Origin of the sequence: Aeromicrobium piscarium, from assembly GCF_007421815.1 — a bacterium.
In the GTDB taxonomy this organism is placed as follows: domain Bacteria; phylum Actinomycetota; class Actinomycetes; order Propionibacteriales; family Nocardioidaceae; genus Aeromicrobium; species Aeromicrobium piscarium.
The window spans coordinates 1-55,975 of the sequence record NZ_VLNT01000013.1 but is presented as its reverse complement, the minus strand read 5'-3'; the positions used below and the strand labels follow the sequence as shown (position 1 = coordinate 55,975).

The window sequence follows — 55,975 nt, the reverse complement described above, 5'->3', positions numbered from 1 at the left end:
CCTACGACGCCACGCGCGACAGGTGCGCACCCATGTCGACCAGCTCGCCGCCAAGACCTACTGGCGCCAGTTCGACCACGCTCCCGAGTTCGTCGTGCTCTTCGTTCCCGGCGAGTCCTTCCTGTCGGCGGCCCTCGAAGCCGATGCGGCGCTGCTGGAGTACGCCGCGGCCAAGCACGTCATCGTCTCCACCCCCACCACCCTCGTCGCACTGCTGCGCACCGTGGCCTTCGCATGGACCCAGGAACAGCTCGCCGACAACGCCCGGGACATCCACCGTGCCGCACGCGAGCTGTACGAGCGGCTCGGTACCGTCGCCGGCCATCTCGACCGCGTCGGTGGCGCGCTCGACAAAGCGGTCCGCTCCTATAACGACGCCATCGCCTCGGTCGAGTCGCGCGTCCTGGTCAGCGCCCGGCGTCTCCAGGACCTCCAGGTGAGCGACACGCCGCTCGACCCGCCGCGACTCATCGACACGACACCCCGTCAGATGACGGCCTCGGAGCTCACTGATCGGTTAACGTCATGACCATGGCCTCGGCGCTGCTGCGCGCACCTCGTACCCTGGCGGGTCACGACCTGACCGCCCGGCAGGCCGTCGTGCTGGCCGTCATCGCCCTCACCGTCATCATCTCGCTCGACCTGCTCGACCATCGGCTCGGGCTCCCGTTCTCCCTCGGCTTCGTGCTGGTCGTGGCGACACTCCCGCTCGCCGTCCGCCCCGATGCGCTGTTCGCCGCCGGCGTCGCCCCGCCGGTGCTCTTCGCGGCGGCGATGCTGCTGGTGTCGGCCTTCTTCGGCTCCGCGCTCGTCCTCGATGGGACACCCGACGATGTCGGCATCCTGGGCCGTGCGCTATCGGGCACGATCGCCTTCGGCGTGCCTCTGCTGATCGGACACGCGCTGGCTCTGGGGGTCATCGTGGCACGGATCGTCAACAGCCCTGCCCCTAGTCGCTGATCTCCGGACGCGCTCCGGTGGTGGACCTCCGCTCCTCCTGGAAGGCTGGAAGCCCACTCTCGCCATCCACTACCGAGGAGATGATGCATGACCGGCGATCCCGCGCGGGGTGTCAACGTCCTGGTCGTCGCGGACCCCGGGCTGCCCAGTCGTCGCGTCAACTCGATCAAGGACGATCTGCAGACGCAGCTGGAGACCACCTTCAGCCCTCCGGTCTCCCTGTACACGCAGACCGAGGTCATCCGCATCCGCCCCGACAACACTCTCGACATCGGGGTCGCGCACCGCATCGCCGAGAGCTACGACCACATCGACGTGGTCCTGCTGCTCACCGAGATCCCCCGGCACCGCGACAAGAGACCGCTGATCGCCGAGATCTTCCCCGAGGAGAAGGTCGGCGTCATCTCCTGTCCGACGCTGGGTGCCGTGACCACCAAACGGCGCATCCTCACCGTCTTCATGGCCTGCGCGCAGCGACTCATGCCGGTCGATGACGACGTCGACCTGAACGCCCACTCCCTGCGCTGGAGCACCTGGAAGGAGCCACTCGACGACGCTGGCCACCGCGAGCTCGTATCCAGCCGGGGGCTAGGCGGCCTGCGGATCGTGCTGGGCATGACGATGGCCAATGACCCCTGGCGCACCGCGCCGCGACTCTCCAGCGCGCTGGCGGCGGCCTCGGCCACCGGGGCCTTCGGCATCTTCTACAACTCGATCTGGCAGATGTCGAACTACCTGTCGACCACGCGGCTGCTGTTCATCGGGCTCCTGGCCATGACCGCGATGGTCTTCTGGCTCATCGTCAGCAACCGGCTCTGGGACACACCCGTCAAGGAGCGTCTCTCGACCGTCGTCCTGCTCTACAACCTGTCGACGATCGCGACCCTGTTCCTGTGCGTCCTCGTCCTCTACGCCACGCTCGTGGTGCTGATCCTCCTGACCAGCCTCGTCGTCATCGACCCCGAGTTCATGAGCATGGTCCTCGACACGGAGGCGAGCTTCATCAACTACCTCGACATCGCCTGGCTGAGCGCCGCGATGGGCGTCGTGGCAGGCGGCCTGGGATCGAGCTTCGACTCCCAGACGGACCTGCGCCGGCTGACCCACGGGCAACGAGAGCGTCAGCGCCAGTACACCGAGGACGACGACGCCGAGAAGGACACGACGTCCTGATCGGGACGGTCAGCTCTGGCCGGCGGCCTTGAGGTCGCGACGCAGCTCCGGCGGGAGGGCGAACATCAGCGATTCCTCGGCCGTGCGGATGGCCCGGGCATCGCCGATCCCCCGCTCGGCGAGATAGGCCAGCACATCCTGCACGAGATCATCGGGCACCGACGCGCCGGACGTGACGCCGACGGTGCTGACACCCTCGAGCCAGGCGTCGTCGATCTCGCTGATGTCATCGATCCGATAGGCCGCGTGAGCCCCGCCCTCGAGGGCGACCTCGACCAGACGTACCGAGTTCGACGAATTGGCCGAGCCCACCACGATCACCAGCTCGGCGTCCTTGGCGATCTCCTTGACGGCCACCTGACGGTTCTGCGTCGCATAGCAGATGTCGTCACTCGGCGGATCCTCCAGCTGCGGGAACTTCTCACGCAGGCGGCGCACCGTCTCCATCGTCTCGTCGACGCTCAGCGTGGTCTGCGAGAGCCACGACAACCGGGTGCCCTCCTCGAACTCCAGGGCATCGACGTCATCGGGGTGCTCCACCAGCGTGATGTGCTCGGGAGCCTCGCCCGCGGTGCCCTCGACCTCCTCGTGACCGGCGTGGCCGATCAGCAGGATCCGGTAGTCCTCCTTGGCGAAGCGCTTCGCCTCGTGGTGGACCTTGGTGACCAGAGGGCACGTGGCGTCGATGGTCTTGAGATCGCGCTCGGCGGCCTGCGCGTGGACGGCCGGCGACACGCCGTGCGCCGAGAAGACCACGGTGGAGCCGGCGGGGACTTCGTCGAGCTCCTCGACGAAGATCGCGCCGCGGGCGGCGAGGTTGTGCACCACGTGCTTGTTGTGCACGATCTGCTTGCGCACGTAGACCGGGGCGCCGTACAGGTCGAGTGCCTTCTCGACCGTGATCACGGCACGGTCCACCCCCGCGCAGTAACCGCGAGGATCGGCCAGGAGGACCGAGCCACCCACCGAGGGCATGCCGAGTTCGACCGAGGACGTCATGTTCGCCATGGTAGCGGCCCGCGAAACCGCCACCGGGACTGTCGGTCGCCCTCGGTAAGGTCGCCCCATGGCCCTCGAGACCAGTCCGGACGCTCCCGCACCGTTGCGGCAGATCTCTGGGTTGATCGGCACCTATATCGGGCGCCTGGGGGCCGTGTGGGTCGAGGCGGAGATCGCCCAGCTCAATCGCCGCCGGGGCGTCTGTTTCCTCACCCTGCGTGATCTGGAGGCCCAGATGAGCATCCAGGCGACCTGCCACGCCAGCGTGCTCGACGCGTCCCCGGCTCCGGTCACCGAGGGCGCCCGGGTGGTCGTGCACGCCAAACCCGACTTCTACCAGCCCAGCGGCCGGCTCTCGCTGGCGATTCGCGAGATCCGCCCGGCCGGCGAGGGCGAACTGCTCGCCCAGCTCGAACGCCGCAAACAGCTCCTCGCCGCCGAGGGGCTCTTCGACCCACGGCTCAAGCGGCCGCTGCCGCTCCTCCCCGGCGGCATCGGGCTCATCACCGGCAAGGCCTCCGCCGCCGAGCGCGATGTCGTCGAGAATGTCCGGCTCCGGTGGGCCGCCGCCCCGCTCCATGTCCGGCATGCGCTGATGCAGGGACCGCAGAGCGCCGCCCAGGTCGTCGCGGAGCTGCGGTCCCTCGACGCCGACCCGGCCATCGACCTCATCGTCATCGCCCGCGGCGGCGGCAGCGTCGAGGATCTGCTGCCCTTCTCCGACGAGGCCCTGATCCGCGCTGTGCATACCGTCACCACTCCGGTCGTGAGTGCCATCGGCCACGAGCCCGACGTCCCCCTGCTCGACCTCGTCGCCGATCTGCGTGCCTCCACCCCCACCGACGCGGCCAAGCGCATCGTGCCGGATGTCGGCGAGGAGGTGACCGGTCTCACCCAGATGCGCGCCCGTGGCCGTCAGGCACTGCGGATCCTCATCGAGCGCGAGGCCCAGGCGCTCGCCACCCTGCGCACGCGCCCGGTGCTCGCCACCCCCACCACGGTCGTCGATGTCCAGCGGGCTCTCGTCGACCAGCATCGCGAACGGGCCCTCCGCGCAGTGGGCGCCCGGCTCGACCGCGCCCACGACGAGATCGGCCACCACCTGGCGCGTGTCCGCGCGCTCTCGCCCTTGAACACTTTGCAACGCGGGTACGCCGTGGCGCTGGACGCCGACGGCCACCCGGTCACGAGCACGGAGCAGGTCGGCACGGGCGACCAACTCGCCATCCACCTCACCGACGGGCTGCTCACGGCCCGTGTCGAGTCCATCGAGGAGCACCGCCATGAGCACTGACGCCCTGCCCGGAACCGGCCCGGAGCTGAGCTACGAACAAGCCCGCGACGAACTCATCGGCATCGTCCAGAAGCTGGAGACCGGTGGCACCACACTCGAGGAGTCCCTGGCGCTGTGGGAGCGCGGCGAGGAGCTCGCCGAGATCTGTCAGACGTGGCTCGACGGCGCCCGTCAGCGGCTCGCGTCCGCCGAGGCGAGCTCGGAGAACCGCACCAGCGACGAGACATAGTCCCGCGTCACCTCGGCCGAGGTCGTCGACCTCACGACCGTCGTCACATCGTCCTCGGTCGTGGCATAGACGAGCTCATCGCCGGAGTCGCTCACCTGCCAGACCACGCCGTTCACGGTCTCCTCACGGGCGTCTTCGTCGATCGCCCGGTCGAGGGCCTCTCCGTCGCCGTCGAGCAGTTGGCGGATGCCGACGAACTCGTCGTCGTCGGTGACGACCCCCATCTCCCACGTGGCGGCGTCGATCCTCGCCGAATTGGCCATCCATCCGTCCGGCAGCTGCTCAGGCACCCACGGATCGAAGCCCGCGGACGGCTCCACGCCCTCGGCGGCGGTGAGGTAGTCCACCTCCGAGACAGGACGGTCCGGCTCGACGGTGAAGAAGATCCGGCCGATGACGAACACCACGAGCACGCCGGCCGTCAACAGCAGGACGCTGCGCAGGACGTCGCTCATCTTGGCATTCGCGCCGCCGTAGCCGCTCATCGTTCTCCTGGATCGTGTTACCCGAACGCCCGCCACATTAGCGACCCCCGCGAACCCCGTTAGGATGCCGGTGTGGAGACTCTGACGCCTGCCGCCGATGCCCCTGACCGCAATCTCGCCCTCGATCTGGTCCGGGTGACCGAGGCCGGTGCCCTGGCCGCCGGCCGCTGGGTGGGCCGTGGCGACAAGAACGGCGCGGACGGTGTCGCGGTCAACGCCATGCGCAGTCTCGTCAACACCGTGGCGATGGACGGGGTGGTCGTGATCGGCGAGGGCGAGAAGGACAACGCTCCCATGCTGTACAACGGCGAGCACGTGGGTGACGGGCACGGCCCGGAGTGCGATGTCGCGGTCGACCCGATCGACGGCACCACGCTGACGGCCAAGAGCATGCCGAACTCCATCTCCGTCATGGCGGTGGCGCCACGCGGCGCCATGTACGACCCCTCGGCTGTCTTCTACATGGAGAAGCTGGTGGCCGGTCCCGAGGCGGCCGACTCGGTCGACATCCGCCTTCCCGTCTCGGAGAACATCGCGATCGTCGCCAAGGCCAAGGGCGTCCAGGTCGCGGACGTGACCGTCTGTCTGTTGGACCGGCCGCGCCATCAGCACCTCGTCGACGAGATCCGGTCGACCGGCGCCCGCATCAAGTTCATCACCGACGGCGACATCGCCGGCGGCATCATGGCGGCGCGTCCCGCCACCGGCGTCGATCTGCTCGTCGGGATCGGCGGCACGCCCGAGGGCATCATCACCGCCTGCGCGATGAAGGCGATCGGCGGTGTCATCCAGGGACGCCTCACCCCCAAGGACGATGAGGAGCGCCAGCAGGCCCTCGACGCCGGACACGATCTGGACCGCGTGCTCTCCACCGATGACCTCGTGAGCACCGATGACTGCTTCTTCGTGGCGACGGGCATCACCGACGGCGAGCTGATGCAGGGCGTCCGGTACGCCGGGCCCGTCGCCTACACCGAGTCGATCGTCATGCGCTCGCGCTCGGGCACCATCCGCAAGATCTTCAGCGAGCACCGCCTGAGCAAGCTGCGCGCCTACTCGGCGGTCGACTACGACCAGTGAGCATCGCGCCCTCGGCGAGTGAGCGGTTCGCCCATCTCGACTCCGGGCTGACGCTCTGCTTCGAGAGCTGGGGCGACGAGGACGCCCCCGTGGTCCTGCTGATCATGGGGCTCGGCTCGCCGATGCACCTGTGGCCCGACGGTTTCTGCGAGCAACTGGTCGACCGCGGATATCGCGTCATTCGGTACGACAACCGCGACACCGGCCGGTCGACCGCACTCCGCGACCAGCAGGTGACTCGTCTCGACATCGTGCGGGCAGCACTCGGGATCCAGCGGCAGGTCCCCTACACGCTCGGCGATCTCGCCGATGACGCCGCCGGGCTGCTCGACCGGCTGGAGATCGACCGGGCGCACATCGTCGGAGCGTCGATGGGCGGGATGGTGGCCCAGACCTTCGCGATCGCCCATCCCGGACGGACCGCCTCGCTCACCTCGATCATGTCGACGACCGGATCGCGCTTCGCCGGCTGGATGGATCCGCGGCTGATCCCGATGATGCTGCGACCGGGAGCCGCCAGCCGCGAGGAGTTCATCGCCGGACAGCTCGCGGCGAGTCGGGCGATCGGCTCCCCCGGCTTTCCCGACGACCCCGATCTCGTCCGCGCCACCGCGGAACTGACCTACGACCGCGGCTGGACCTCCGCCGGGGTCACCCGCCACGTCCTGGCGATCCTCACCCAGCGCGACCGCCGGAAGGCGCTGCGGTCGGTACGAGTGCCGGCGATGGTCGTGCACGGCACCGAGGACCGCATGGTGCATCCCTCCGGCGGCACCTCTACTGCCCGCGCTCTCCCGCAGGCCGAACTGTTGAAGATCGCGGGAATGGGCCACGATCTCCCCGTCGCCGCACAGCCCGCCGTCGTCGATGCCATCGACCGCACCGCGCGAAGGGCATGACCGCCCACCTGCGACGCCGCGTGGACGGCGCCCTGGAACTTCGCGTCAACGGCGTCTTCGTGATGGACGACGCCGAGACCAGCTCCGAGCGGCTGCTCGCCCAGGTGGTGCTCGAGCTGGGAGCCCGTGACGTCCTCGTCGGGGGTCTGGGGCTCGGCTACACGCTCCGAGCGCTGCTCGACGGGGGCGCCGATCGGGTGATCGTCGCCGAGGTGGAGGCCGATGTCGTGGGGTGGTTCGCCGACGACACCATCCCGGGCGGCCGTGAGCTGACGGCAGATCCACGAACCGCGATCGAGACCGGGGACGTCCGCGACATCGTGACCGCGCAGCTCCCGTCGAGCCTCGATGCGATCGTGCTCGATGTCGACAACGGGCCGGACTTCCTCGTGCACGACGCCAATGCGAAGGTCTACGAGACGGACTTCATCGAGCAGTGCGCGACCCGGTTACGGCCGACCGGCCACCTGTGCGTCTGGTCGATGGCAGACTCCCCCACGCTGCGCGCCCGCCTCGCGGAGCACTTCGAGCAGGTCGAAGCCCGCGACGTTCCGGTCAGGCTGCAGGGACGCCGGGAGTCGTATTGGGTTCTTCGAGGCTCGCGGCCACGCTGACCAGCGTCTCGCGGCAGGCGACGATCGCCGGGCTCTGCGCCACGGACGGACGGGTGGCGGTGAAGACCTGGCGGCGCGGCTCCCCCTCGAGGTCATGCAGCTGCACCTCCGCCTCACGTCCCAACCACATGAGATCGGGGATGAGCGCAACGGCGATGCCGGCCTCGACCAGGTCGATCTGAGCCTGGAGATCGGGGGTCTCATAGCGCACATCCGGTTCGAATCCGGCCACGCGGCATCGTTGCTCGGCCCAGTGGCGGGAGGCGACATCGTCGGGCTCCATCGTCCACGGCGCCGTGGCCGCCTCGTCCACCGTGGTGATCTCGGCCAGCGGGCCGACTCGGGGAGTCACCAGACGGATGCGGTCGGCGAACAACGGCACCCGGTCCAGCTCGGCATGCCATGGCGCGGCGTGACCGGGATACTGCTCGGCCACCACGAGATCGACATCGCCGATCGAGGTCGCCCCGAGCGCGGCCGCCGGCTCTCGCTGCTGCATCTCGACCCGCACGAACGGATGCGTGTCGCGCAGGCTCACGAGCATCCGCGGCATGAGAGCCAGCGCCGCGGACTGGAAGATGCCGATCCTCACGGTGCCGACGGCGGCGTCCAGCGACTCCTCCAGCTCGGTCTCCGCCAGCTCCAGCCGAGCCACGATCGCCTCGGTGTGGCCGACGAGGATCTCGGCCTGCGGGGTGAGCGCGAGTCGTCGGCCCGTACGACGCAGCAGCGGCACGCCGACCTCGCGTTCGAGGATCGTCAGCTGCTGCGATACCGACGACGGCGACTGGTGGAGCGCCGCGGCGACCTCCACGATCGTCCCGCGATGGTGGAGCTCGCGCAGCAGGGTGAGGCGACGCACGTCGAGCATCGGCAATCCTTCACATGAACCGAACGATATCGATAAGGAAACGTCACTTTACCTGAAGTGTCATGGTTCTCATACTGGTGTCATGACCGCTCCCCTCCCGCTTCCCGACTCGCTCGCCGACGACGCCGTCGCCCTCGTGCGCGCCTGGCTCCAGGCCGCCGAGAAAGAGCCGGTCGACCGCTCCGCCGCCCAGCTCGCCGGCCTGCTGAAGGACCCCAAGGGACTCGACTTCACCGTGGGCTTCATCGACGGCGTCATCCGCCCCGAGGACGAGCGCATCGCGGCGCAGAAGTTCGCGGAGCTCGCTCGCGACGTTCCCGGCTTCCTGCAGTGGTACCTCAAGGTCGCCGTCAAGGTCGGGGCCGTCGCCGGCCGCGTGGCTCCCAGGCTGGTCATCCCGATCGTGCGCCGTGTACTGCGCCAGATGGTCGGTCACCTCGTCATCGACGCGCGCGACGAGCAGCTCGGACAGGCGATCGCCAAGATCCGCAAGCCTGGCACGCGCCTCAACATGAACCTGCTCGGCGAGGCCGTCCTCGGCGAGGAGGAGGCCGCCAAGCGACTCGAGGGCACCCACACGCTGCTGGCTCGCGAGGACGTCGACTACGTGTCGATCAAGGTCTCCTCGACCGTCGCCCCGCACAATCGGTGGGCCTTCGACGACGCCGCGGACCACATCGTCGAGAGCCTCGTGCCGCTCTACGAGCGCGCCGCGGCCGCCCCCACACCGAAGTTCATCAACCTCGACATGGAGGAGTACCACGATCTCGATCTGACCATCGAGGTCTTCACCCGCATCCTGGACATGCCGCAGTTCGAGAAGCTGCAGGGCGGCATCGTCCTCCAGGCCTATCTCCCGGACGCGCTCGGCGCGATGCAGCGCGTGCAGGACTGGGCGGCCAAGCGCGTCGCTCGTGGCGGCGCATCGGTCAAGGTGCGCGTCGTCAAGGGCGCGAACCTGCCGATGGAGCAGGTGGAGGCCTCGCTGCACGGCTGGCCGCTGGCGACCTGGTCGAGCAAGGCCGAGTCGGATGCGAGCTACAAGAGCGTCATCGACTACGCGCTGAACCCGGACCACATCGCCAACGTGCGGGTGGGCGTCGCCGGACACAATCTCTTCGATCTCGCCTGGACCTGGCTGCTGGCCGGCGAGCGGGGCGTCCGCAGTGGCGTCGACTTCGAGATGCTGCTCGGCATGGCGCCCGGTCAGGCCGCCGCCGTGCGCCGCGACGTGGGCGAGCTCCTGCTGTACACCCCCGTCGTGCATCCTCGCGAGTTCGACGTCGCGATCGCGTACCTCATTCGTCGTCTCGAGGAAGGCGCCAGCTCGGAGAACTTCATGTCGGCGGTCTTCGAGCTCTCGGCGAATGAGGATCTCTTCCGCCGCGAGGAGCAGCGCTTCCGCACCTCGCTGGGCATGATGTTCACCGAGGCGCCCCTACCGAACCGCGCGCAGGACCGGCGTGCCGACCCCGAGCCGTTCCCCGCGGAGTTCGCCAACACGCCCGACACCGACCCGTCGCTGCCGGCCAACCTGGAGTGGGCGCGCGGGATCTTCGACCGCATCGACGACTCCGTGTTGGGCGAGGACGTCGTGGCCGAGCACACGATCGCCCACCCGCGCGATCTCGACGACCAGATCACCGGCGCCGTCGACGCGTCGGCCTCATGGGGCGCGCTGAGCGGGGCCGAACGTGCGGACATCCTTGTGCGCGCCGCGCACAGCCTCGAGAAGAACCGTGCCGGGCTGCTGGAGGTCATGGCCTCCGAGTGCGGCAAGACCCTCGACCAGTCCGATCCTGAGGTCTCCGAGGCCATCGACTTCGCCCTGCACTATGCCGAGCTCGCCCGTCAGCTCGACGAGGTCGACGGCGCGGAGTTCCATCCGGTCGGCCTGACGCTGGTCGTGCCACCGTGGAACTTCCCCGTCGCCATCCCGGCAGGGTCGACTCTCGCCGCCCTCGCGGCCGGCTCGTCGGTCATCATCAAGCCCGCCCCGCAAGCCCGCCGTTGCGGCGCGATCATGGTGCAGGCGCTGTGGGAGGCCGGTGTCCCGCGCGACGTACTGCGCCTCGTCAACGTCGGCGAGGACCAGCTCGGCCGCCAGCTCATCAGCGACCCGCGGGTCGACCGGTTGATCCTGACCGGTGCCTTCGAGACCGCCGAGCTCTTCCGGAGCTTCCGCCCGGATCTGCCGCTCTTCGGTGAGACGAGCGGTAAGAACTCGATCATCGTCGCGGAGAGCGCCGACCTCGACCTCGCCGTCAAGGACGTCGTCTACTCGGCCTTCGGCCACGCGGGCCAGAAGTGCTCGGCCGCGTCGCTGGTGATCCTCGTCGGCTCGGTCGCGAAGTCGCCGCGCTTCCGCCGCCAGCTGCTGGACGCCGTGCGTTCGCTCAAGGTCGCCTGGCCGTCCGACCCGACCGCCCAGATGGGCCCTGTCGTCGAGCCCGCCGAGGGCAAACTGCTGCGCGGCCTGACCAAGCTCGGCTCGACCGAGACCTGGCTGGTGCGTCCCCAGCAGCTCGACGAGACCGGCCGGCTGTGGAGCCCGGGCGTCCGCGACGGTGTCGCCCCGGGCTCGGAGTACCACCTCACCGAGTACTTCGGCCCGATCCTCGGCATCATGACCGCCGACACCCTCGAGGAGGCGATCGAGCTGCAGAACCGCGTCGAGTACGGACTCACCGCCGGCCTCCACTCGCTGGACGCCGATGACATCGAGCTCTGGCTGCGCGAGGTCCAGGCGGGCAATGTCTACGTCAACCGCGGCATCACCGGAGCGATCGTGCGGCGCCAGCCCTTCGGCGGCTGGAAGAAGTCGGCGGTCGGCCCGGGCGCCAAGGCGGGCGGACCGAACTACCTGGTCGCCCTCGGGGACTGGACGTCGTCCGAGGCCACCGCACAGGACAGCCCCGCCGATGACGTGGTCCGCTTCGTGCAGGAGGCCGCCAAGGTCACCGGACTCGACGACGCCGCCCGCGAGCGTCTGACCCGCGCGACGCACAGCGACGCCGCGATGCTGCGGACGGAGTTCGGCATCCGCAAGGACGTGAGCGGCCTGACCGCGGAGCGCAACGTCTTCCGCTACCTGCCCTGCCCGGCCGTGATCCGTTTCGCCACCGGTGGTGACGTCGCGGACCTCGTGCGGGTCGCCGCTGCGGCGATCTCGGTGGACGCCCCGGTGACCGTGTCGCTGCCCGACCGCCGCTACGCGGCACTGTTCGAGGGCACCGGCCTGGACGTCGAGGTGCTGGCCGACGAGGCCTGGCTCCGTGCCCTCGCCTCCGGTCCGGCCCAGCGGGTACGCCTCGTGGGAGGGTCGGCCGCCTCGGTCTACCCGGTGATCGGCGGCCGTCCCGATGTCGCGGTCTACGACCACGAGGTCACCGAGGCCGGGCGCATCGAGCTGCTGCCGTTCCTGCACGAGCAGGCGATCAGCATCACCGCCCACCGCTTCGGCACCCCCAACCACCTCACCGACGCCATCATCTGACCCGCCCTGGGAGCGGTAGACCATCAACCGAATCCTCGTCCGGGCGGTAGGCCATCAACCTGATGAAGCAGTGATGAGGTTGACGGCTTACCGCTCCGACGCCGGTACGGTTGATGACGTACCGGCACGGGCCAGGCCTGATGACTGCGGACGATAGGGTGCGAACATGACCGACAACACCACCGAATGGCGCATCGAGCACGACACCATGGGCGAGGTCCGGGTCCCGGCTGACGCCCTGTGGCGGGCGCAGACCCAGCGTGCCGTCGAGAACTTCCCGATCTCCGGCACGCCGATCGAGTCGGCGCAGATCCGCGCCTTGGCGCAGATCAAGTCCGCCTGTGCGCAGGCGAATGCCGAGCTCGGCATCATCGAGCAGGACGAGGCCGACGCGATCTCGGCCGCGGCCTCCGAGGTCGCCGCCGGTCAGCACGACGATCAGTTCCCGATCGACGTCTTCCAGACCGGTTCGGGCACCTCGAGCAATATGAACACCAACGAGGTCATCGCGACGATCGCGAGCAAGAACCTCGGCCGCGAGGTCCACCCGAACGACAAGGTCAACGCCTCGCAGTCCAGCAACGACGTCTTCCCGACCTCGATCCACGTCGCCGCGACCGAGGCCGCCGTCAAGCAGCTGATCCCCGGTCTCGACCACCTCGCCACCACGCTGGAGCGCAAGGCCGGCGAGTTCGCGGAGGTCGTCAAGTCCGGTCGCACGCACCTGATGGACGCCACCCCGGTCACCCTCGGCCAGGAGTTCGCCGGCTACGCCGCGCAGATCCGCAAGGGCATCCGCCGCGTGGAGTCGGCGCTCCCCGCCACCGCCGAGGTCCCCCTCGGCGGCACCGCCGTCGGCACCGGCATCAACACCCCGCAGGGCTTCCCGCAGCGCGTCATCGAGATCCTCGCCGAGTCCACCGGACTGCCGATCACCGAGGCCGCGGACCACTTCGAGGCGCAGGGCGCTCGCGACGGCCTGGTCGAGATGAGCGGCGCCCTCAAGACCATCGCCGTCAGCCTCACCAAGATCTGCAATGACCTGCGCTGGATGGGCTCGGGTCCGCGTACCGGTCTCGCCGAGATCAACCTGCCCGATCTGCAGCCCGGGTCCAGCATCATGCCGGGCAAGGTCAACCCCGTGCTCCCGGAAGCGACGCTCATGGTCGCCGCGCAGGTCATCGGCAACGACGCCACGATCACCGTGGCCGGCGCGTCCGGCACGTTCGAGCTCAACGTGATGCTGCCGGTCATCGGCCGCAACCTGCTGGAGTCGATGCGTCTGCTCGCCACCTCGTCGGTCACCCTCGCCGATCGCTGCATCGACGGCATCACCGCGAATGCCGACCGCTGCCGCGAGTACGCCGAGTCGAGCCCGTCGGTCGTGACGCCCCTCAACCGGCACATCGGCTACGAGAACGCGGCCGCGATCGCCAAGAAGGCGGTCAAGGAGCGCAAGACGATCCGCGAGGTCGTCATCGAGGACGGTTACGTCGAGCGCGGGGACATCTCCGAGGCCGACCTGGACAGCGCCCTCGACGTCATGAGCATGACCCACCCGTGAGCTGACATCTCGCCCCACAACGGGCGGTGGGTCGGCGTCCGTTCTTCGCCGAGGATGGACGCTGACCCACCGCCCGTTGTCGTCGACGGACGTCTACTCACCGCCCTCGGTCAGGTTCCGCGGCGGGCGACGGTGTAGCCGCCCTCGTCGTAGACGACGGTGAAGTCGGTGCCGTGAGCCTTGCGGCCGTACTGGACGATGTCGTCGGACGAGATCGCGCTGTCGAAGACGATGTAGTCGGGCACCGCGTCGCCGATGGTCCCGCGCCAGTACAGCTCGTAGTCCGTCGCCAGGTGCGTGAGCAACCCGAGATCGGATTCGACCGCCGCGCCCCGCGGTAGCTGGCTGATCGCGCCCTCGGCCGCCTCCGCCCGCGGCGACTCCCGCCAGGTGTCGGGATCGGCGAGGGTCGTCAGCGGCGATCCGACGAGGGTGTAGACGGTGGCTGCCGCGCTGAGCAGCACGGCCGGCCACACCAGCCGCGGACGCCGGGCCAGCACGTCGATCATCGCGACGAAGACCACCGGCATGAGCGTCAGCGAATAGTGCCATTCGGTGCCCCAGTAGAAGGGGTTGTCGCCGACGAACCGCCACAGGAGGGTCGGCGCCACCACGACCGCCCAGGGTGACAACAGCGCGGCCGCCCCCGTGATCGCGAAGGTCAGCGCCACCGTGAGCAGCTTGCGCCCGGGCTCGGCAGTCAGCGTGGACCAGATACCGGCGTCTCCGCCCAGCGTGCCGACATAGTCGTAGGCATCGCCGGTGTTGAAGGACGGGATCACGAGACCGACCACGATCGCGACCGCGGCCACACCCCCGATGCCGAGGCCGAGACCCTTGCGCCGCTCCCCCGCCAGCCACAGCGCGAGACCGATCGCCGCCACGGTGAACCCCAGATCCTCCTTGACCAGCAGCAACGGCAGCGACCACCAGATCACCCGGTCGTAGCGCGCCTCCACGAAGGCGGCGCCGGCGAGCGCCAGCAGCGGAACGGCGAAGGCCACCTCGTGGAAGTCCGCCGCCACCGCCGACTGGAGGCCGAAGGAGACGGCGTAGAGGACACCGATGAGCGTGCCGATGAGCGAACCGAGGTGGCGCACGGCGAGGGACGCGATCACCGCGACCGAGATGCCCAAGAGGACCGCCTGCGCTACCAGCAGGGTCTGCGCGTGGGGGAAGAGGCGGTACACGGGCGCGAGGACCGCGTAGATGGGCGAGAAGTGGTCGCCGAGGATGTGGTAGCCCGGCCCCTTGACCGTGACGATGGGCGCCTCGAATCGAGCATAGGCCGCGAGGGCCTGCTCGAAGATGGCGTTGTCCCACGAGGTCACCGTGAATCGCCGAAAGCGCAGGACCGCGAGCACCGAGTAGACGAGGGTGGTGGCGATCCCGAGGATCCAGGCAGGGCGGCGGTCCATAGCGATCCAACGCTAGCCGAGCGACCCGACAGAGCGGCGGCAGGTGGACGCTCCCGCTACCGTGACAGCGTGACCCGCCCGCGCCTGCTGCTCGTGGCACTCGCGATCGTCGTCGCTGCCGCCACCCGTCTGCCCCGGTTGAGCCACCCGCTCACCCCCGATGAGGCGGGTTTCCTGATCGTCGGCCGGGGGTGGAGCTCAGCGGGCGCCCAGCTATACGGCGCCCAGTGGGTCGACCGTCCTCCTGTCCTCATCGCCATCTTCCGATTCGCCGAGCAGGCCGGCGGCCTGTACGCCCTGCGCCTGATCGGCGTGCTGGCGGCGGCTCTGACGGTGCTGCTCGCGGCACGCGTCGCCGTCCGGATCGCCGGAGGTTCCGCGGCCGTGCCTGCCGCCTGGGCAGCGGCCCTCATGGTGGCGACGCCGGTGGTGGCGAACGGGCGCGTGGACGGCGAGCTGCTGGCCGCGCCGTTCGTCCTCGCCGGGCTCTCGGCGGCCGTCGCGGCGCTCGCCCCCGAGATCTCGGCCCGGCAGGTCCTCATCCGCGCCTCCCTGGCCGGTGTCGCGGGACTCACCGCGATGATGATCAAGCAGAACTTCGTCGATGTGGCGGTGTTCGCCGCGGTGGCGGGACTCGTGGCGCTCCTGCGACGCGAGATCGACTGGCCCAGGGCCCGTCTCCTGGTGGTCGGCTTCGTCGGAGGCGCCGCGGCGGCCCTGGCCGTCATCCTGCTGTGGTCGTGGAGCCGCGGCACATCGCCCATCGAGCTGTACGAGGCCCTGTATCCCTTCCGGATCGAGGCTTCGCGCGCCATCGACGAGGGGGCCGCGGCGGTCATCGAGCGCCGCTCCGCGCTCCGCCTCGCGCTGGTGCTCGGCGGGGCCGTGCCGCTCACCGTCATCGCGCTGCCACTGCTGTGGCGCCGGGGCACGGCGGCGGTCTGGGGCATGGTCGCCGTCGTGGCCTTCGGCCTGTTCTCCGTCGCGGCCGGCGGCAGCGCCTGGCTGCACTACCTGGTCCAGCTGTGCGGGCCGGTGGCGGTGCTGACCGGCGTGGCCGCCGCGACGTACCGGATCCGTGGACGCCTCGCGATCGCCGCGGGGCTGATCCTCGTCCTGGTGGCCGGGGTGGTGACGCAGATCGAGCTGCCCGACAGGCCCACGCAGCTGACCCGCGAGCGTTCGGGTGAGGCGATCGCAGCCGTCTCCGATCCGGGCGACTCGATCGTCGTGTTCCCCTATGGCGCGAATATCGCCTACGCGAGCGGCTTGGACACGCCGTACCCCTATCTGTGGATGCTGCCCGCGATCGTGCGCGACACCGATCTGTCGACCCTCGGCGGACTGATCCGTGGTGAGAACCCGCCCACCTGGCTCGTGCTCACCACCCAGCCGGACCGCTGGCCGAACTACGGCCTCACCGGTCCGACCGACCTCCTCGACGAGCGGTACGCGGAGGTCGGGGAACTGTGCGGCCGGCCCGTCTACCTGATGCGCGACGCCGATCGCGCCGCGCCGGTCGACCCCTGCGCCTGACCCCCGTGGGCGGTGACTTACGCACCTCTCGCTGGAATCGGCGGTGGCACACCCCCGTCTCAGCGCGAGTAGAGGAGTGCGTAAGTCACCGCCCAACGGCGCGAGAGGTGCGTAAGTCACCGCTCGGGGGAGGCGAGGAGCACACCGGGACTCAGAGGGTGACATCCTCCAGCATCTCGGTCACCAGCGCCGCGACCGGCGAGCGCTCGGAACGCGTGAGCGTGACGTGACTGAACAGGGGATGGCCCTTGAGCTTCTCGACCACGGCCACCACGCCGTCGTGCCGGCCGACGCGCAGGTTGTCGCGCTGGGCGACATCGTGGGTGAGCACGACCTTCGAGTTGGCGCCGATACGCGAGAGCACCGTCAACAGCACATTGCGCTCCAGCGACTGCGCCTCGTCGACGATGACGAAGGCATCGTGCAGCGAGCGCCCGCGGATGTGGGTAAGCGGCAGGACTTCGAGCATGTCGCGGTCGAGGATCTCCTCGATGACCGGCGGTGAGGTGACCGCACCGAGGGTGTCGAAGACCGCCTGCGCCCAGGGGCCCATCTTCTCGGACTCGCTGCCGGGCAGGTAGCCGAGCTCCTGGCCGCCGACGGCGTAGAGGGGTCGGAACACCACGACCTTCTTGTGCTGGCCGCGTTCGAGGACGGCCTCGAGACCGGCGCAGATCGCCAGCGCCGACTTGCCCGTGCCGGCGCGACCGCCGAGGGAGACGATGCCGACACTCGGGTCGAGCAGCAGGTCCAGCGCCACGCGCTGCTCGGCCGACCGGCCGTGCAGGCCGAAGGCCTCGCGGTCGCCGCGCACCAGCTGCACCTGCTTGTCGGCGGTGACGCGCCCGAGTCCGCTGCCCTTCTCCGACAACAGCACGAGTCCGGTGTGGCACGGGAGGTCACGCGCGGCCTCGAGATCGACCGTGCCGTGCTCGTAGAGGTCGTCGAGGTCGAGGGCGTCGATCTCGAGCTCCTGCATGCCGGTCCAGCCGGACTCGAGTGCCCACTCCGCGCGGTACTCCTCGGCGCGCAGACCGACCGCCGATGCTTTGACGCGCATCGGAAGATCCTTGGAGACGAGCGTGACGTCGCGCCCCTCGTTCGCGAGATTGCGGGCGACGGCGAGGATGCGGGTGTCGTTGTCGCCCAGCCGGAACCCAGCCGGGAGCGATGCGGCATCCGTGTGGTTCAGCTCGACCCGCAGCGTGCCGCCCTCCTCGCCGATCGGGAGAGGCGAGGCGAGGGTGCCGTGCTCGACGCGCAGATCGTCCAGGAAACGCAGGGCGCTCCGGGCGAAGTAACCGAGCTCGGGATGATGTCTCTTGCCTTCGAGCTCGCTGATCACGACGACGGGGATGACTACCTCGTGTTCGTGGAACCGCTGCATGGCGGCCGGATCGGCCAGCAGAACGCTGGTGTCCAGCACATACGTCCGGCATGAGGCAATGCTCTGTGTAGCCACGGCTGTCTCCTCGAGAGCCACGCACGCACCCTGCACCCGGCCCTCACATCATCGATCTGACCAAGGGCACCTTCGTCTCAGGGGCGAGCTTCGGCACATCTCGAAACTACGCCCGAGGAACGCCGGCTCGGCGCCGACACGCCAGGACGCGGGTGACGCTCAGGTCAATTCGCGATGACGGGCAGATGACCGGACGGGGGCCGAGGTCAGGTGCCGAAGCGACGTTCGCGCGAGGCGTAGGACCGCATGGCGCGCAGGAAGTCGACCCGCCGGAACGCCGGCCAGAGGGCGTCGGAGAAGTAGAACTCCGAGTGCACGCTCTGCCACAGCAGGAAGCCGCTGAGTCGCTGTTCACCGGAGGTGCGGATCACGAGGTCGGGATCGGGCTGGCCCTTGGTGTAGAGGTGCTCGGCGATGTCGTCGACGTCGAGGGTCATGGCGATGTCGTCGAGCGTGCGTCCCTTGGCGGCCTGATCGAGCAGCAGTGAGCGCATCGCATCGGTGAGCTCCTGGCGGCCTCCGTAGCCGACGCAGACGTTGACGTGCAGTCCGGTGATGCCGGAAGTGGCGTCGGCGGACGCCTTCAGCCGGGCCGCGGACTCCTGCGGCAGCATGTCCAGATTGCCGATGAGCCGCACGTGCCAGCGTCGCGACGCCGCGAGGGAATCGACCATCTGCTCGATCACCGCGAGGAGCGCGGACAGCTCCTCGGGCGAGCGGCGCAGGTTGTCGGTGCTCAGCACCCAGAGGGTCACGATCTTGACGCCGAGCTCGTCGCACCACCCCAGGAACTCGGTGATCTTCTCCGCGCCCGCCTGGTAGCCGTGATCGACGCCGGCGCCCGCGCCTCGCGCCCACCGGCGATTGCCGTCGACGATCGCGCCGACGTGGTGCGGGAGTCGCGCGGGGTCGAGCCCGTTCATCAGCCGACGCTCGTACACGCCGTACAGCAGGTCACTCATCCCCATGCGGGTCAGCCTACGCTCCTCACACGGCCGATCACGTGAGAGCGCACACATCGCTGACGGGTTGCCCCGCCGCGGACTATCCTCAAAGCGTGACCCGACGATCCCCCGACACGCTGCTGGACGATGTCTCCGAGCGCCTGCAGGCACGTGTCGACGTGATCAAGCCCAAGCTGCGGGGCTGGCTGCATCTGGCGACCGCGCCGCTGGCCTTCTTCTCCTTCGTCGTCATGCTGGTCATCGCCGACGATCCGCTGGCGCGGGCGGGTGCCGCCGTCTTCATGGTGAGCTCGCTCGCCCTGTTCGTGGTGTCGGCGGTCTACCACACCGGCCGCTGGCACGAGAGCGTCCAGCGGGCGCTCAAGCGCATCGACCATTCGAATATCTTCATCATGATCGCGGGCTCGTACACGCCGTTCTCGCTGCTGCTGCTCTCGGGCTCGCACGCGGCGATCATGCTCTCGCTGGTCTGGGGCGGGGCGCTGCTGGGTGTCGTGTTCAAGGTCTTCTGGCTGAGCGCGCCGCGCTGGATCTATGTGCCGCTGTATCTGGTGCTGGGCTGGGCGGCCGTCCTCTACTGGCCCGAGTTCGTCGATGCCGCGCCGACCGCCGTGTTAGTGCTGATGATCGTCGGCGGCGGTCTCTACACCCTCGGCGCGCTGGTCTACGGCTTCAAGTGGCCCGACCCTTTCCCGCGCTGGTTCGGATTCCACGAGGTCTTCCACACCCTGACGATCGCCGCCTTCATCGTCCACTACGTCGGCGTCAGCCTCCTCGTCTACGGCTAGCCCTGTTTCGCCCTCCGGGCCGGCTTTTGCCGGGTTGTGGCCCTTCGCCTTCGGCGTGTCGGGGCCACAACCCGGCAAAAGTGAGGCGTTGTTCGGGCTAGAGCTCCTGGAGACTGGTGACGGGGCGCTGACAGACGTGGTCGCGGCAGATGTAGACGGCGGTCGCCCCGTCGACCCTCGTCTTGGCCTCGAAGAGCGGCACCGACAGGCCCTCCTCGCCGCGCACCACCACCGCGCCCGGGCTGGGGAGTCCGAGCGCGGCCCGATGCAGCGCGTCGTCTTCGCCGACGACCGCGATCTCCGCCGGTCCCGCGAGCAGTGCCTCCGCCGCTGCGAGCGTCCATCCCGCGTAGCGCGGGACCTGGCGCGCGAGCGGACCGGCGGCATCGACGGACAGCTCGGCGGCGTCGCGGTAGCGGTCCTCGCCCGTCACGGCCGCCAGCGCGAGCATCGCGTGGGCAACAGCGGAGGTCCCGGAGGGCGTGACATTGTCGGAGATGTCCTTGGGGCGCACGAGCAGCTGCTCGGCGTCGTCCGCGGTGTCGAACCAGCCGCCCTCCGGGTCGGCGAAGTGCTCCAGGATGCGGTCACCGAGCACGACCGCGCGTTCCAGCCAGACGGCATCGCCGGTGACGCCGAGGACGGAGACGAAGGCCTCGGCCACCAGCGCATAGTCGTCCAGCACGCCCGCGTTGCGCGAGGCCACGCCGTCGCGTGACGTCCGCACGAGCCGGCCGTCGGCGATGTGGACGTCCCAGAGCAGGGTGGCGGCTCGGACCGCGGCATCGGTGAAGCCGGGCTCCCCGAACAGCACACCGGCCTCGGCGAGTGCGGTGATGGTCAGGGCGTTCCAGGAGGCGACGACCTTGTCATCGCGGGCGGGGCGCGTGCGCTCGGCCCGGACGTCCAGCAGTGCGCGTCGAGCCCTGCCCCAGCGCTCGGGATCGTCCGGGTCCGCTGGCAGTTGCAGGGTGGAGAAGCCGCGTTCGAAGGTGCCCGCCGCCGTCACGCCGAGGAGCCCCAACGCCCAGGCACCATCGACGGCGCCGAGGGTGCGCATGAGCTGGTTGGGGTTCCAGACATAGTAGGTGCCCTCGTGTCCGTCGCTGTCGGCATCGAGAGCGGAGGCGAAACCCCCTTCGGCGGTCCGGAGTTCGTCGAGCAGGAAACGCGCGCTCTCCCGCGCGATGCGCTCCCCGAGCTCCGAGCCGGTCTGCCGCCACCAGTGGGTGTAGAGCCGCAGGAGGAGGGCGTTGTCGTAGAGCATCTTCTCGAAGTGCGGCACCCGCCAGTAGCGGTCGACGCTGTAGCGGGCGAAGCCGCCGCCGAGTTGGTCGTACATGCCGCCTCGGGCCATCGCCTCACAGGTGCGGTCGACCATGGTCAGGGCGGTGTCGTCGCCGGTCCGCTCGGCATGACGGAGCAGGAACTCCAGCACCATCGACGGCGGGAACTTGGGTGCCGCACCGAAGCCCGCCGCCTCCTCGTCGAAGTCCTTTCCGAGGGTCGTGGCCGCGGCGTTCAGATGTTCCGGTGTGAGGTTGCCGCCCGGGGCGATGCCGGTGTCGGCGAGGTACTCGCGCACCTGCTCGCCGGCCTGGTCGATCTCGTCGCGACGCTCCCGCCAGGCATCGGCGAGCGCCTGCAGCACCTGGGTGAAGGCTGGATGCCCGCCGCGCGGCTCGGGCGGGAAGTAGGTGCCGGCGAAGAAGGGCACACCGTCGGGTGTCATGACGCAGGTCATCGGCCAGCCGCCCTGGCCCGTCATCGCCTGTGTGGCGCGCATGTAGATGGCGTCGACATCGGGCCGCTCCTCGCGGTCGACCTTGATGTTGACGAAGTGCTCGTTCATGAACGCAACGGTGGCAGGGTCCTCGAAGGACTCGTGGGCCATGACGTGGCACCAGTGGCAAGCCGCGTACCCGACGCTCAGCAGGATCGGCCGGTCGAGCGTCCTCGCGACCTCCAGCGCCTCCGGTCCCCACTCCCACCAGTCGACGGGATTGTCGGCGTGCTGCTGGAGGTACGGGCTCGTTGCGGACGCGAGTCGATTCATGTCTCCATCCTCCCGCGCGACCGGTGAGATGGCGTGCGTTCAACCCATCACATTCGCCACCTGTCCAGGCTCGAGTCGCCGGTGCGACACCTGCGGGTCGCACCTTGGTCACGTGCGCGGGATTCGCTGAGCCGGAAGACTCTCAAGATCTCTAGCGAAGGACTACACATGTCAACACGACGCGCTCCCGCAGCGCGCTGGTCGGCCGGCCTCGCCGTCGGCGCCTTGACGATCGGCGTGGGCTCTGGACTGGTCGCCCCGGCGTCCGCGGCCGAGGATCACACGCACAACGGCGGTGCCGCCCGGCTCAGCGGCGATCAGACGCAGGCGATCAGGGACTCGATCGTCGACGGGCCCGCCAAGAACGTCATCCTCATCATCGGCGACGGTATGGGCGACTCGGAGATCACGGTGGCCCGCAACTACGCCGAGGGCGCGGGCGGGACCTTCGCCGGCATCGATGCGCTGCCGTTGACCGGCTCCTACACGACGTGGGCGGTCGACGAGGACGGTAGCCCCAACTACGCGTCGGAGTCCGCCTCGACCGCGACCGCCTGGTCGACCGGCACCAAGACCGTGAACGGACGGCTCGGTGTCGATGTCGACAACGCGGCCCAGTCGACCCTCTTGGAGATCGCCAAGGCGAACGGCCGCAAGACCGGCAATGTCTCCACCGCCGAGATCCAGGACGCCACCCCGGGCGCCCAGGTGTCGCACATCTCCCAGCGCGGCTGCTACGGCCCGGAGGAGACGTCCGCGAAGTGCGCCGACGAGGCGCTGGAGTCCGGTGGCCTCGGCTCCATCAGCGAGCAGCTGCTCAACCTGCGGCCCGATGTCACGCTCGGCGGTGGCGCGGCGAGCTTCTCCCAGTCCGCCAAGGCCGGACCATGGGAGGGCGAGACGCTGTTCACGCAGGCCGAGCAGCGCGGCTACCAGCTCGTGAACGATCTCGACGGACTCGACGCGGTCACCGCGGCCGATCAAAGCCGGCCACTGCTCGGACTCTTCACCGACGGGAACTTCCCGGTGCGCTGGCAGGGCCCACAGGCCACGATCGGCGGCGGCGACCAGGCTGCGCAGCAGTGCCGCGAGAACCCCGAGAGGCTGAACACGGGCCTCTCCCTGAGGTCACTGACCTCGAAGGCCGTCGACCTCCTCGACAACAATGACGGCTTCTTCCTGCAGGTCGAGGGCGCGAGCATCGACAAGCAGGATCACGCCGCCGATGCCTGCGGACAGATCGGCGAGACGGTCGATCTCGACGAGGCCGTCCAGGCAGCACTGGACTTCGCGAAGGCCGATGGCGACACGCTCGTCATCGTGACCGCCGACCACGCGCACACCAGCCAGATCGTCGGCAGCACTCCCCCGGGTCTCAGCGCCCGCCTGCAGACCGACGAGGGACAGTCGATGATCGTCTCCTACGGCACCGCTCCCGCGGGCGGATCGCAGCAGCACACCGGTTCGCAGGTGCGGATCGCCGCCTACGGCCCCGGTGGGGCGAATGTCGTCGGCTTGACCGATCAGACCGATGTCTTCTTCACCTCCATCGGTGCGCTGCAGCTGAATCGTGATCTGGCGGCGCTCAGCGCCGATGCCTCGATCACCAGCTCGGCCGACGAGGTCGCCCCCGGCGAGGAGTTCACGGTCAGCGTCCAGAACCTGAAGGCCGACTGGACCACCGAGGCCACGGCGGGCGAAGCCGACCTGGGGCAGAAGGACGTCATCGACGGCTCGGTCGACTACACCGTCACCGCGCCCGCCGAACCGGGCGAGATTGCGGTCGCCGTCACCGGTTCGCAGACCGACACCTCGCTCTCGGTGCCGGTGGTCGTCACCGACGGGGCGGGAGGCGGTGCCGGACCCGGTGGCGACGACGGACAGGACGACGGCGGCGCGAGCCCGGCTCCGAGCGACAAGGGTGGCTCACTGCCCATGACCGGCGCCACGATCACGCTGCTCCTGTTGCTCGTGGCAGCAACGGCCATCGCCGCGGGCACCGCGATCGCGCGCCACCGCAGGCACGGCATCACCGTCTGACGATCAGGGCCCGGGGGCCCGGTCCGGTGTCGAACCGGTCCGGGCCCTCCGGCCTGTCGGTGCCGGTCGATATCGTGGTGCACCATGCGCATCGGTACTCACAACGTCAACGGCATCCGCGCCGCGCTCCGGCGCGGATTCACCGATTTCTGGGCTGATGCGGGGGCCGATGTGATCGCCCTGCAGGAGGTGCGGTGCCAGGTCGAGGACCTTCCCGCCGGTGCCTTCGGCGCCTATCACGCGACGTGGGACGCCGGCCAGAAGGCGGGACGCAACGGCGTCGCCGTCCTCACCCGTCAGGCTCCCGCGCGCGTCCGCGCACTGGACGATGTCGCCCACACGGTGTCCCCCGACGGCAGCCCCGAGCAGGTGCCGGTCACCCGCATCGTCAACCGCGACCTCGCGGCCTTCCGCGACGAGGGCCGCTACGTGGAGGTCGACCTCGCCGACGCGCCGCTGCGGGTCGCCTCGCTCTATCTGCCCAAGGGCGCGGCCTGGCCGTACGAGGAGAACTCCAAGGACAAGTACGACCGCAAGATGCGCTTCCTGCGTGGCCTGGCACGGCAGATCACCGCGTCACGTCGCGAGGCGGCGCAGGACGGGCGCGAGTTCCTCATCATGGGCGACTTCAACATCGCCCACACCAAGCAGGACCTGAAGAACTGGCGCACCAACCAGAAGTCCGAGGGGTTCCTGCCCGAGGAGCGCGAGTGGCTCGACGGCGTCATCTCACCGCGCCGCATGATCGACGTCGTCCGCAACCTCCATCCGGACCAGGACGGTCCCTACTCGTGGTGGTCGTGGCGGGGCCAGGCGTTCACCAACGACTCGGGGTGGCGGATCGACTACCACCTGGCGTCCCCGAACCTGGCCCGCCAGGCCTCGGCCGCCTGGTCGGCCCGCGAGGACTCCTACGATGCCCGCCTCAGCGACCACTGCCCCGTCATCGCCGAGTATGAACTCGACGGGCTGAGCTGAGCCCTAGCGCGAGAGGTGCTTGGCCTGGGCGAAGCAGAACAGGCCGTAGGAGGCGATCCCGGCGGCCATCGCCATCAGCAGGTAGGGGCCGAAGGGCTGCTCCAGTAATTGACGCAGCGCCTGGTCGGTGCTGCCGGACTCAGACGGCTCGTGCTGGATCGCCGAGACGAGGAAGAGCACGCCGACGATCGCGATGGTCGCTCCCTTGGCGAGGTAGCCGACCTTGCCGAGGATGCGGTAGGCGCGCGCGTCGTGGCCCTGCTGCCCGTCGGCATCGAGGTGGTCCATATAGGACTCGCTCAACCCCTGCCAGACGAGGCCGATGGCGACAGCGATGATCCCCAGCCCGATCGCTCCGACGATCCACTGGCCGCCCGGGAGCTCGAAGACCCGCGCCGTAAGCGTCTCCGAGCTGTCCTCACTCGATGACGACGAGCCCAGCACCGTCGAGACCGCCGAATACGCGAGCACGCCGTAGACGACCGCCATGCCGATATCGGAGATCCGGCGGCGCCACAGCGAGAATCCCCCATCGCGGCGGTGCCCCATCACCGCATCGAGGAGGCGCCAGAACACCATCAGGACCATCCCGGCGGCGATCAGCCACAGGACCACCTCTCCCAGCGGCTGCTTCGCCAGCTCCTGCAGCGCGCCGGTGCCGCTGGCCTCCCCCGAGCTGTCTCCGAAGGCCAGCTGGACCGCCAGCCACCCGAAGGTCAGGTGGACGATGCCATAGACCACGAGCCCGAAGCGGACCGCATGATCGAGACCGCGACTGTCCTCAGCTCGGCGTCCCGCACGATCGGCCTTCGACGCCATCTCTCCCATCGCGCCATCCTAGGCACGATCGCCGACCTCGCACTCTCAGCCGGCCGCGAGGCCCGGCACGACCTCCTCCACGGCCGTCACGGTGCTCGACACCGGCAGACCGGCCGCCTCCCATGCCCGCAGGCCGCCGTCGATATCGGCAGCCACGATGCCGAGCGAGCACAGCGCGGCCGCGGCGAGCGAGGACGTGTACCCCTCGGTGCACACGACGATCCATCGGTCGACCTCATCGGCCATCGCCAGGGACGCTCCCGAGCCCGGATGCAGTCGCCATTCGAGATGATTGCGCTCCACGATGAGGGCGCCGGGGATCTCTCCATCCGCTTCTCGCTGCCACGCGGGCCGGATATCGACCAGCTGCGCGCCGCTCCGTTGCCGTTCCCGCGCCTCCGCCGGGCTCAATCTCTCGATCCGCGAGCGCGCCTCGTCCAACAGCGCCCCCACCGAGACGAAATGCGTCATGACGCCCTCCGCAGGTGCGCGGGAGGAGGCGCTTCCGGGTCATCGGTCCACGAATGCGCCAGCGTCACCAACCTCCGGCGGCGGACCTCGTAGTAGCTCATCTGTCGCAGCGGAGGTGAATACGCATGGACACTCACGGCCGTCTCCTCACGACGATTGCGGACATCGTGAACATAGCGTTCGCCGAACACGACCGAGTCTCCCACCGATCTCGCCGTCTCGGTCAATCGTCGCGTCCCTGCCTCCCAGACCGCCTCGTCGAGGCTCCCCTCCACGACGGTGAAAGCTCCCGACGATTCGCCGTGATCGTGCAGCTGAGTGCCTTGGTCCCGGGTCCAGGAGATGAGCCAGACATCCACCTGCTCGTCGGCGTGCACACGGACATGCCACCGTTCGTCAGGGTCGGCGTGCACCTCGTGGACGCCGGCCCGGACCTCATCGGCGACACACTCGACGAGCTCCACCAACGCGGGAAGGTCGAGGGCGGGTGTGGTGATGCGTCGTCTGGGCATGTCTCCATGGAAGACCCCAGCGCTCCCCCGCCCACGTCGTCTCGGCAGGCGAGAACGCTCTCCTCCCGTCCTGCCGGGTGCTAGCCCCGTCCGCCCGCCACCGACGGTCACGGCCTAGGCTGAGCAGGTGGACGTCAGTGCATTGACCGCGGCCGTGCTGCTCGCCGAGGAGATCGATCCCGAGGGCAACCAGGCGATCGGCTGGACGGCGGGAATCTTCACGATCGGGCTGTTCATCGTCGTCGGCCTCCTCCTCTGGTCGTTCGTGCGCATGGCCCGCCGCGCTCGCGAGCCGTGGGAGAACGAGAAGACCGACGAGGACACCGACCCGCCCCGCGACGACGACACGCCGTGAGCGTCTGGTCCGACTACATCGCCGCTCATCCCGAATTCGGCGATGAGACGCCCCCGGCCGACCAGTTCGGGGATTCGCCCGCCATGGCCGACGAGCTGCTCTCGCTGGTACTCGACGGACGCAAGCGAGCGACGGCAGGACTGGCCGAGGGCGAGATTCCCGCCGTGGGCGAGCACTGGATCATGACCGATGGCGAGGGGCGCGAACGTGCCGTACTACGCACGCGCGAGATCCGGGTGGGTCGCCTCGACAGCGTCGACGACGCCTTCGCCTGGGACGAGGGCGAGGGCGACCGTTCCCGCGACTACTGGCTGCGCGAGCACCGGGCGTTCTTCCGGCGGACGGCCGACCGCGCACTCACCGAGCAGGAGGTCGACGCGCTGCAGGTCGTCTTCGAGCGTTTCGACCTCGTCTGGCCGCCGGAGCGGTAGGTCATCAACCTTTGCCCCTCGTCGGCGGTACGTGGTCAACGTCATCGAGACACGATCAGGTTGACCACGTACCTCGACCCGCGAGGTGAGGTTGATGGTCTACCGTCACCTCCGAGGGATCAGCGCAAGCCGGCGAAGAGATCGTCCTCGGGAAGCGGCGAGTCCACGAAGCTCTTCACGAGCTCGTAGTCCTCGGTGGGCCAGGCCTCCTTCTCGATCTCGCGAGGCACCGCGAACCAGAAGCCGTTGGGGTCGATCTGCGTCGCGTGAGCGATGAGGGCGGCGTCGCGGATGTCGAAGTAGTCGGCGCACTCCACCCGTGTCGTGACCCGCTTCTCCCGCTCGGGGTCGAAGGAGCGCGCCAGCCGCTCGGCATAGGGCGATTCCAGACCGTGCTTCTTCATGGCCGCGTCGATCGCCTCGGTGCGCGCCCGCGAGAAGCCGAAGTGGTAGTACAGCTTCTTGACCTGCCACGGCTCCCCCAGCTCGGGGTAGCGTTCGGGATCGGCCGCTGCCTCGAAGGCGTAGACGCTGATCTCGTGGCACTTGATGTGATCGGGATGCGGGTAGCCGCCGTTCTCGTCGTACGTGGTCATCACGTGCGGACGGAACGAGCGGATGAGGCGCACGAGAGGCGCGGCCGCCTCCTCGATCGGCACGAGGGCGAAGCAGCCTTCGGGAAGCGGAGGCTTGGGGTCGCCATCGGGCCAGCCGGAGTCGACGAAGCCGAGCCAGTCCTGAGTCACGCCGAGGATCTCGCGGGCGCGGTCCATCTCCTCGCGACGGATCTCCGTGATGAGCTCGGGGTTCTCGACGATGCCCGGATGCTCGAATCCCGGGTTGAGGATGGACCCGCGTTCACCGCCCGTGCAGGTCGCGACGTGCACATCGACGCCCTCGGCCACGTACTTGGCCGTGGACGCAGCGCCCTTGCTCGATTCGTCGTCGGGATGGGCGTGCACGTGCATGAGTCGAAGTCGTTCGTCCACGAGGTCCATCCTTCCACGCAGGTGGCGGCGGCCCGGTCTCGCGGGCCGTTTGTGACAATGGAGTCATGACCGACCTGACCGAGCGCTACGGCCGCAAGCGGGCGGTGCCGCGCTGGGTGCTGCCCCTCGTCGCGGTCGTCGGCATCAGCCTCGGTGTCGCCTGGGCGGCCTGGACCGCCTGGGACGACGTCCCTCCCTATCAGTCGGAGGTCTTCGGCTACGAGGTGCAGGGCGAGGACCTCACCACCATCACGATCAATGTCTACCGCAGCGAGGACGTCGCCCTCGAGTGCGAGGTCTACGCACAAGCCGAGAGCAAGGCGATCGTCGGCGAGACCGTCGTCGAGGTGCCCGCCTCCCCCCGCAACACGAGGGTGACCGCGGAGATCATCACCGAGCATCGTGCCACCACGGCTGTCATCCGGACATGTGAACCGGCCTGATCCCTGGTAGAGTCGGTTATTCAACCCCGGGTGGTGACCCGGGGTTCCGTACGTGGAGGAGGCATCATGACGCCCACCGAGTCTGACACCATCTGGGTCACTCAGGAGGCCTACGACCGCTTGTCGGCTGAGCTGGATCATCTCAAGAACGAGGTGCGCACCGATATCACGGCCAAGATCGCAGCCGCCCGCGACGAAGGCGATCTGAAGGAGAACGGCGGCTACCACGCCGCTCGTGAGGAGCAGGGCAAGACCGAGGCCCGCATCCGCCAGCTCGAGGACATGCTGCGTCGCGCCGAGGTCGGCGAGGCCCCCGCGGACGACGGCCTCGTCGAGCCCGGCATGAAGATCACCATCCGCTTCGAGGGCGACACCGATACCGAGACCTTCCTGCTCGGTTCGCGTGAGCTGCTCAGCATGGACTCCAGTGTCGACCTCGACATCTACTCGCCCACCTCGCCGCTCGGCGCGGCGATCTCGGGCAAGAAGGTCGGCGACACCGCGACCTACGAGGCGCCGAACGGCAAGAGCCTGTCGGTCGAGATCGTCGACGCCAAGCCCTTCTGAGCGAACCCGCTCGCGATGAATGCCCCGGCCACGGCCGGGGCATTCATCGTCTCAGAGCGCTAGTGTCCTCCCCATGATGCTCACCGGGCGCATCGCCCATGCTGTGGCCGACGGCGCGGTCGCGGTCGCCTATCGCCGCTGGCGAGTACCGCGTGTGACGGCTGGGTCCACCTTCAGGACCGTCGCGGGGATCATCCGGGTCGATCGCATCGACCGGATCGAGGCATCGGCCCTGACCGAGGCGGACGCACTCGCGGCCGGGCACTCCTCGCTCGCCGAGCTCATCAGCACCTTCCGAGGCACCGACGCCGACCCAGTGTTCCGCATCGCTCTCTCCTGGGCCGGGGCGGATCAGCGGGAGGTGCTCGGCGACTGCGCTGATCTCGCTCCCCAGGACATCGAGGCCATCGACGCGCTGCTGGATCGTCTCGACGCACGGACGTCCTGGGCGCGGGCGACCCTGGGACGGATCGGGGACCGGCCGGGCGTCACCGCCGCCGAACTAGCCGGTCACCTGCCGATCGAGAAGGAATCGCTCAAACGACGCCTCCGGACCCTCAAGGAGCACGGACTGACCCGGAGCCTCACTCGCGGGTACGATCTCTCCCCGCGCGGCCGGGCCTATCTGGACAGGTCGCGGGCCGGCTCGGACGACTCATAGCGCGGTTCGGGCGGTACGACATCAACCTCATCGGGCGCTGATGGCGTTGATGCCCTATCGTCACCAGCGACGAGAGGTTGATGGCCTACCGCCACCGCGCGCAGAAGGCTCCCCGCTCAGATGAGGTCGTAACCGAGGTCGAGGAGACGGGAGCGCAGGTTCTCGCGGTGCTCGGGGCCGCGGGTCGCGACCTGCAGAGCGACCTCGACCTGACGCACGCCCAAGGCCTCGGAGGCCCGGTCGTGATTGACATTGAGCACATTCACGTCGTTCTTGGCCAGCTCGGTCAACAACCGCATGAGCTCGCCGGGACGATCGGAGATCCGCACCCGGAACATCATGAAACGCCCCGCCGAGGCCAGACCGTGACGGATCACCTCGAGCAGCAGCAGGGCGTCGATATTGCCTCCGGACAGGACCGTCGTGACCGGGCCCTCGAAGGCATCGGGATGCTCCAGCAGCGCCGCGACACCTGCCGCACCTGCCGGCTCGACCAACAGCTTGGCGCGTTCGAGAAGTCCGATCAGAGCGGTGCTGAGAGTGTCCTCGCCGACGGTGACGACCTCGTCGACATACTCGTCGATCACGTCGAAGGGCACCTGACCCGGCCGGGCGACGGCGATACCGTCGGCCATCGTCGGGCCGAGATCGGTGAGGACCGGCTCACCGCTCGCCAGCGAGCCCGGCCAGGCGGCGGCTGCCCCGGCCTGGACCCCCACGACGCGGATATCCGGTCGTTCAGATCGCAGCAGGGCGATACCCGCGGCCAGTCCTCCGCCGCCGAGCGGCACCAGGATCGTGCGCACATCGGGCTGCTGCTCGAGGATCTCGAGACCGACCGTGCCCTGCCCCGCGAGGATGTCGCGATGGTCGAAAGGGTGGATGAAAATGGCACCGGTCTCCTCGCTGAAGGCCTCGGCAGCCTCCAGCGCGGCGGTGACATCGCGGCCGGCGAATCGCACGTCGGCGCCGTAGCCGAGGGTCGCCTGCACCTTGGGCAGCGCGGCGCCCTCCGGCATGAAGATCGTGGCTACCGCCCCGAGCTGACGCGCGGCCAACGCCACCCCCTGCGCGTGGTTCCCGGCGCTCGCCGCCACCACGCCGCGCGCTCGTTCCGCCTCGCTCAACCGTGCGATGCGGACGTACGCGCCGCGAACCTTGAACGAGCCCGCCCGTTGCAGGTTCTCGCACTTGAGATGGATCGGTGCGCCGGCGATCTCGGCGAGCCAACGCGAATGCGCGAGCGGAGTGACCTCGGTGACGCCGGAAAGCAGGTCGCGGGCAGCACGCACATCGTCGAGATTCACGCATCCACCTTAGGGAAGCGCCGCTCCTTCGATGCATCGGGGCGCGACCCCGACTCCGGGCGACGACGCAGGCAGCCTCCCACGAACCAGCGGTGACTTACGCCCGTCACGGCCCGACGGGCGGTGAGATAGGCACCTCTCACGACCGGTGAGACGTGCGTAAGTCACCACCCGCGTGGGTGAGACGTGCGTAAGTCACCGCTGCTGCTCACGCATCGGCGATCAGCGATTCCTGAGTGGTGCCCATCGATGACGAACGCCCGGCCGTCACCCGCCGAGACGGGTGACGACCGGGCGTCGGTCGTGGGTCGGACTCAGCCCTTGAGGCTGTCGATGAAGTCCGGGTTGTCCTCGAGCCAGGCCTCGATGGCCTCTTCCTCATTGCCCTCGCCGTACTCGTTCACGACGATGTCCTCGAGGCCTCCGTACTCGTCATCGCTGAGCTTGAAGTTGCCCATCATCTCCGCGACATCGGGGAACTCATCGGAGAAGTCCGCGTTGGCGATCGCGTTCAGCGTCTCGGGGTCACCGAAGGCGCCCTCGGGGTCCTCCAGGTCCTTGACCGGGAACTCCGAGTTGGCCCAGAACGGACGCCACAGCGTGACGACGATGTCCTCTTCGTTGTCGATGGCGTCCGACAGCGCGGCCAGCATCGCGGTGGTCGAGGACTCGACCAGCGTGTAGTCGTCGTCGAGCTCGTAGGCCGGCATCACGCTGTTCTTCGTGGCGTCGGTCAGACCGGCGCCCGCCTCGATCCCGACGATCTCGCCGCCGAACTGGTCGGCATTGTCCTTGAGATCGGCGATCGAGTCGATATCGGTGTACTCCGGGACGGCCATGGTCAGCACCGCGCCCTCGTAGTACGCGCCCAGATCCTCGAGCGCATCGCCGTGCTGCTCCATGTAGGCCGCATGCGTGACCTCGGGCCAGGCGGACGGGTAGACGTCGATGGAACCGTCGGCGAGGCCCTGGTACAGCAGACCGGCGTCGGCGACCTCCTCGATCTCGACGTCGTAGCCCTCCTGCTCCAGCACGTTCTTCCACAGGTACCCGACGCTCAGGCCATCGGTCCAGGAGGGGATGATGCCCAGCGTGATGGTTCCGCCGCCGTCGGCATTGTCATCCGAACCGCCGTTGTCGTCCGAACCGCAGGCCGCGGTCGCGGTCAGTGCGAGGACGCTGGCGGCGACGCCGAGGCCCTTCAGGAATCCCTTACGCTTCATACAGTTTCTCTCCTCATCGTTACTACGTACGTCTGGTGTGTTTCGAGGGGTCGGGTGGATCAGGGACCATTCGCGATGTGCACGCCGACCGGCTTGTCACCGGCCTCCGCCGACTGCTGCCGGGCGTCCTTGTCCTCGCGTGCGCGGCGGCGGCCCTTGAAGCGGCCCAGGCCACCGGCACCCGCGGCCGCGGTGATGCGGTCCAGCAGGATCGCCAGCACGACCACCGAGAGGCCCGCTTCGAAGCCGAGGCCGACGTTGAACCGCTGGATCGCGGTGATGACGGCACCACCGAGACCCGCACCGCCGACCATGCCGGCGATGACGGCCATGGACAGCGCCAGCATGATCACCTGGTTGACGCCGGCCATGATGGTGGGCATCGCCAACGGCATCTGGATGCCGCCCAGGATCTGCCGTGGTGTGCCGCCGAAGGCCTGTCCGGCCTCGACGACCTCGGAGTCGACCTGGCGGATACCCAGTTCGGTGAGGCGCACGCCCGGCGGCAGCGCGAAGACGATCGTCGCCACGGTGCCGGCGGGAACGCCGAGACCGAACAGCATCACCGTGGGGATGAGCCAGACGAAGGCCGGCATGGTCTGCATCAGGTCGAGCACCGGCCGGACGACCCGGCTGACGGCTTCGGAGCGCGCCGACAAGATGCCCAGCGGGATGCCGATGACCAGCGCCACCAGCGCGGCGACGAGCACCAGCGAGAGGGTGGCCATCGCGTTGTCCCACTGGTCGACGCTGACGATGAACAGCAGGCCCACGACGGAGCCGAGCGCCAGCTTCCAGTCGCGCACCAGCCAGGCGATCGCCGCCAGGATCACGACCGTCACGAGGACCGGCGGCCACTGCAGAAGATCGGTCAGCCCGTTGACGGCCGCCTCGATCACATCGGCGATGAAATTGAAGAACCAGCGGAAGGTGCTCTTGACCCAGTTGATGGCGTCTTCGATCACATCGCCGAGCGGGATGCGGGGAATCCCCCACTCCACGGTCTCCATACTGCGCAGTGCGCTCATGAGCTCGCCCCCTCGAGGTGTGCGGTGGAGCCGATTCCGTTGGTGCCCTGCGCGCCGTCGTCGTGACCGCCCACGGCGCCCAGGGCGCTGAGCAGTGTGACGCGGGGGATGACACCGACGAGTCGCTCACCCTCGACGACCGCGAGCGGCGCCGGGCTCTCGGCCGATGCGCCGAACAGGTCGGCCACCGCTACCTCGGGCGTGACGGTGACGGCCGCGAACACCAGGCCGTCGAGCGTGTCCTGGCCCCGCTCCACCGCGGCGGCGACGTCCTTCTCCAGCACCGCGCCCTTCAGGTTGCGCTGCCGGTCGACCACCATGAGCGACGAGATCTGGTGCTCGCGCATGAGCTTGTGTGCCGTGCGAGGCCCCTGCTCGAGGCCGAGCACCGCCACGGGACGCTCCATCACCGAGGACGCGGTCAGCACGCGGGTGCGGTCGACGTCCTGGATGAACTGCGCGACGTAGTCGTTGGCCGGGTTGTTGAGGATCTCCTCGGACGATCCGACCTGCTCGACGCGGCCATCGCGCAGCATGGCGATGCGATCGCCCAGGCGCATGGACTCGTTGAGGTCGTGGGTGATGAAGACGATGGTCTTATCGAGATCGGACTGCAGCTCCAGGAGCTGGTCCTGCATCTCACGACGGATGAGCGGGTCGAGGGCGCTGAACGCCTCGTCCATCAGCAGGATCTCGGTACCGGCCGCCAGAGCGCGAGCGAGACCCACGCGCTGACGCATGCCGCCGGAGAGCTCATCGGGCATCGATCCGCCCCAGCCCCCGAGGCCCACCATGCCCAGCGCTTCGTCGGCGCGCCGCTCACGCTCCGCGCGGTTCATGCCACGCAGCTTGAGTCCGTACGCGGCGTTCTCGCCGACGGTACGGTGCGGCAGCAGGGCGAAGTGCTGGAAGACCATGCTGACCTTCTCGCGCCGGACGCGACGCAGGCCCTGCGAGTCGAGCGCGTTGATGTCCTCGCCGTCGATCAGCACGGTGCCGTCGGTCGGGGTGAGGAGACCGTTGATCATGCGGATCAGCGTCGACTTGCCCGAGCCGGACAAGCCCATGGCCACGAAGATCTCGCCACGCTCGACCCGGAAGCTCGCGTCGATGACGGCTGCGGTGATGCCATCGGCTCGTAGGTCGTCGCGAGACTCTCCCGCTTGGAGTCGTCCGACCGCGCGCTTGGCGCCACGGCCGAACACCTTGTAGAGGTGCTCTGCTTCGATCAATGCCACGTCAGATGCCTCATCTTCCGGCCCGCGGTTCATCCCCCCGGTCTCGCACAGGCCTCTGCCGTTTTCTTGCTCTGGCGGTCGACGAAAAGTCAACCGACGATCGACATTACCAGAAACTCTCAGGATCGCTTCATCCGGGCTTCAGCCCTGCTGAAGCCCGGATGACATGACGAGCTTCGCTCTCAGGTGGGTTGCGCTTCGTCGCCGAGGAGGCCGTCCGTGGTGGGTGGCTCACCCTCGGCCAGGTGTCTGACGACGCTGTTCGCGCAGGCGGCGAACGGAACGGCGAGGAGCGCGCCGACGATGCCCGCGACCACGATCCCGCTGGCGATGACGAGGATGATCGCCAGCGGATGGATCGCCACGATGTGGCCCATGAGGAAGGGCTGCAGGACGTGCGACTCGATCTGCTGGACGGCGATGACCCCGCCCAGCATCAGCAGTGCGGTCACCGGCCCGTGGGCCACCAGTGCGACCAAGACGGCGACGAGGCCCGAGACGAGGGCGCCGACGATCGGCACGAAGGCACCGAGGAAGACCAGGACACCGATCGCGAGGGCCAGCGGCACCTGGAGCACGACCGCCACCAGCGCGATGCCGATCGCGTCGGCCAGGGCGACGAGAACCGTCGCGCGGACGAACGCGGTGAGCGACCCCCACGCGGCGCGGCCGGACGACCGGACCTTGCTGCGCGAGGCACGCGGGAAGAACTGCACGACCCAGTTCCAGATCCTGGCGCCGTCGTAGAGGAAGAAGAACGCCGCGAAGATCGCGATGAAGAAGCCCGCGACGAAGTGCGTCACCCGCGTGCCGACCTCGGTCGCCTGATTGATGACCGACGAATCGCTGGAGGCGATGGCCGACTGCAGCCGCTCGATCCACTGCGAGAGCTGGGCGTCGCTGAGGTTCAGCGGCCCGTTCTTGGCCCAGTCCTGCACCTGGGAGATCCCCTCGACCACGGAGTCGCGCATCTCATTGAACTGCGACGACAGTTGCGTCCCCACGAGCGTGACCAGTCCGCTGAGGGCGAGCATCATCCCGATCACGACGATGAAGGTCGCGAGGATCCGCGGCACCTTGCGCCGCGTCAGAGCGTCCACCGTGCCGATCGACAGCGCGGTCAGCAACAGGCCCACCGCGATGGGGATGGTGACCTCGGAGAAGAATCCCATCACCCAGGCGAGGGCGAGGACCCCGGCACCGATGACGATGAGCCGCCACGACCACGCGGTAGCGATCTCGACCCCGAGGGGCACTTCGTAACGTCGGCCACCGGCCGGTGCATCTTCGGCGCTCACATGTCTGAGCCTACGGCGAAAACCGGACGCCGCTGAGTACCGTGGAGCCATGGCTGACGGCGCGGCGATCACCGAGACCGATCTTGTCCATCTGCGGCGTTGCGTCGAGCTCGCGAGCGAGGCGCTCGAGGACGGAGACGAGCCCTTCGGCTCCGTGCTCGTCGACCCGGACGGCACAGTGGTCTTCGAGGATCGCAATCGCGTCAAGGGCGGCGACCACACCCGCCATCCCGAGTTCGAGATCGCGCGATGGGGTGCGGCGCATCTCACATCGCAGCAGCGCGCCGGCAGTACCGTCTACACCTCGGGTGAGCACTGTCCCATGTGCAGCGCGGCGCACGCCTGGGTCGGATTGGGCACCATCGTCTTCGCCACCAGCAGCGCTCAGTTGACCGAATGGCACCGGGCCTGGGGCATTCCCGCCGGACCGGTGGCACCACTGCCGATCACCCAGGTGGCCCCGCGGATCCCGACCCGCGGGCCCGTGCCGGAGCTGGCAGCAGAGATCCGAGGCCTGCACGCACGGATGCGCGACATCGACGCATGACCTCACCCCGTCACCCGAACGGATCGAAGCCCACACTCCCGGCATCGGTGAAGATCGCGACGGCGCGCCTACCGCCTGGTTCAACCCGTCGCTCAGCGCCAGCAACCGGCCGGCGAACGAACGGATCCGACCGTCGGCGCACAGCACGGGCATATCGGCCCGCATGTCCTTGACCTCAGGCTGGGACATAGTGCGCGTGAATCGCTGCCAATGCGCCCCACGCAGATGCGCCGGAATCAGAAAATCGACGCGCTGGCCGAGCACCTGCCCGGCGGCATAGCCGAACAGTTCGTGTGCGCCGTCGTCCCACCGCCGCGCCCGTCGACGTCGACGAGGATGAGCACCTGGGTCATCATCACGACAGTGTCCCAGACCTCAGCGATCCCCACTCGCCTTCGGCCCCGGTCCTCGCCCGGCCTCGACCGGTGGCCCGCGCGCGTAGACTCGACCTGCTGGGAAACCTTCGACTCCCGAGGAGAGGACCGCCCATGATCTTCGGTCGCGACAAGTCCACGCTGCCCACGGCCGAGAGCGCCCTGCCGGGACGCTCCGAGCGCCCCTTCTCCGTCGGCGATCGCCACCTGGTGACCGGGAACCCGATCGAGACCGATGGCCCGGAGGGCTTCGAGATCGCCGTGTTCGGCCTGGGGTGCTTCTGGGGCGAGGAGAAGACCTTCTGGGAGCAGCCGGGGGTCTGGTCGACCTCGGTCGGCTACGCCGGGGGCATCACGCCGCATCCCACCTACGAGGAGGTCTGCACGGGTCAGACCGGCCACGCCGAGGTCGTGCGCGTGGTGTTCGATCCCTCGGTCACGAGCTACGCGGACCTGTTGAAGGTGTTCTGGGAGAACCACGACCCCACACAGGGCATGCGCCAGGGCAATGACCGCGGCAGCCAGTACCGGTCGATCATCCTGACCACCACGCCGGAGCAGCAGCGCGAGGCCGAGGCCTCGAAGGACGCCTACCAGCGTCAGATGACCGCGCACGGCTACGGCGAGATCACCACGCAGATCAAACCCCTGGACGAGTACTTCTACGCCGAAGAGGGGCATCAGCAGTATCTGGTGAGGAACCCCTTCGGCTACTGCCCGCTGCACGCGACGGGCGTGCAGTACGCGTGACCTCGTGGACGCGAGCCGAGCTGGCGTCCTTCGCCGGCCGGACCATCCCCGATGTCATGCCCGATGACCTGCGGCTGCTGTTCGTGGGCATCAACCCCGGGCTGGTGAGCGCGGCCACCGGCCTGCACTTCGCGCGGCGTGGCAATCGCTTCTATCCCGCACTGCGCGATGCGGGCCTCGTCGACTCCATCGATCCGGCGGAGGCGTCGGCGCGGTTGAGCGCACGAGGCGTGGGGATCACCAATCTCGTGGCTCGCGCCTCGGCGCGGGCCGATGACCTCACCGCGGAGGAGCTGCGCGCCGGGCGCACCCGTCTCGAGGCGCTGGTGGCCGACCGCGAGCCACGCGTCGTCGCTGTGCTCGGCGTGACCGCCTATCGGCAGGCCTTCGGCGAGCTCCGGGCACAGGCAGGTCGCCAGCCGGCGGATCTCGTGAAGGCCCAGCTGTGGATCGCACCGAACCCGAGTGGACTCAACGCGCACGCCACCCGCGAGAGCCTCGCCGCCGACTACGGACAGATCGCCGCCGCGGCAGGGCTGCGCTTGCAGGCTTTTCGCTCCTAGCGAACGACTTGAATCAAGAAAGTTGAGTCTCCTACACTCAAGGCATACCGGTCATGGGGACCGGACCTGACGAAGGAGGACATCATGTCGACCACTCTTTCCCTGTTCACCCGCCGTGACCCCTTCGACAACCTGATGCGCTCGGCCTTCGGGCCATCCGCGTGGCCGGAGTCGGTCCGCACGGACTTCATGCCGGCCGCCGAGTCGCATCGTGACGGCGATGACGTCGTCGTACGTCTGGAGGTCCCGGGCATCGATGTCGCCAGCGACGTCACCGTCGAGGTCGTGCAGAACCGCCTGGTCGTGCGCGGCGAGCGTCGCGACGAGCGTGACGAGCAGACCGAGGGCCGCAGCATCCGCGAGATCCGTTACGGCCAGTTCGAGCGGACCTTCACCCTCCCCTCGCACGTCGGAGCGGACGCGGTCAGCGCCTCGTACGACAAGGGCGTGCTGAGCATCCGCGTGGCGAATGTCTACGCCGGCACCGAGCCGACGCGGATCGCCATCTCCGAGGGACCGGCCGGCAACGAGCTGGAGTAAGAAGTCGCGCGAGGTGTCGGACGGCGGCGCTACGGTGCGAGCATGGAGCAACGACTCAGCCTCGTGACCCTCGGCGTCGCCGACCTCGCCCGATCGCGAGCCTTTTACGAGAACGGCCTCGGGTTCGTCAAGCACAATGACGAGCCCGAGGTCGCCTTCTATCAGCTACCCGGCATCGTCCTCGCCCTGTGGAGCCGTCAGGAGCTGGCGGCCGATGCTGGAGTCGAGGACACCGGGGCGACCTTCGGGGGCATCGCCCTGGCCCACAACGCCCGCGATCGGGCCGGCGTCGACGAGATCGTCGCCGAGGCCCTCGCCGCGGGCGGGTCGCTACGCAAGCAGCCCGAGCCGACCCCGTGGGGAGGGTACTCGGGCTATATCGCCGATCCGGACGGTCACCTGTGGGAGATCGCCCACAATCCGGACTGGACGATCGACCGCGACGGCCGCGTGTCGATGCCCTGAGCCTCAGTGCGCGATCGGGCAGCGATCGCCTCCGCCGTCGCCGCTCGGAGCCGGTTCATGACCCGCCGACGCCGGGGTTCGCGGCACGAACCGCAGTCGCAGCCCGCGCGGCACGATCGTGAGCCGCTCCTCGATCTTCAACTCGTAGTCGGGGTCGCCCACGAGCTCATAGCGATGCAGGATGCGGGCAAGCACGAGGATGGCCTCGTGCAGCGCGAACTGCCGCCCGATACAGGCCCGCTCTCCGGTGCCGAAGGGCTTGTAGATGTTCTTGGCGCGCCCGCGGCTGTTCTCGGACAGGAATCGGTCGGGGTTGAACTCCTCGGCATCCTCGCCCCACACGGCCGGGTCACGATGCGTCAGGGGCAGCATGACGAGCGCCCAGTCATCGGGCTGCATCCGGTACTTGCCGGCCAGCATCGTCTCCTCGCGGGGGCTGCGCGCGAAGGCCGGGGCCGTGGGCCAGAGGCGCAGCGCCTCGTCCAGGACACGGCGCAGGTGGCGGAACTTCGGGACCTGCTCGAAGGTCGGCTCGGCGTCCCGGTCATCGCCCAGGATCGCGTCGGTCTCAGCATGCGCGGCCGCGAGCGCGGACGGATTCCGCGAGAGGTAGTACAGCGCGAAGCTCAGGGCGCCCGACGTGGTCTCGTGCCCGGCCACCAGGAAGGTCAGGATCTGGTGGCGGATGTTGAGATCCGAGAGCCGCTCCCCCGACTGCGGATGCTCGGTCCGCAACATCAGATCGAGCAGGTCACCGCGCTCCTCTCCTCCAGCGCGACGATCGCTGATGAGCCCGTCGACGAGCTCATCGACATAGGCCATGTGGTCGGCATTCTCCTCGTCGATCTTGCGGGCGATGCGCTTGCCGCCCGGGATCGTGTCGAGGGATGCCTTGCGCATGCCGGTCGTCAGCGCCGCCACCATGGCCGGCACGAAAGGATGCACCTCACGAGAGGTGAACGAGCCGAAGTCGCGGCTGAACGCGCATCGGCTGATCGTCTCCATCGTCAGCTTGGTCATGTCCGCGGTGACATCGATCGGGCCGTCGAGGCGATCCCACACCGTGAACATCTCGGCGGCCGTCTCGAGCATCGTCGCGTGGTAGCCGCGCATCGAGTCCCGGGAGAAGGCCGGCATCAAGATGTCGTGGGCACGCTGCCAGTTCTCCTCTCCGTCGTAGGCCGTGAAGAGCGCATCCCCCACGAACTCGCGGAGCGCCGCCAGCGCCGGCGACAGCGCCTTGTGGAAGCGCTTCTCATCGCACAGTTCGGCAGCCAACTCGGCGCTCTGCACGAAGACGAACTTCTGGCCGAACACCTTGATCTCGAAGATCTCACCGAACTCCGGGGCGAGCCTCATGACATTGCGCAGCGGCGTGCCGTCGCGCAACTGCCGGGCATCGCCGGCGATCGGCAGACGGCCGGAAGGATGTTCGAAGGTCTGCGACCATGCGTTGCGTACCATCACAGCCCGCTTCGCGTGCCGACCGCCGCCACCAGCCGCTGGTAGGCCGGCCCGGCGATACGAGCCAGCGCGTCGATCGCCACCGCATCGGCGCCGATGAGCACCCGCGCCTTGCGCTTCTGGACACCCCCGAGAATGACCCGGGCCGCCTTCTCCGGGCTGGTGCGTGCGATGCGATCGAAGGACGACGCGAGCGCATCGTGGTCGCGACCGGCGCTCTGTCCCGCGCTTCGGGCGATATTCGTCTTGATGCCGCCGGGGTGGACACAGGTGACGGACACCGGGCGGCGCTTGGCGATCATCTCCATCCGCAAGGCCTCGGTGAAACCTCGCGTGGCGAACTTCGCCGCGTTGTACGCGCCCTGGCTGGGTACCGAGATCAGACCGAAGACACTCGACACGTTGACCACGTGCCCGTCACCGGAGGCGACCAGATACGGCAGGAAGGCCTTGGTGCCGTTGACGACGCCCCAGTAGTCGACATCGGTCACCCGCTCGAGATCCTTGAACTCCATCTCCTCGATATCGCCGGTGAAGGCGATGCCCGCATTGTTGATGACGATGTTGACGGTGCCGAACTCCTCGGCCACGGACGCCGCATACGCGAGGACCGCATCGCGCTCCGTCACGTCGAGGTGATCGCTGCGCAGGTCAGCGCCGTACCTCGACGCCAGTTCGGCGGTCTCCGCGAGTCCCGCGGTGTCGACATCGCTCATCGCGACGCGCGCGCCGCGCCTGGCGAGCTCGACGGCCAGCGCCCGGCCGATCCCCGATCCGGCACCCGTGACGACGGCGACCCGCCCGGTGAAGTAGGTCATGGAACCTCCAAGTCATTCGGATACTGACAGTATCCGAACGGCAGGCCGAGCGGAAGGGGTCGGCCGTTTGGAAGGCCTCACTCCTCCAGGCGACGCCGGCGAGGCCTCAGGCGCAGCTCCGGCATGGGCGGCGCCGGGATGATCTGACCGTCATGTCCGTCGACATGTCCGAAACGCGCGGCCTGCCCCTGCCAGTCCTCACGCGCCCGGACGATGTCCTCGTGCGTACGGCCGATGAAGTTCCACCACATGACGAGCTCCTCCTCGAAGGGCTCCCCACCGAGCAGCATCACGGTCGTATCCGTCTCCGCGGCGATCTCGACCCGCCCTCGACCCTGCGCCAGATACCGCAGCAGGCGATGGTCCACCCCCACGCCATCGACCGCGATCGGTGCGTCGACGGCGAGCAGGCCGTGTTCGAAGGACGGGTCGAGCGGGAGCTCGTGCGTGCCCGCTCGCAGACGCAGCTCCACTCCCACGAGCGGCGAGAACACGGTGGCGGCCGACCGTCGGCCGCCGAACTCTCCGATGAGCACGGTCGCGCTCCAGCCGTCGGCCTCGATCCGCGGCAGCTCGGCATGGTGGTCGAACCCGGCTGGGCCGCGCCGGTCGGCATCGGGCAGGGCAACCCACAGCTGTACCCCGTGCATCTGCTCGCCCGCAGGGGTGTCCACCGAGAACTCCGAATGGGAGACACCATCGCCCGAGGTCATCAGATTCAGCTCGCCGGGCCTCAACACCACATCGCTGCCCAGGCTGTCGCGATGGCGGATCTCGCCGCTCAGCGGCCAGGTCACCGTCTGCAGACCGGTGTGCGGGTGCGGCAGCACCGTCATCGCCTCGTCGGTGGGGCCGAAGTGGTCGACGAAGCACCAGGCACCGATGGTGGGCAACGCACGGCTCGGCAAGGTGCGGTGCACCGTCAGCTGGCGCAGGCCCCCGAGCGGGACCTCCCGGGCCGGGATCGTGTGGTCGCCGATCATCCCACGAGCCGTTCGCGAAGACGGTCGACGGTGCTCGCGTCGCCGCCGGCGGCGCGGAACCAGCCGTGCACGCCGTCGTCGTGGGCCTGCCAGGCGTCGAGGACCGCGGAGATCGCCTCGACCGGCGTGGCGAAGTACGCGGCGGGCACCTCCGCGCGACGCGAGCCGAAGACCCTCCGGAAACGAGCCTCGATCTCGTTCTCGTGCTGCGCGGTGACCAGATAGTCCTCCACGATGTCGTCGCGCCGAACCCCGAGGAGGGACAGGGCGAGCGCAATCGAGACGCCCGTGCGGTCCTTGCCCGCAGCGCAGTGCACGAGGGTGGGCCCGTCAGCCGTCGCGATCTGGTCGATCACCTCGACCAGAGGGGGTGCCGAAGTCCGGAGCATCAGCAGATACAGATCGGCGAGACTCTCCGGCGGCGCCACCCCCGGGCGCAGTGCGCTCAGCAGCGGGAACGACCGCACCTGGGCTCCGGTGTGAGCGAGCGGGTGCTGGGGCTCGACCTCTCCCGCCGATCGGAGGTCGAGGACCACCCGGGGAGGCCAGGTGACACCCTCGGGAGCACGATCGTCGGCCAGGGGCAACGCGCTGCGCAGCAGACGACCGGTGCGCAGCGTGCCGTCAGCCGACGCCACTCCGCCGATGTCACGCAGGTTGGGTACGAGTTCGCTCACGCGGCCATCGTAGTGTCCTACGCCGGAAGTTCGTTGGCCCAACGGCCTCGCCCGCGGCGTCGGAGGCGATCCCTAGGATGGAGTCATGGCACTTCCGGACAAGACGACGAAAGCCGCCGCCGGCGCCCTCGTCGCCCTGTCGGGTCTGTATGGGCTCCTCATCGGCGAGGTCCTCCTCGCACGCAAGCGCATCGGCACCACCGACGAGGTACCCCCGCTCTCGGACGGCGTGTACGGCGTCGACTTTCCCGGCACGCCGCTCCGCGTCCTGCTCATGGGCGATTCCGCGGCGGTGGGGTACGGCATGAAGCAGGCCGATCAGACCCCCGCTGCTCTCATCGGGTTCGGCCTGTCCCACCTTATCGATACGCCGGTCGACATCGCGACGGTCGCCAAGGTCGGAGCGCGCTCCTCGCACCTGCGCGAGCAGGTCGCCGAGGGCCGCTCCCATCGACCCGACCTCGCCATCATCATCATCGGCGCCAACGACGTCACCCATCAGGTGCCCCCGCGGCGTGCGGGACGCCTGCTGGCGGCGGCCATCGCCGAGCTGCGCTCCCTCGGTGCCGATGTCGTGGTCGGCACCTGTCCCGACCTCGGCACCGTCAAACAGCTGCCGCAGCCGCTGCGGGTCGCCGCCCGGATCCTGAGCCGCAAGATGGCACGGGGTCAGCTGGTCGCCACCCTCGCCGCGGGCGGCCGGGCCGTCACCCTCGCGGACCTGCTCGGTCCGTTGTTCGTCTCCAAGGGGGATGTCCTCTTCGGAGAGGATCGCTTCCATCCCTCCGATGTCGGCTACGCCACGATGGTCTCGTTCCTCAACGCGGGCGCTGCGGCGTCCTGGCGCGAGCGACGCTCCGAGGACTACACCGGGGCGCCTCGCGACTATATGAGCGTCGCCCGCGCCGCCACGGAGGCGAGCGAGCACGGTGGCACCCAGGTCGTGCGCGACGGACGCCTCGCCCGCGTGCTGCGACGTCGTCGCTGACGCCCGCTTGCGCCCCTCTCCCCCTCGTGGCGGTAGACCAGCAACGTCATCGAAACCCGAAAAGGTTGACAGGCTACCCCCGCCGGGGAGGTGAGGTTGACGGCCTACCGCTACCCGCGAGGTGAGGTTGATGGTCTACCGCCACCTGGCTGGGCGAGGCGTCCGGGTAGGCGAAAGGGCCGGCACCCCGGTGGGGGTGCCGGCCCTTCGCGTCAGCGGAACCTCAGTCGTTATTGGCGAAGATCGCGAGGATGCGCAGGATCTCGATGTAGAGCCAGACGAGCGTGACGGTGAGGCCGAAGGCCGCGCGCCAGGACTCGCGCTGCGGCAGGCCCGCGGCCACACCCTTCTCGACGTAGTCGAAGTCGAGGATCAGCATGAACACAGCCAGCACCACGGCGACGGCCGAGACGAGCAGGCCGAGCATGCCGAAGCCACGGAGCCCGCCCTCATTGACCAGCGGAGTGAAGCTGAGGATGAAGTTGACGATGATGACACCGACGAAGGCGAACAGCGAGATCGTGACGACCTTGCGGAACTTCTCGGTGACCTGGATGTTGAAGAACTTGTAGGCGCCGAGCGTCGCGGCGAAAGCGATGATCGTGGCGAGCACCGCCTGGAACACGATGCCCGGGCTGCCCTCGGCGAACATGCCGGCGATCGCTTTGGAGAAACCGCCGACGAAGACACCCTCGACCGCGGCGTACGCGAGCACGAGACCGGGGCTGATGACCTTCTTGAAGGAGTTGACCATCGCCAGCACGAAGCCCACGATCGCGCCGCCCATCGCGAAGGTCATGGTGACGCCCAGAGCACCCGGAGTGTCGAGCGACGGCGTGAGGAACCAGGTGACGGCAGCGGCCAGCGCGACGAGACCGAGCGTGATGCCCGTCTTCTCGACCACGGAGTCGACCGTCATCCGATCGGTGCGGGCAGGTGCCTGCGGGGTGGCCGAGCCGGCGTCGCCGTTCAGGTCGATCGTCCACTGGGACGGATCCGAATGAGGCGTCGTGGCCCGGTTGAACTCTTCGCTTCGCGCGAAGACAGGATTGTTGCTGCGCATCAGTTCCTCCGGGTCGTGTGATGTGCTCTAGTCCTCCCATTGTAGTGGAACGCGGCAACCGGATCACTACCCCCGTGGACCAGCTTCGTAGAGTGTTCTGGTGAACCAGGAGACCGTCGACCCGCAGTATCACCGCGAGATCGTGTCGTTCATCCGTCGCGGTGGGCGGCTGACCGAGCGCCAGCAGGACGCGTGGGACGAACTGGCCGATGCCCATGTCCTCGACGTGCCGCGCGCGGTGTCGAGCACGTCGGTCGACACCGCGCATCGCCTCGATCCGGTCACGGTGTTCGGACGCGAGGCGCCGCTGGTCATGGAGATCGGCAGCGGCCGCGGCGAGGCGCTCGTCCATGCCGCGGCGCAGAACCCCGACACGGACTTCCTCGGACTCGAGGTTTACGTGCCCGGCGTCGCCCAGACCCTCGTGACGATGCGCCACGAGGGTGTCGCCAACCTCCGTCTCGCGATCGTCGACGCGGCCCAGGCGCTCGCCACGATGCTGCCGGAGGCCTGCTTGGAGGAGCTGCGGGTGTGGTTCCCGGACCCCTGGCACAAGAAACGTCACCACAAGCGCCGGCTGGTGACCGATGAGTTCGTCCCCCTCGCGGCTCGCGTGCTGCGCCCGGGCGGAACCTGGCGGTTGGCGACGGACTGGGAGGACTACGCCGAGCAGATGCGCGACGTGCTGTCGCGCGCCGACGACTTCGACTTCTCCGGCGACTGGTCCACGCGCTTCGAGGGCCGTCCGGTCACCAAGTTCGAGGCGAAGGGGATCGCGAAAGGCCGCACGATCCGCGATCTCGCCGCTGTCCGCCGCTGACCCTTCTACTGCTCGGCGGCCCAGGCGGCGACGCGGCGACGGCTCTCCTCGGCGGAGAGATCCTCCACGCGCGTCATGACGGCCCACCGTACGCCGAACGGGTCGAGGATGGACCCGAAGCGATCTCCGGACACGAAGGTGTCGACCGGCTCGCGCAGGGTGGCGCCGCGCTCGACAGCCCGCTCGACCACCGTGTCCGTATCGGACACGTAGACCGCGAACGAGGCCGACACCGCGTCCTCGCCGCTCGGCGCGACGAGCCCGTACTGCTCCATCGGATCGCTGAGGGTGAGACGACCGTGGCCGAGATCCAGATCGGCATGGGCGATGACGTCGCCGAAGCGGGTGACATCCTCGACCGTCGCGCCGAAGACCTCGCTGTAGAACGTGAGCGCCTCACTCGCCGGGGACACGACCAGGTGCGGGGTGATGCTCGTGCTGCCGTAGGGGATGCCGTTGTCGGTGAACTGTCCGGACGCGGCTCTAGGGTGATCGGTCATGGAGACGATCCTCGCGCTCGGACACACCGCGGGTATTGAACGAATCCGACACGGAGGCACGCAGTGATCGAGTCGAAGGGGCACGTTAATCCCGGCGACCCGGAGGTATGGTTCCGCCGTTTCACCATCGGACTGGACGACCTCGTGCGGCACGTCTGGGTCGTCCGCTGGTCGATCCCGGCCGGTGAGACCCGGCCGCAGCGGGTGCTCGCCTATCCGGCGGGCAATATCGTCCTGATGCCCGGTCACTGCCGGCTCTACGGCCCGGACCCCTCGGTCGACGTCCGTGAGCTCTCCGGCGAGGGCTGGGCCGTCGGGCTGCTGCTTCGACCGGCGGCCCTGCCGCTGCTGACCTCCACACCACCCGATCGGCTCGTCGCCTCCAGCGAGCCGATCACTCCCCCTCCAGGCGCTCTCGATCTCGACGACGAGGCCGCCTTGACCGAATCCCTGGCTACCTGGCTCGCCGACGCGGCAGGTCGCATCGACTCCTCCGGACGGCTCCTGAACGACGTGTGCGCGGAAGCCGAGAACGACGCCAGTCTCACCCGGGTCGACCAGCTCGCGGAGCATTTCGACCTCTCGACCCGCACGCTCGAACGGCTCGTCGCTCGCGGACTGGGCGTCTCCCCCAAGTGGCTCCTGGACTGCCGGCGACTCCAGGAGGCCGCCACCGTCCTGTTCACCGCACCCGGCTCCGATCTCGCCGGTCTTTCCGCCGACCTCGGCTACGCCGATCAAGCGCACTTCACCCGGCACTATCGCCGCGTGCTCGGCGAGACCCCCGATGCCACCCGGCGGGCGGGCCGCGCCGCCCGTCGATCTCACTGATCGAGCAGTGCCGCCAGTTCGTGGTCGACCCGAGCGCGCAGTTCCTCTGAGAGCGGCTCGCCGCCGATCGCCGCATGCAACCAGAGACCGTCCGCGGCCAGCTGGACGATGAGGCGCCGCACGCCGGCGTCATCGGTGCCTTCATCCGTCGAGGGTGCCCAGCGATCGAGCACCTCCTGCCACACGCGATGCAGCGACCGGTTGTCCGCCGCCTCGAGCATCAGCAGCAGCTCCGCCCGGGTCGCCTCAGTGGTCGATCGCAGGTAGGCCTCGACTCGTTCGCGGTCATCGAGCCGCTCGACCTCACGATCCCCCGCGGCCGCTCGGACGGCCGCGCTCCACTGCTCCGCCACGTGCCGGTGGATCGCCTCGATCAGCGCCTCGCGAGACGGGAAGTGATAGAGCAGGCCACCCTTGGTGACGCCCGACTCGGCGGCCAACGCCTCGAAGGTGAGGGCCGTGAGTCCCTCGCGCTCGATGATCGCGAGTCCGGTGTCGAGGATGTGCTCGCGCTTGCTCACACGCATGATGACCTCCTGGTGACGTACTCGTTACCCAAACTGTACCGTCCATCCGGTACAGTTTGGACGTTGTCGACCGAAAGGACCGCCGATGATCTCCCCGGCTCGTCGTTGGTCGCTGCTGGCGGTCGTCAGCAGCGCCCTCCTGCTCATCGCCCTGGACAACACCGTCCTCTACACGGCGCTGCCGACGCTGATCGAGGAGCTGGGCGCGAGCACGTCGCAGTCGCTGTGGATCATGAACGCCTACCCGGTCGTGATGGCGGGTCTGCTGCTCGGCGCGGGAACCCTCGGTGACCGGCTCGGACATGTGCTGATGTTCCGCATCGGCCTCACGGTCTTCGGCGTGGCCTCACTCGTCGCGGCGTACGCGCCCTCCACCGGTGTGCTCATCGGGGCCCGCGCCTTCCTCGCGGTCGGCGCCGCGTCGATGATGCCGGCCACCCTCGCGCTCATCCGGGTCACCTTCGAGGACGTCCGCGAACGCAATCTCGCGATCGCGGTGTGGGGATCGGTGGCCGTCGTCGGCGCCGCGATCGGCCCGATCATCGGGGGTGCCCTTCTCGAGGTCTTCTGGTGGGGGTCCGTCTTCCTGATCAACGTGCCGGTGGTCGTCATCGCGTTGATCGGCACCTTCCTCATCGCTCCGCCCGACCGCACCGACGAGCGCCAGACCTGGGATCTGACGTCCTCGCTGCTCGCGATGGCCGGACTGGTGTCCGTGGTCATCGCGATCAAGGAGTTCGCCAGCCTGCCGCCGTCGTGGCCCATCGTCGGCATCGCCGTGACGGTCGCCGTCGTCTCCCTCACGCTGTTCACCCGGCGTCAGCTGCGGCTCGCCCATCCGCTGCTGGACTTCGCGATCTTCCGCAACAACGCCTTCTCGGCCGGCGTCCTGGCCGCCGCGCTGACGATGTTCGTCCTCGGCGGTCTCCAACTCGTCACGACTCAGCGATTCCAGCTCGTCGAGGAGTTCACTCCCCTACAGTCCGGACTGCTGGTCACCGCGGCGGCGCTGGGGTCGGCGCCCACGGCCCTCCTCGCGGGCGGCTTCCTGCATCGCGTGGGACTGCGTCTGCTGATCGCCGGAGGCCTCGTCGTGACGACGATCGGGGTCGTCCTCGCCGCCACGACTTTCACCGCTCCCATCCCGGTCTTCGTCATCGCTCTCGCCGTGACGGGGCTCGGGCTCGGCGCCGTCATGGGTGTCGCGTCGACGGCCATCGTGGGCAACGCTCCCGCCCACCGCGCGGGCATGGCGTCCTCGGTCGAGGAGGTGTCCTATGAGTTCGGCAATCTCACCGCGGTCGCCTTCATCGGCAGCCTGGTCGCGCTCGTCTACACCGCCACGCTGACCCTCCCGGCGGGCGCGCCGCCGGAGGCCGGGGACAGCCTCGCGACGACGCTGCTCTACGCGAACGGCGATTCGGATCTGATCGAGACCGCACGGGCGGCCTTCGACCATGCCTACCTCGTGGTCATGATCGTCATCGCCGTCGTCACCGCACTCGGCGCCGGCGCGAGCCGCTACCTGCTCCGCCACCACGGTGCCGGCGTGCCCGCCTCGGCACATCCTCACCACTGACGCCGCCGCATCCATGGTCGCGGCGGAGGCCGGGACGGATGATGATGCATCGCGGTCGCCATCGCCGCCGTAACGCATCGGCTTCGGCCCTCCCCGCGACAAATGATGATGCGTTGTGGTCGCCATCGCGACCACAACGCATCATCATCGGTCACCCGCGGAGCGGGCGCTGGCGCGTCACTCGGCCTGGTTGCCCCGGCGGCGCAGGTACAGAGCCGTGCCGGTTCCGGCGGCCACGACGACGACCGCGGCACCGATGCCGATCGGAAGCCACGGCGTGCCGGACGAGTCATCAGACTCCGCAGCGGTCGTCTCGACATCGGACTCGTCGTCCGCCGCCGCCTCGGTCGGTTCGGGCTCCGGCTCGGCGCAGGCGAACTCGAAGGACACCGTCAGCGGGTCGAGCGCCTCCCCCGGAGCGTAGAAGTCCGCGAAGGCCGGAGCGCCCTGCTCGGAGAGCGCGACCGGCACGTCGGCGAAGGTTGCCGTGCCGCTCTCGGCATCGATCGGTCCGAGAGCACCGAGCTCGGCGATGGGCTCCTGGGTGACGTCGACCGCGACAGCACCGGATGTGTCCGTACCCCGGGTATCGAGGAGCAGCGTCGCATTCCCGTCCTCGCCGAACTGGACGGTCGGATTGGCCAGCGTCATGTCGAGGATGCCGTCATGTCCGGTGAAGTGGACGGTGCCGGTGAACGACACCTGGCCGGCCCCCGTCTGAGGATCGATCGATCCCGTGGCGGGCGTCCAGCCGAAGGACGGCGTCTCGTAGGTGGCGCCGTCGCTGGTCTCCCAGCTGCCGTTGGCGATGCTTCCGGAGATATAGGCGCGGAAGCTCTCCTTGATGCCCCAGCTCAGGGATCCCCCGGTGACCTCGCAGGTCTCAGCGGCGTCCGTCTGCTCGGCCGAGGCCGTCGCCGGCAGGGCCAGTAGACCCGCCGCGCCGATGGTCGCGGCGAGGGCTGCTCGTGCCATCGTCGTGCGCTTCATGTTCTGTGTCCTTTCGTGGGGCAGGGTCCGCCCCGCCGTGTGGCGGGGCGGACCCTGCGGCCGAGCTGGATCAGCAGCCCTGCTTCACCAGCTGACGACGACGGGCGAGGATCGCCGCACCGGCCAGCACCGCGAAGGCGCTCAGTGCCAGCAGGCCGGCATTGGCCTCCGCACCGGTCTTCGGCAACTGGCCCGGGTCGGTGCTGCCGTCACACGGGACCTCGCCGCCGAGGTTGGCGGTGAAGGAGACCGCGTCGAGCGCGGTTCCGGCGTCGTAGAACCCGGCGAAGGCCGTAGCGCCCGCGCCCGTCAACGTCGCGGAGGCACCGGAGACGCTGATGGTGTCCCCGTTGACCGCCCCGCCGCTGAAGGAGAGGTTCGCGAACGCGACCTCGCCGTTGACCACGGTCTCGCCCTTCGTGTTGGTCGAGCTGACGTGGGCATGGAGCACACCCGAGCCGGGGCCGGTGATCTGCACGGTGGGGTTGCTCAGCTTGAAGTTGAGCAGTCCGCCGTGACCGGTGGCCGTGATGGCACCGGAGTAGTTCACCTTGCCGATGCCGTTCGCGGCCGGGTTCACCGCGCCGCCGGTGGCCGAGAAGCTGCCGCCGGAGAACTGACCCTTGGCGATGCGTCCGCCGACGTACTCGCGGAAGCTGGCCTTCAGACCCCACTCGAGGCTGCCGCCGGTGACCTCACGAGCGACACACTGGTCACCCTGCTGACCGGCACCAGGGCCGGTGCCGGGCGTGGTGCCACCGTTGCCGTTGTCATCGCCGCCGCCGGGACCGCCGTCGACCGGGGTCTCCCCCGAGCCGCCGCCGGGACCCTGGACATCGTCGCAGTCGATCTGAGCGCCGGTCGTCACATCGAAGGACACCGGATCGAGCTCGGTGCCGGCCTCGTAGAAGCCGCCGAAGGCCCGCTCACCATCGGCCGTCAGCGTGGCCGCGGCGTTGGTCCAGGTGCGCTTGGCGCCGGACGTGGCCGGAGCGCTCAGCGCCAGATCGGCGAAGTGCACGTCCTTCGTCTCGAACCGCTCACCGACGCTGGTCATGTCCTTGAAGTCACGACCTGCGACGTCGACGTGCAGTCGAGCCGTGGTGGCCGAGGTGACGACCACGCGCGGATTGGTGAACTGCAGGTCGAGCGCGTAGTCGCTACCCATCTGGTGACCGGTGAAGCGGGCGCCGTTACCGGTGCCGTAGGCGACGTCGACGGCGCTGCCGTCGAGCGCCGACTTGCCGGCTCCCTTGGTCCAGACGAAGGCACCGCCGTCGGCCTGCGTGGTACGACCGAGCACCCAGATATTGCCGTGGGCGATCGGACCGCCGACGTAGTTGCGGAAGGACTGCTTCACGCCCCACGTCAGCGACTCGCTGGTGACCTGTCGGCACTCGCCGATCGGCTCAGCGGCAGCGACCGCGAAGGGCTGACGTCCGAGCTCGGTGCCCTTCGCATCACCGTCGGCCGCGAAGACCACGATGTTGTGGCTGCCGGCCGGGAAGCTCGCCGGGACAGTCCAGCTGGCCGTCGCCACGCCCTGCGCGTTCGCGACCGGGCTGCCGATCGCGATCGGATCGGAGTGCGCCTCGACGAAGACCTTCTCCTGCGGCTTCAGATCGGAGATCTCGATGTCGATCTTGTCGCCCGGCTTGACCTGCTTGGCCGGCGAACCGTTCTTCTCGATCTCGATCGTCGGGTTCGAGGGCTGCTCGGGCAGGCTCTCGACCGTAAGGGTCGCGGCATTGGTCTCGACTGTGCCGTGCTCGTTAGTGAAGACGGCGCGGTACTGCGTGCCGTCCTTGTCCGCCGACACATCGGCGAGGTCGAGCTTGGTCGTCGTCGCGCCCTTGATGTCGGACCAGTCGGCGTTGCCCGCCTTGGACTGCCACTGCACCGACGGGGCGGGGACGCCCTTGCCGGTCGCCTCGAAGGACACACTGTCGCCCTCGGCGATCGACGCAGCCGCGGGCTGCTTGACCACATCGGGCGAGGCCGTGTAGTCGCCGAGTAGCGCCGCCAGTTCCTGGTCGGCGTTCTTCACACCGCCGCCGGGGTACGTGTAGATGCCGAAACGGCCGTCCTTGACCAGGGTTTCAGGGGACTCGAGCGTCACATTCCAGGTGAAGGTGCCCTCATTCGACAGCGGGACCCACTGGTTCTTGACGATCTGCTGGTAGTTCGCGGGGATCTTGTCGACCGTGTCCTTGGTCAGGACCCAGCCCTGCGAGCCGATCTTGCGCTGGCTGGAGGCGACCTCGGCCGAGGGCTTCCAGTTCTCCGCGAAGTGACCGAAGGTCACATAGGTGCCCTGCGGGAGGGTGTTCGGGATCGGGACGCCGCGACCACCGACATTGGCCTCGGGGTCGAATCCGCTGCCGCGGACTACGAGCTTGTCGCCCTTCTCGAGATCGGCATCGCCGATGGGCGTCACTCCGTCCTCGGCGAAGACCTCGATCTTCGGCTCCCAGACCGGCTCCGGCTCAGATCCGGCCGCCTTGTAGTTCAGCCGAACTCCGAGCTCCTGGTCGGCGTTCTTCACGCCGCCGGCGCCGTAGGTGTAGATGCCGTAGTGGCCGTTCTCGGCGAGCTTCTCCGGCTCCTCGAGCGTGGCCTCCCAGGCGAACTCACCCTCCTCGGACAGCTCCACCCACTGGGCGCGGATCGCGCCCTGGAACATCGACGGCACCTGATTCAGCGCGTCCTCGCTGAGGACCCAGCGCTGCGAGCCGATGTTCCGCTCGCCATTGCCACCGGACGGCTGCCAGTTCTCAGCGAAGTGACCGAAGACCACGTAGGTGCCCGCCGGTGAGCCCGCGGAGATCGGGGGCCTGCCACCAGCCGGAGCGATATTGCCCTCCGGATCAAAGCCCGAGCCCTTGACGACGACCTTGTCGCCCTCCGACAGCTTCGTGTCACCCACCGGAGTCGTGCCGTCCTCACGGAAGACCTCGATCTTCGGCTCCCACACGGGGTCGGGGTCGGCGGTCTTCTTGACGGACACCGTCGCCGGGTCCGACGTGGAGCCGAGGTGGGCAGCGGCATCGGCCGGAGTGAAGACGGCGGTGATGCTGTGGTCGCCGACCGGGAGGTCGCCGGTCTTCAGCGTGGCGGTGCCGTTCTCGACGGTCACCGGCTCACCGAGCGCGTTCTCACCATTGCGGAACGCGACAGTTCCGGCGGCAGCAGGCGCGACGGTGGCGGCGAGGGACACCTCGGTGCCCTCCTCGACATCACCCTCGGGAGCGACAGAAAGGGTCGTGGTGGTGGCCTCGGGATCGGGCGTCGCGGCGACGGGCATGGTGAAGGTCAGCGGGTCGAGCTCCGTACCCACCGGGTAGAAACCACCGAACGCCTCGGCGCCGGCCTCGGTGAGGACGGTCGTGGCACCCGTCCACGTGTACGTCGTGCCGTCCTGAACCGGTGCGGGAAGAGTGACCGTGGCGAAGTACACGTTGGCCTGGTCGAAGAACTCGTCACTGATCGAGGTCATACCTTCGAACTTGCGGCTGCGGACATCGAGGTACAGGTCGGCTGTGGTCGCCGATGTCACCACGACGCGCGGGTTGGTGAACCGCATGTCCAACGCATCGGCGGTCTGACCGTCCACGGTCATCTCGTGGCCGCGGAAGTGCACGCCGTCGCCTGCACCGAAGCTCACATCCGCGGACGTACCGTCGGTAGCACCCGTGCCGGCACCCCCAGGCCAGCTGAACTCGCCGGTGGTGTTGCCGAGCAGCGTCACCGAGCCGTGCGCGATCGGGCTCTTGATGTAGTTGCGGAACGACTGCTTGACGCCCCAGTTCAGGGTCGCACCGGACACGGTGCCCTCTGAAGGGGCGGCCTGAGCGGCGCTGGGCAGCGCGATTCCACTCAGGACGATCAGTAATGAAGTCAACAGCACGAGCAGTGGGGACTTGCTCCGCGCGCGTGAAACGGGGGTTTCCACGACAGACGCCTCTCCTTGGTAGTCGCGACGCCCAGGAGGGCACCGCAATGGTCGCCAGTAAAGCTAAAGCTAGCCTAAGTAAGTTCAGGCTGACCTAAGGGGTCTCATTCTTTGGGCAATGAGTTCCGGCCGGCGCGATATCGCGGCTGCGGGCACGGACTGATGATGATGCGCTGCGGCTGTCATGGCGGCCCTGACGCATCACGTCTCGAGGAGGCCCGGACGCATGATGATGCGTTGTGGTTGCCATAGCGACCACAACGCATCATCACCGGTCTACGGGCCGTGATGCAGCCGTGGGTGACAGTTGTTGTTTAGGCAGCGGCTGCTGCGTCGGTGGTGATCTTGTCCTCGTACTCGATGGGGGTCAACCCGCCGAGTGAGTCCTGGGGGCGTTGCCGGTGGTACTTGCGTTCGATCCAGACCACGATCGCCAGACGCAGCTCCTGGCGGGTCGACCAACGTCGCTGGTTGAGCACGTTGGTCTGCAGTAGCGACCAGAAGCTCTCCATGGCGGCGTTGTCGCCGGCCGCCCCGACGCGGCCCATCGAGCCGACCATTCCGTGACGGTTCAACGTGTGGCCCATCTTCCGGGACCGGAACTGGCTGCCCCGGTCGGCGTGCAGGATGCAGCCGGCGACGTCGTGCCCTTCAGCCTTGCGACGTGCGACGGCGTTGTTGAGAGCATCGACGGCCAGCGAAGCGGGCATCCGGTCGCTGATCGAGTAGCCCACGACTCGGTGTCCGCAGGCGTCCTTGATCGCGCAGCAGTAGAGCTTGCCCTCGGCAGTCCGGTGCTCGGTGATGTCGGTGAACCAGACCCGGTTCGGGACGTCGGCGGTGAACATCCGTTGCACGTGATCGTCGAAGACCGGCGGCCCGGCCTTGGTGCCCTTGCCACGGCGGCGGCGTTGAGCAGCCGACAGGATGCCCGATTGCGAGCACAGCGACCATGCCGTCCGGCGACTCATCGACCAGCCGGCCTTCTTCGCCTCATGGCCGAGGAACCGGTAGCCGAATGTCGGGTCCTCGACGTGGGCATCGTGAAGGGCGTTGATCCGGTGCGCCTGGACCCACTCAGCGTCACTGACCGGGTTCTCGAGCCAGCGGTAGTACGGCTGACGCGCAAGCTTCAAGACCCGACACGCAACCGTGACGGGGATCCCGTCGCCGGCGAGCTCGCTCACGAGCGGGTAGATCATTTTGACGAGCCACCCAGCTTCAGGTTCGCCTGAGACAGGTAGGCCGCCGCTCGACGCAGAACCTCGTTCTCTTGCTCCAGCAACCGGTTGCGA

At 68.7% G+C, this 55,975-nt stretch carries 54 protein-coding genes and 1 pseudogene (1 of these 55 cut by a window edge); 28 read left to right on the top strand and 27 right to left on the bottom strand.

Annotation, left to right across the window (positions count from 1 at the left end; translation table 11 throughout):
• The 3 genes from FNM00_RS14240 to FNM00_RS14230 form a co-directional block, all read left to right on the top strand.
• A protein-coding gene (locus tag FNM00_RS14240; RefSeq protein ID WP_143914215.1) for a DNA recombination protein RmuC crosses the window boundary here: on the top strand, positions 1 to 529 show its 3' end. The gene continues 536 nt to the left of window position 1, outside the view; only the last 529 of its 1,065 coding nucleotides appear in the window; its start codon lies beyond the left edge, outside the window; it ends in the stop codon at positions 527 to 529.
• Between the two features lie 2 nt (positions 530 to 531).
• Entirely contained in the window at positions 532 to 960 is a 429-nt protein-coding gene (locus FNM00_RS14235) for a DUF6542 domain-containing protein (RefSeq protein WP_143914214.1), read from the top strand.
• A gap of 87 nt (positions 961 to 1,047) precedes the next feature.
• Positions 1,048 to 2,133: a hypothetical protein gene (locus tag FNM00_RS14230; protein ID WP_143914213.1), complete on the top strand. Its 1,086-nt coding sequence runs from the start codon at positions 1,048 to 1,050 to the stop codon at positions 2,131 to 2,133.
• A gap of 9 nt (positions 2,134 to 2,142) precedes the next feature.
• On the opposite strand, the gene FNM00_RS14225 is transcribed toward FNM00_RS14230, so the two are convergent.
• Positions 2,143 to 3,132, bottom strand: a complete 990-nt coding sequence (locus tag FNM00_RS14225) for a 4-hydroxy-3-methylbut-2-enyl diphosphate reductase (protein WP_143914212.1) — start codon at positions 3,130 to 3,132, stop codon at positions 2,143 to 2,145.
• A gap of 67 nt (positions 3,133 to 3,199) precedes the next feature.
• On the opposite strand from FNM00_RS14225, the gene xseA reads away from it, so the two are divergent.
• The gene (gene xseA, locus FNM00_RS14220) at positions 3,200 to 4,426 is read left to right on the top strand and encodes an exodeoxyribonuclease VII large subunit (RefSeq protein WP_143914211.1); all 1,227 of its coding nucleotides are present in this window, start codon (positions 3,200 to 3,202) and stop codon (positions 4,424 to 4,426) included.
• Positions 4,416 to 4,655 (top strand): exodeoxyribonuclease VII small subunit, encoded by a 240-nt coding sequence (locus FNM00_RS14215; protein ID WP_143914210.1) that lies wholly within the window; start codon positions 4,416 to 4,418, stop codon positions 4,653 to 4,655. Before xseA ends, FNM00_RS14215 begins: the two co-directional genes overlap by 11 nt.
• On the opposite strand, the gene FNM00_RS14210 is transcribed toward FNM00_RS14215, so the two are convergent.
• Positions 4,598 to 5,140 carry a DUF4245 family protein gene (locus FNM00_RS14210; RefSeq protein ID WP_143914209.1) on the bottom strand — a complete coding sequence of 181 codons (543 nt, stop codon included), beginning with the start codon at positions 5,138 to 5,140 and terminating at the stop codon, positions 4,598 to 4,600. The genes FNM00_RS14215 and FNM00_RS14210 overlap by 58 nt on opposite strands.
• Before the next feature lie 72 nt (positions 5,141 to 5,212).
• Here FNM00_RS14210 and glpX point away from each other — a divergent pair, with 72 nt between their 5' ends.
• Genes glpX through FNM00_RS14195 form a run of 3 tightly spaced genes read left to right on the top strand, consistent with a single transcriptional unit; the run spans position 5,213 to position 7,733 of the window.
• Positions 5,213 to 6,220 carry a class II fructose-bisphosphatase gene (gene glpX, locus FNM00_RS14205; protein ID WP_143914208.1) on the top strand — a complete coding sequence of 336 codons (1,008 nt, stop codon included), beginning with the start codon at positions 5,213 to 5,215 and terminating at the stop codon, positions 6,218 to 6,220.
• On the top strand, positions 6,217 to 7,119 hold the full coding sequence (locus FNM00_RS14200; protein ID WP_143914207.1) for an alpha/beta fold hydrolase: 903 nt from the start codon (positions 6,217 to 6,219) through the stop codon (positions 7,117 to 7,119). The genes glpX and FNM00_RS14200 overlap by 4 nt, the downstream gene beginning before the upstream one ends.
• Positions 7,116 to 7,733: a polyamine aminopropyltransferase gene (locus FNM00_RS14195; RefSeq protein WP_143914206.1), complete on the top strand. Its 618-nt coding sequence runs from the start codon at positions 7,116 to 7,118 to the stop codon at positions 7,731 to 7,733. The genes FNM00_RS14200 and FNM00_RS14195 overlap by 4 nt, the downstream gene beginning before the upstream one ends.
• Here the strand turns inward: FNM00_RS14195 and FNM00_RS14190 are convergent.
• Positions 7,675 to 8,604 carry a LysR family transcriptional regulator gene (locus FNM00_RS14190; protein WP_143914205.1) on the bottom strand — a complete coding sequence of 310 codons (930 nt, stop codon included), beginning with the start codon at positions 8,602 to 8,604 and terminating at the stop codon, positions 7,675 to 7,677. The two genes, FNM00_RS14195 and FNM00_RS14190, sit on opposite strands and share 59 nt — an antisense overlap.
• An 82-nt stretch (positions 8,605 to 8,686) precedes the next feature.
• Here FNM00_RS14190 and FNM00_RS14185 point away from each other — a divergent pair, with 82 nt between their 5' ends.
• Complete coding sequence (locus tag FNM00_RS14185; protein WP_143914204.1) at positions 8,687 to 12,100, top strand: bifunctional proline dehydrogenase/L-glutamate gamma-semialdehyde dehydrogenase; 3,414 nt, start codon at positions 8,687 to 8,689, stop codon at positions 12,098 to 12,100.
• Between the two features lie 166 nt (positions 12,101 to 12,266).
• Complete coding sequence (locus FNM00_RS14180) at positions 12,267 to 13,664, top strand: class II fumarate hydratase (RefSeq protein ID WP_143914203.1); 1,398 nt, start codon at positions 12,267 to 12,269, stop codon at positions 13,662 to 13,664.
• A 110-nt stretch (positions 13,665 to 13,774) separates the two neighbouring features.
• On the opposite strand, the gene FNM00_RS14175 is transcribed toward FNM00_RS14180, so the two are convergent.
• Complete coding sequence (locus tag FNM00_RS14175) at positions 13,775 to 15,082, bottom strand: DUF2079 domain-containing protein (protein WP_143914202.1); 1,308 nt, start codon at positions 15,080 to 15,082, stop codon at positions 13,775 to 13,777.
• A gap of 69 nt (positions 15,083 to 15,151) precedes the next feature.
• Here FNM00_RS14175 and FNM00_RS14170 point away from each other — a divergent pair, with 69 nt between their 5' ends.
• Positions 15,152 to 16,618, top strand: a complete 1,467-nt coding sequence (locus FNM00_RS14170) for a hypothetical protein (protein WP_143914201.1) — start codon at positions 15,152 to 15,154, stop codon at positions 16,616 to 16,618.
• Positions 16,619 to 16,769: 151 nt separating this feature from the next.
• Here FNM00_RS14170 and phoH2 read toward each other — a convergent pair whose 3' ends face one another.
• Positions 16,770 to 18,080 carry an RNA 5'-3' helicase PhoH2 gene (gene phoH2, locus FNM00_RS14165; RefSeq protein WP_281281126.1) on the bottom strand — a complete coding sequence of 437 codons (1,311 nt, stop codon included), beginning with the start codon at positions 18,078 to 18,080 and terminating at the stop codon, positions 16,770 to 16,772.
• A gap of 206 nt (positions 18,081 to 18,286) precedes the next feature.
• The gene (locus tag FNM00_RS14160) at positions 18,287 to 19,099 is read right to left on the bottom strand and encodes an isoprenyl transferase (RefSeq protein WP_281281125.1); all 813 of its coding nucleotides are present in this window, start codon (positions 19,097 to 19,099) and stop codon (positions 18,287 to 18,289) included.
• A gap of 38 nt (positions 19,100 to 19,137) precedes the next feature.
• On the opposite strand from FNM00_RS14160, the gene trhA reads away from it, so the two are divergent.
• On the top strand, positions 19,138 to 19,833 hold the full coding sequence (gene trhA / locus FNM00_RS14155) for a PAQR family membrane homeostasis protein TrhA (protein ID WP_143914198.1): 696 nt from the start codon (positions 19,138 to 19,140) through the stop codon (positions 19,831 to 19,833).
• 97 nt (positions 19,834 to 19,930) lie between these two features.
• On the opposite strand, the gene FNM00_RS14150 is transcribed toward trhA, so the two are convergent.
• Positions 19,931 to 21,889 (bottom strand): thioredoxin domain-containing protein, encoded by a 1,959-nt coding sequence (locus FNM00_RS14150; protein ID WP_143914197.1) that lies wholly within the window; start codon positions 21,887 to 21,889, stop codon positions 19,931 to 19,933.
• Positions 21,890 to 22,057: 168 nt separating this feature from the next.
• Here FNM00_RS14150 and phoA point away from each other — a divergent pair, with 168 nt between their 5' ends.
• Both phoA and FNM00_RS14140 read left to right on the top strand, forming a co-directional pair.
• On the top strand, positions 22,058 to 23,929 hold the full coding sequence (gene phoA, locus FNM00_RS14145; RefSeq protein WP_143914196.1) for an alkaline phosphatase: 1,872 nt from the start codon (positions 22,058 to 22,060) through the stop codon (positions 23,927 to 23,929).
• An 84-nt stretch (positions 23,930 to 24,013) separates the two neighbouring features.
• Positions 24,014 to 24,907 (top strand): exodeoxyribonuclease III, encoded by an 894-nt coding sequence (locus tag FNM00_RS14140; protein WP_143914195.1) that lies wholly within the window; start codon positions 24,014 to 24,016, stop codon positions 24,905 to 24,907.
• Between the two features lie 3 nt (positions 24,908 to 24,910).
• Here FNM00_RS14140 and FNM00_RS14135 read toward each other — a convergent pair whose 3' ends face one another.
• From FNM00_RS14135 to FNM00_RS14125, 3 genes are read right to left on the bottom strand one after another with little or no spacing between them, the layout of a single operon-like run.
• The gene (locus FNM00_RS14135) at positions 24,911 to 25,735 is read right to left on the bottom strand and encodes a DUF1206 domain-containing protein (protein ID WP_143914194.1); all 825 of its coding nucleotides are present in this window, start codon (positions 25,733 to 25,735) and stop codon (positions 24,911 to 24,913) included.
• A gap of 36 nt (positions 25,736 to 25,771) precedes the next feature.
• Positions 25,772 to 26,197, bottom strand: a complete 426-nt coding sequence (locus FNM00_RS14130) for a rhodanese-like domain-containing protein (RefSeq protein WP_143914193.1) — start codon at positions 26,195 to 26,197, stop codon at positions 25,772 to 25,774.
• Positions 26,194 to 26,709, bottom strand: a complete 516-nt coding sequence (locus tag FNM00_RS14125) for a cysteine dioxygenase (RefSeq protein ID WP_143914192.1) — start codon at positions 26,707 to 26,709, stop codon at positions 26,194 to 26,196. The genes FNM00_RS14130 and FNM00_RS14125 overlap by 4 nt, the downstream gene beginning before the upstream one ends.
• Positions 26,710 to 26,836: 127 nt before the next feature.
• On the opposite strand from FNM00_RS14125, the gene FNM00_RS14120 reads away from it, so the two are divergent.
• Both FNM00_RS14120 and FNM00_RS14115 read left to right on the top strand, forming a co-directional pair.
• A complete protein-coding gene (locus FNM00_RS14120) occupies positions 26,837 to 27,064 on the top strand; it encodes a hypothetical protein (protein ID WP_143914191.1) in 228 nt (75 codons plus the stop codon).
• Positions 27,061 to 27,495: an ASCH domain-containing protein gene (locus FNM00_RS14115; RefSeq protein WP_221933743.1), complete on the top strand. Its 435-nt coding sequence runs from the start codon at positions 27,061 to 27,063 to the stop codon at positions 27,493 to 27,495. The genes FNM00_RS14120 and FNM00_RS14115 overlap by 4 nt, the downstream gene beginning before the upstream one ends.
• Before the next feature lie 119 nt (positions 27,496 to 27,614).
• On the opposite strand, the gene mca is transcribed toward FNM00_RS14115, so the two are convergent.
• Complete coding sequence (gene mca, locus FNM00_RS14110; RefSeq protein WP_143914190.1) at positions 27,615 to 28,493, bottom strand: mycothiol conjugate amidase Mca; 879 nt, start codon at positions 28,491 to 28,493, stop codon at positions 27,615 to 27,617.
• A gap of 56 nt (positions 28,494 to 28,549) precedes the next feature.
• Between mca and FNM00_RS14105 the strand changes: the two genes are divergently transcribed.
• The 3 genes from FNM00_RS14105 (at position 28,550) to FNM00_RS14095 (ending at position 30,155) form a co-directional block, all read left to right on the top strand.
• On the top strand, positions 28,550 to 28,927 hold the full coding sequence (locus tag FNM00_RS14105) for a DUF4307 domain-containing protein (RefSeq protein ID WP_143914189.1): 378 nt from the start codon (positions 28,550 to 28,552) through the stop codon (positions 28,925 to 28,927).
• Positions 28,928 to 28,993: 66 nt separating this feature from the next.
• Positions 28,994 to 29,494: a transcription elongation factor GreA gene (greA, locus tag FNM00_RS14100; protein WP_143914188.1), complete on the top strand. Its 501-nt coding sequence runs from the start codon at positions 28,994 to 28,996 to the stop codon at positions 29,492 to 29,494.
• Positions 29,495 to 29,567: 73 nt separating this feature from the next.
• Complete coding sequence (locus FNM00_RS14095; RefSeq protein WP_143914187.1) at positions 29,568 to 30,155, top strand: hypothetical protein; 588 nt, start codon at positions 29,568 to 29,570, stop codon at positions 30,153 to 30,155.
• Positions 30,156 to 30,271: 116 nt separating this feature from the next.
• On the opposite strand, the gene ilvA is transcribed toward FNM00_RS14095, so the two are convergent.
• The 5 genes from ilvA to FNM00_RS14070 form a co-directional block, all read right to left on the bottom strand.
• Positions 30,272 to 31,462 (bottom strand): threonine ammonia-lyase, encoded by a 1,191-nt coding sequence (gene ilvA / locus FNM00_RS14090; RefSeq protein ID WP_143914186.1) that lies wholly within the window; start codon positions 31,460 to 31,462, stop codon positions 30,272 to 30,274.
• 314 nt (positions 31,463 to 31,776) lie between these two features.
• Positions 31,777 to 32,685 (bottom strand): glycine betaine ABC transporter substrate-binding protein, encoded by a 909-nt coding sequence (locus FNM00_RS14085; protein WP_143914185.1) that lies wholly within the window; start codon positions 32,683 to 32,685, stop codon positions 31,777 to 31,779.
• A 59-nt stretch (positions 32,686 to 32,744) separates the two neighbouring features.
• Positions 32,745 to 33,713: an ABC transporter permease gene (locus FNM00_RS14080; protein ID WP_240191405.1), complete on the bottom strand. Its 969-nt coding sequence runs from the start codon at positions 33,711 to 33,713 to the stop codon at positions 32,745 to 32,747.
• Complete coding sequence (locus tag FNM00_RS14075; RefSeq protein ID WP_143914184.1) at positions 33,710 to 34,951, bottom strand: quaternary amine ABC transporter ATP-binding protein; 1,242 nt, start codon at positions 34,949 to 34,951, stop codon at positions 33,710 to 33,712. Before FNM00_RS14075 ends, FNM00_RS14080 begins: the two co-directional genes overlap by 4 nt.
• Before the next feature lie 182 nt (positions 34,952 to 35,133).
• On the bottom strand, positions 35,134 to 36,249 hold the full coding sequence (locus FNM00_RS14070) for an AI-2E family transporter (protein ID WP_246065189.1): 1,116 nt from the start codon (positions 36,247 to 36,249) through the stop codon (positions 35,134 to 35,136).
• A 49-nt stretch (positions 36,250 to 36,298) separates the two neighbouring features.
• Between FNM00_RS14070 and FNM00_RS14065 the strand changes: the two genes are divergently transcribed.
• The gene (locus tag FNM00_RS14065; RefSeq protein ID WP_143914182.1) at positions 36,299 to 36,796 is read left to right on the top strand and encodes a nucleoside deaminase; all 498 of its coding nucleotides are present in this window, start codon (positions 36,299 to 36,301) and stop codon (positions 36,794 to 36,796) included.
• Between the two features lie 126 nt (positions 36,797 to 36,922).
• On the opposite strand, the pseudogene FNM00_RS19550 reads toward FNM00_RS14065, so the two are convergent.
• Positions 36,923 to 37,168: pseudogene (locus FNM00_RS19550) on the bottom strand (PAS domain S-box protein); the annotation flags it as partial.
• 116 nt (positions 37,169 to 37,284) lie between these two features.
• Here FNM00_RS19550 and msrA point away from each other — a divergent pair.
• The 4 genes from msrA to FNM00_RS14040 all read left to right on the top strand — a co-directional run bounded on the left by msrA (position 37,285) and on the right by FNM00_RS14040 (position 39,488).
• The gene (gene msrA / locus FNM00_RS14055; RefSeq protein ID WP_143914181.1) at positions 37,285 to 37,920 is read left to right on the top strand and encodes a peptide-methionine (S)-S-oxide reductase MsrA; all 636 of its coding nucleotides are present in this window, start codon (positions 37,285 to 37,287) and stop codon (positions 37,918 to 37,920) included.
• Entirely contained in the window at positions 37,917 to 38,483 is a 567-nt protein-coding gene (locus tag FNM00_RS14050; RefSeq protein WP_221933742.1) for a mismatch-specific DNA-glycosylase, read from the top strand. The genes msrA and FNM00_RS14050 overlap by 4 nt, the downstream gene beginning before the upstream one ends.
• 84 nt (positions 38,484 to 38,567) lie before the next feature.
• Positions 38,568 to 39,023, top strand: coding sequence for an Hsp20/alpha crystallin family protein (locus FNM00_RS14045; RefSeq protein ID WP_143914180.1), 456 nt, complete (start codon positions 38,568 to 38,570; stop codon positions 39,021 to 39,023).
• 42 nt (positions 39,024 to 39,065) lie between these two features.
• Entirely contained in the window at positions 39,066 to 39,488 is a 423-nt protein-coding gene (locus FNM00_RS14040; RefSeq protein WP_143914179.1) for a VOC family protein, read from the top strand.
• Between the two features lie 3 nt (positions 39,489 to 39,491).
• On the opposite strand, the gene FNM00_RS14035 is transcribed toward FNM00_RS14040, so the two are convergent.
• From FNM00_RS14035 to FNM00_RS14020, 4 genes are all read right to left on the bottom strand, one after another.
• Complete coding sequence (locus FNM00_RS14035) at positions 39,492 to 40,952, bottom strand: cytochrome P450 (RefSeq protein ID WP_143914237.1); 1,461 nt, start codon at positions 40,950 to 40,952, stop codon at positions 39,492 to 39,494.
• A complete protein-coding gene (locus FNM00_RS14030) occupies positions 40,952 to 41,770 on the bottom strand; it encodes an SDR family NAD(P)-dependent oxidoreductase (protein WP_143914178.1) in 819 nt (272 codons plus the stop codon). The genes FNM00_RS14035 and FNM00_RS14030 overlap by 1 nt, the downstream gene beginning before the upstream one ends.
• A gap of 77 nt (positions 41,771 to 41,847) precedes the next feature.
• On the bottom strand, positions 41,848 to 42,753 hold the full coding sequence (locus FNM00_RS14025) for a pirin family protein (RefSeq protein ID WP_143914177.1): 906 nt from the start codon (positions 42,751 to 42,753) through the stop codon (positions 41,848 to 41,850).
• Positions 42,750 to 43,430: a tyrosine-protein phosphatase gene (locus FNM00_RS14020; RefSeq protein ID WP_185973166.1), complete on the bottom strand. Its 681-nt coding sequence runs from the start codon at positions 43,428 to 43,430 to the stop codon at positions 42,750 to 42,752. Before FNM00_RS14020 ends, FNM00_RS14025 begins: the two co-directional genes overlap by 4 nt.
• Positions 43,431 to 43,515: 85 nt before the next feature.
• Here FNM00_RS14020 and FNM00_RS14015 point away from each other — a divergent pair, with 85 nt between their 5' ends.
• Complete coding sequence (locus FNM00_RS14015; protein WP_143914175.1) at positions 43,516 to 44,418, top strand: SGNH/GDSL hydrolase family protein; 903 nt, start codon at positions 43,516 to 43,518, stop codon at positions 44,416 to 44,418.
• A 223-nt stretch (positions 44,419 to 44,641) separates the two neighbouring features.
• On the opposite strand, the gene FNM00_RS14010 is transcribed toward FNM00_RS14015, so the two are convergent.
• Positions 44,642 to 45,481: a Bax inhibitor-1/YccA family protein gene (locus FNM00_RS14010; RefSeq protein WP_143914174.1), complete on the bottom strand. Its 840-nt coding sequence runs from the start codon at positions 45,479 to 45,481 to the stop codon at positions 44,642 to 44,644.
• Positions 45,482 to 45,581: 100 nt separating this feature from the next.
• On the opposite strand from FNM00_RS14010, the gene trmB reads away from it, so the two are divergent.
• Positions 45,582 to 46,301: a tRNA (guanosine(46)-N7)-methyltransferase TrmB gene (trmB, locus tag FNM00_RS14005; protein WP_246065188.1), complete on the top strand. Its 720-nt coding sequence runs from the start codon at positions 45,582 to 45,584 to the stop codon at positions 46,299 to 46,301.
• Positions 46,302 to 46,306: 5 nt separating this feature from the next.
• Here trmB and FNM00_RS14000 read toward each other — a convergent pair whose 3' ends face one another.
• Complete coding sequence (locus FNM00_RS14000; protein WP_143914172.1) at positions 46,307 to 46,801, bottom strand: VOC family protein; 495 nt, start codon at positions 46,799 to 46,801, stop codon at positions 46,307 to 46,309.
• Between the two features lie 63 nt (positions 46,802 to 46,864).
• Here FNM00_RS14000 and FNM00_RS13995 point away from each other — a divergent pair, with 63 nt between their 5' ends.
• The gene (locus FNM00_RS13995) at positions 46,865 to 47,632 is read left to right on the top strand and encodes an AraC family transcriptional regulator (protein ID WP_221933741.1); all 768 of its coding nucleotides are present in this window, start codon (positions 46,865 to 46,867) and stop codon (positions 47,630 to 47,632) included.
• On the opposite strand, the gene FNM00_RS13990 is transcribed toward FNM00_RS13995, so the two are convergent.
• Entirely contained in the window at positions 47,626 to 48,159 is a 534-nt protein-coding gene (locus FNM00_RS13990) for a TetR/AcrR family transcriptional regulator (RefSeq protein WP_143914171.1), read from the bottom strand. The genes FNM00_RS13995 and FNM00_RS13990 overlap by 7 nt on opposite strands.
• A gap of 85 nt (positions 48,160 to 48,244) precedes the next feature.
• Here FNM00_RS13990 and FNM00_RS13985 point away from each other — a divergent pair, with 85 nt between their 5' ends.
• Entirely contained in the window at positions 48,245 to 49,738 is a 1,494-nt protein-coding gene (locus FNM00_RS13985) for an MFS transporter (RefSeq protein WP_143914170.1), read from the top strand.
• 177 nt (positions 49,739 to 49,915) lie between these two features.
• Here FNM00_RS13985 and FNM00_RS13980 read toward each other — a convergent pair whose 3' ends face one another.
• The 3 genes from FNM00_RS13980 to FNM00_RS13970 all read right to left on the bottom strand — a co-directional run bounded on the left by FNM00_RS13980 (position 49,916) and on the right by FNM00_RS13970 (position 55,882).
• Entirely contained in the window at positions 49,916 to 50,728 is an 813-nt protein-coding gene (locus FNM00_RS13980) for an HtaA domain-containing protein (RefSeq protein ID WP_143914169.1), read from the bottom strand.
• A 70-nt stretch (positions 50,729 to 50,798) separates the two neighbouring features.
• Positions 50,799 to 54,680, bottom strand: a complete 3,882-nt coding sequence (locus tag FNM00_RS13975) for an HtaA domain-containing protein (RefSeq protein WP_185973165.1) — start codon at positions 54,678 to 54,680, stop codon at positions 50,799 to 50,801.
• Positions 54,681 to 54,994: 314 nt separating this feature from the next.
• The gene (locus FNM00_RS13970; RefSeq protein WP_143914167.1) at positions 54,995 to 55,882 is read right to left on the bottom strand and encodes an IS3 family transposase; all 888 of its coding nucleotides are present in this window, start codon (positions 55,880 to 55,882) and stop codon (positions 54,995 to 54,997) included.
• Between the last annotated feature and the right edge of the window lie 93 nt (positions 55,883 to 55,975).

Coding starts and splice junctions, on each gene's coding strand:
- FNM00_RS14130 (WP_143914193.1), bottom strand. CDS start 26,197: ATGACGCATTTCGTCTCGGTGGGGGCGCTGTTGGACGAGGCGCGCTCG.
- FNM00_RS14215 (WP_143914210.1), top strand. CDS start 4,416: ATGAGCACTGACGCCCTGCCCGGAACCGGCCCGGAGCTGAGCTACGAA.
- FNM00_RS14125 (WP_143914192.1), bottom strand. CDS start 26,709: ATGCCCAGACGACGCATCACCACACCCGCCCTCGACCTTCCCGCGTTG.
- FNM00_RS14210 (WP_143914209.1), bottom strand. CDS start 5,140: ATGAGCGGCTACGGCGGCGCGAATGCCAAGATGAGCGACGTCCTGCGC.
- FNM00_RS14040 (WP_143914179.1), top strand. CDS start 39,066: ATGGAGCAACGACTCAGCCTCGTGACCCTCGGCGTCGCCGACCTCGCC.
- FNM00_RS14045 (WP_143914180.1), top strand. CDS start 38,568: ATGTCGACCACTCTTTCCCTGTTCACCCGCCGTGACCCCTTCGACAAC.
- FNM00_RS14010 (WP_143914174.1), bottom strand. CDS start 45,481: ATGCGCAGCAACAATCCTGTCTTCGCGCGAAGCGAAGAGTTCAACCGG.
- FNM00_RS14150 (WP_143914197.1), bottom strand. CDS start 21,889: ATGAATCGACTCGCGTCCGCAACGAGCCCGTACCTCCAGCAGCACGCC.
- FNM00_RS14030 (WP_143914178.1), bottom strand. CDS start 41,770: ATGACCTACTTCACCGGGCGGGTCGCCGTCGTCACGGGTGCCGGATCG.
- FNM00_RS14135 (WP_143914194.1), bottom strand. CDS start 25,735: ATGGGAGAGATGGCGTCGAAGGCCGATCGTGCGGGACGCCGAGCTGAG.
- FNM00_RS14035 (WP_143914237.1), bottom strand. CDS start 40,952: ATGGTACGCAACGCATGGTCGCAGACCTTCGAACATCCTTCCGGCCGT.
- FNM00_RS14225 (WP_143914212.1), bottom strand. CDS start 3,132: ATGACGTCCTCGGTCGAACTCGGCATGCCCTCGGTGGGTGGCTCGGTC.
- FNM00_RS14235 (WP_143914214.1), top strand. CDS start 532: ATGGCCTCGGCGCTGCTGCGCGCACCTCGTACCCTGGCGGGTCACGAC.
- FNM00_RS13970 (WP_143914167.1), bottom strand. CDS start 55,882: ATGATCTACCCGCTCGTGAGCGAGCTCGCCGGCGACGGGATCCCCGTC.
- FNM00_RS14190 (WP_143914205.1), bottom strand. CDS start 8,604: ATGCTCGACGTGCGTCGCCTCACCCTGCTGCGCGAGCTCCACCATCGC.
- FNM00_RS13990 (WP_143914171.1), bottom strand. CDS start 48,159: ATGCGTGTGAGCAAGCGCGAGCACATCCTCGACACCGGACTCGCGATC.
- FNM00_RS14105 (WP_143914189.1), top strand. CDS start 28,550: ATGACCGACCTGACCGAGCGCTACGGCCGCAAGCGGGCGGTGCCGCGC.
- FNM00_RS13980 (WP_143914169.1), bottom strand. CDS start 50,728: ATGAAGCGCACGACGATGGCACGAGCAGCCCTCGCCGCGACCATCGGC.
- FNM00_RS14025 (WP_143914177.1), bottom strand. CDS start 42,753: ATGATCGGCGACCACACGATCCCGGCCCGGGAGGTCCCGCTCGGGGGC.
- FNM00_RS14000 (WP_143914172.1), bottom strand. CDS start 46,801: ATGACCGATCACCCTAGAGCCGCGTCCGGACAGTTCACCGACAACGGC.
- msrA (WP_143914181.1), top strand. CDS start 37,285: ATGATCTTCGGTCGCGACAAGTCCACGCTGCCCACGGCCGAGAGCGCC.
- FNM00_RS14160 (WP_281281125.1), bottom strand. CDS start 19,099: ATGTGTGCGCTCTCACGTGATCGGCCGTGTGAGGAGCGTAGGCTGACC.
- FNM00_RS14175 (WP_143914202.1), bottom strand. CDS start 15,082: ATGGACCGCCGCCCTGCCTGGATCCTCGGGATCGCCACCACCCTCGTC.
- FNM00_RS13985 (WP_143914170.1), top strand. CDS start 48,245: ATGATCTCCCCGGCTCGTCGTTGGTCGCTGCTGGCGGTCGTCAGCAGC.
- phoA (WP_143914196.1), top strand. CDS start 22,058: ATGTCAACACGACGCGCTCCCGCAGCGCGCTGGTCGGCCGGCCTCGCC.
- FNM00_RS14085 (WP_143914185.1), bottom strand. CDS start 32,685: ATGAAGCGTAAGGGATTCCTGAAGGGCCTCGGCGTCGCCGCCAGCGTC.
- FNM00_RS14140 (WP_143914195.1), top strand. CDS start 24,014: ATGCGCATCGGTACTCACAACGTCAACGGCATCCGCGCCGCGCTCCGG.
- FNM00_RS14185 (WP_143914204.1), top strand. CDS start 8,687: ATGACCGCTCCCCTCCCGCTTCCCGACTCGCTCGCCGACGACGCCGTC.
- mca (WP_143914190.1), bottom strand. CDS start 28,493: ATGGACCTCGTGGACGAACGACTTCGACTCATGCACGTGCACGCCCAT.
- xseA (WP_143914211.1), top strand. CDS start 3,200: ATGGCCCTCGAGACCAGTCCGGACGCTCCCGCACCGTTGCGGCAGATC.
- FNM00_RS14065 (WP_143914182.1), top strand. CDS start 36,299: ATGGCTGACGGCGCGGCGATCACCGAGACCGATCTTGTCCATCTGCGG.
- FNM00_RS14095 (WP_143914187.1), top strand. CDS start 29,568: ATGATGCTCACCGGGCGCATCGCCCATGCTGTGGCCGACGGCGCGGTC.
- FNM00_RS14080 (WP_240191405.1), bottom strand. CDS start 33,713: ATGAGCGCACTGCGCAGTATGGAGACCGTGGAGTGGGGGATTCCCCGC.
- FNM00_RS14180 (WP_143914203.1), top strand. CDS start 12,267: ATGACCGACAACACCACCGAATGGCGCATCGAGCACGACACCATGGGC.
- greA (WP_143914188.1), top strand. CDS start 28,994: ATGACGCCCACCGAGTCTGACACCATCTGGGTCACTCAGGAGGCCTAC.
- FNM00_RS14015 (WP_143914175.1), top strand. CDS start 43,516: ATGGCACTTCCGGACAAGACGACGAAAGCCGCCGCCGGCGCCCTCGTC.
- FNM00_RS14195 (WP_143914206.1), top strand. CDS start 7,116: ATGACCGCCCACCTGCGACGCCGCGTGGACGGCGCCCTGGAACTTCGC.
- FNM00_RS14230 (WP_143914213.1), top strand. CDS start 1,048: ATGACCGGCGATCCCGCGCGGGGTGTCAACGTCCTGGTCGTCGCGGAC.